Origin of the sequence: Massilia horti (genome assembly GCF_004614195.1) — a bacterium.
Lineage (GTDB): Bacteria > Pseudomonadota > Gammaproteobacteria > Burkholderiales > Burkholderiaceae_D > Telluria > Telluria horti.
In genome coordinates this window covers 1-56,275 of the sequence record NZ_SPUM01000078.1, presented here as the reverse complement: position 1 = coordinate 56,275, position 56,275 = coordinate 1, and the positions used below count along the sequence as shown (strand labels likewise).

At 65.5% G+C, this 56,275-nt stretch carries 53 protein-coding genes (1 of these 53 cut by a window edge); 26 read left to right on the top strand and 27 right to left on the bottom strand.

The window, feature by feature from the left end; genetic code table 11:
• A protein-coding gene (locus tag E4O92_RS12210; protein ID WP_135190044.1) for an alpha/beta hydrolase crosses the window boundary here: on the bottom strand, nt 1–539 show its 5' portion. The gene continues 466 nt to the left of window position 1, outside the view; the window shows 539 of its 1,005 coding nt (coding positions 1–539); its start codon is at nt 537–539; its stop codon lies off the left edge, out of view.
• A 63-nt stretch (nt 540–602) separates the two neighbouring features.
• A complete protein-coding gene (locus E4O92_RS12205; RefSeq protein ID WP_229483290.1) occupies nt 603–944 on the bottom strand; it encodes a putative quinol monooxygenase in 342 nt (113 codons plus the stop codon).
• Nucleotides 945–1,049: 105 nt separating this feature from the next.
• Between E4O92_RS12205 and E4O92_RS12200 the strand changes: the two genes are divergently transcribed.
• Genes E4O92_RS12200 through E4O92_RS12185 form a run of 4 tightly spaced genes read left to right on the top strand, consistent with a single transcriptional unit; the run spans nt 1,050 to nt 6,320 of the window.
• Entirely contained in the window at nt 1,050–1,997 is a 948-nt protein-coding gene (locus tag E4O92_RS12200) for a protein kinase domain-containing protein (protein ID WP_229483288.1), read from the top strand.
• Nucleotides 1,994–4,345, top strand: coding sequence for an FtsW/RodA/SpoVE family cell cycle protein (locus E4O92_RS12195; protein ID WP_135190042.1), 2,352 nt, complete (start codon nt 1,994–1,996; stop codon nt 4,343–4,345). The genes E4O92_RS12200 and E4O92_RS12195 overlap by 4 nt, the downstream gene beginning before the upstream one ends.
• Nucleotides 4,323–5,867 (top strand): hypothetical protein, encoded by a 1,545-nt coding sequence (locus tag E4O92_RS12190; RefSeq protein WP_135190041.1) that lies wholly within the window; start codon nt 4,323–4,325, stop codon nt 5,865–5,867. The genes E4O92_RS12195 and E4O92_RS12190 overlap by 23 nt, the downstream gene beginning before the upstream one ends.
• Before the next feature lie 9 nt (nt 5,868–5,876).
• On the top strand, nt 5,877–6,320 hold the full coding sequence (locus E4O92_RS12185; RefSeq protein ID WP_135190040.1) for an SH3 domain-containing protein: 444 nt from the start codon (nt 5,877–5,879) through the stop codon (nt 6,318–6,320).
• Here E4O92_RS12185 and E4O92_RS12180 read toward each other — a convergent pair.
• Nucleotides 6,317–6,775, bottom strand: a complete 459-nt coding sequence (locus E4O92_RS12180) for a GNAT family N-acetyltransferase (RefSeq protein ID WP_135190039.1) — start codon at nt 6,773–6,775, stop codon at nt 6,317–6,319. The genes E4O92_RS12185 and E4O92_RS12180 overlap by 4 nt on opposite strands.
• A gap of 126 nt (nt 6,776–6,901) precedes the next feature.
• Here E4O92_RS12180 and E4O92_RS12175 point away from each other — a divergent pair, with 126 nt between their 5' ends.
• Both E4O92_RS12175 and E4O92_RS12170 read left to right on the top strand, forming a co-directional pair.
• Nucleotides 6,902–7,825: a PP2C family protein-serine/threonine phosphatase gene (locus E4O92_RS12175; RefSeq protein WP_229483286.1), complete on the top strand. Its 924-nt coding sequence runs from the start codon at nt 6,902–6,904 to the stop codon at nt 7,823–7,825.
• Nucleotides 7,826–7,862: 37 nt separating this feature from the next.
• Nucleotides 7,863–9,317 carry an FHA domain-containing protein gene (locus tag E4O92_RS12170; protein WP_229483284.1) on the top strand — a complete coding sequence of 485 codons (1,455 nt, stop codon included), beginning with the start codon at nt 7,863–7,865 and terminating at the stop codon, nt 9,315–9,317.
• A gap of 449 nt (nt 9,318–9,766) precedes the next feature.
• Here the strand turns inward: E4O92_RS12170 and E4O92_RS12165 are convergent, their stop codons facing one another.
• From E4O92_RS12165 to E4O92_RS12125, 9 genes are all read right to left on the bottom strand, one after another.
• The gene (locus tag E4O92_RS12165; protein WP_135190037.1) at nt 9,767–10,660 is read right to left on the bottom strand and encodes a pirin family protein; all 894 of its coding nucleotides are present in this window, start codon (nt 10,658–10,660) and stop codon (nt 9,767–9,769) included.
• A 3-nt stretch (nt 10,661–10,663) separates the two neighbouring features.
• A complete protein-coding gene (locus E4O92_RS12160; protein ID WP_135190036.1) occupies nt 10,664–11,062 on the bottom strand; it encodes an OsmC family protein in 399 nt (132 codons plus the stop codon).
• Between the two features lie 261 nt (nt 11,063–11,323).
• A complete protein-coding gene (locus tag E4O92_RS12155; RefSeq protein WP_135190035.1) occupies nt 11,324–13,546 on the bottom strand; it encodes an SUMF1/EgtB/PvdO family nonheme iron enzyme in 2,223 nt (740 codons plus the stop codon).
• Between the two features lie 7 nt (nt 13,547–13,553).
• Nucleotides 13,554–15,449 carry a hypothetical protein gene (locus E4O92_RS12150; RefSeq protein WP_135190034.1) on the bottom strand — a complete coding sequence of 632 codons (1,896 nt, stop codon included), beginning with the start codon at nt 15,447–15,449 and terminating at the stop codon, nt 13,554–13,556.
• A gap of 96 nt (nt 15,450–15,545) precedes the next feature.
• Nucleotides 15,546–16,550, bottom strand: a complete 1,005-nt coding sequence (locus E4O92_RS12145; protein ID WP_135190033.1) for a hypothetical protein — start codon at nt 16,548–16,550, stop codon at nt 15,546–15,548.
• Entirely contained in the window at nt 16,547–17,596 is a 1,050-nt protein-coding gene (locus tag E4O92_RS12140; protein WP_135190032.1) for a hypothetical protein, read from the bottom strand. The genes E4O92_RS12145 and E4O92_RS12140 overlap by 4 nt, the downstream gene beginning before the upstream one ends.
• Nucleotides 17,597–18,163: a hypothetical protein gene (locus E4O92_RS12135; RefSeq protein WP_135190031.1), complete on the bottom strand. Its 567-nt coding sequence runs from the start codon at nt 18,161–18,163 to the stop codon at nt 17,597–17,599.
• Complete coding sequence (locus E4O92_RS12130) at nt 18,160–19,398, bottom strand: hypothetical protein (protein WP_135190030.1); 1,239 nt, start codon at nt 19,396–19,398, stop codon at nt 18,160–18,162. Before E4O92_RS12130 ends, E4O92_RS12135 begins: the two co-directional genes overlap by 4 nt.
• A 55-nt stretch (nt 19,399–19,453) precedes the next feature.
• Nucleotides 19,454–22,684, bottom strand: a complete 3,231-nt coding sequence (locus tag E4O92_RS12125) for a penicillin-binding transpeptidase domain-containing protein (RefSeq protein ID WP_135190029.1) — start codon at nt 22,682–22,684, stop codon at nt 19,454–19,456.
• A gap of 195 nt (nt 22,685–22,879) precedes the next feature.
• Here E4O92_RS12125 and E4O92_RS12120 point away from each other — a divergent pair, with 195 nt between their 5' ends.
• The 6 genes from E4O92_RS12120 to E4O92_RS12095 all read left to right on the top strand — a co-directional run bounded on the left by E4O92_RS12120 (nt 22,880) and on the right by E4O92_RS12095 (nt 27,387).
• Entirely contained in the window at nt 22,880–23,101 is a 222-nt protein-coding gene (locus tag E4O92_RS12120; protein WP_135190028.1) for a hypothetical protein, read from the top strand.
• A 199-nt stretch (nt 23,102–23,300) separates the two neighbouring features.
• Entirely contained in the window at nt 23,301–23,753 is a 453-nt protein-coding gene (locus E4O92_RS12115) for a YXWGXW repeat-containing protein (protein ID WP_135190027.1), read from the top strand.
• Nucleotides 23,754–24,082: 329 nt separating this feature from the next.
• Complete coding sequence (locus tag E4O92_RS12110) at nt 24,083–24,583, top strand: ribonuclease HI family protein (RefSeq protein WP_135190026.1); 501 nt, start codon at nt 24,083–24,085, stop codon at nt 24,581–24,583.
• On the top strand, nt 24,564–25,229 hold the full coding sequence (locus E4O92_RS12105) for an HD domain-containing protein (RefSeq protein WP_135190025.1): 666 nt from the start codon (nt 24,564–24,566) through the stop codon (nt 25,227–25,229). The genes E4O92_RS12110 and E4O92_RS12105 overlap by 20 nt, the downstream gene beginning before the upstream one ends.
• A 62-nt stretch (nt 25,230–25,291) precedes the next feature.
• Entirely contained in the window at nt 25,292–26,527 is a 1,236-nt protein-coding gene (locus E4O92_RS12100; RefSeq protein WP_135190024.1) for a TCR/Tet family MFS transporter, read from the top strand.
• Nucleotides 26,524–27,387, top strand: coding sequence for an EamA family transporter (locus E4O92_RS12095; RefSeq protein ID WP_135190023.1), 864 nt, complete (start codon nt 26,524–26,526; stop codon nt 27,385–27,387). Before E4O92_RS12100 ends, E4O92_RS12095 begins: the two co-directional genes overlap by 4 nt.
• An 11-nt stretch (nt 27,388–27,398) precedes the next feature.
• On the opposite strand, the gene E4O92_RS12090 is transcribed toward E4O92_RS12095, so the two are convergent.
• Nucleotides 27,399–29,582, bottom strand: coding sequence for a TonB-dependent receptor plug domain-containing protein (locus tag E4O92_RS12090; RefSeq protein ID WP_229483282.1), 2,184 nt, complete (start codon nt 29,580–29,582; stop codon nt 27,399–27,401).
• A gap of 261 nt (nt 29,583–29,843) precedes the next feature.
• Here E4O92_RS12090 and asd point away from each other — a divergent pair, with 261 nt between their 5' ends.
• Complete coding sequence (gene asd, locus E4O92_RS12085) at nt 29,844–30,710, top strand: archaetidylserine decarboxylase (protein WP_135190021.1); 867 nt, start codon at nt 29,844–29,846, stop codon at nt 30,708–30,710.
• A 272-nt stretch (nt 30,711–30,982) separates the two neighbouring features.
• Here asd and E4O92_RS12080 read toward each other — a convergent pair whose 3' ends face one another.
• Entirely contained in the window at nt 30,983–31,903 is a 921-nt protein-coding gene (locus E4O92_RS12080) for a LysR family transcriptional regulator (RefSeq protein ID WP_135190020.1), read from the bottom strand.
• A gap of 111 nt (nt 31,904–32,014) precedes the next feature.
• Between E4O92_RS12080 and E4O92_RS12075 the strand changes: the two genes are divergently transcribed.
• Genes E4O92_RS12075 through E4O92_RS12065 form a run of 3 tightly spaced genes read left to right on the top strand, consistent with a single transcriptional unit; the run spans nt 32,015 to nt 34,059 of the window.
• Nucleotides 32,015–32,611 (top strand): FMN-dependent NADH-azoreductase, encoded by a 597-nt coding sequence (locus E4O92_RS12075; protein WP_135190019.1) that lies wholly within the window; start codon nt 32,015–32,017, stop codon nt 32,609–32,611.
• Between the two features lie 35 nt (nt 32,612–32,646).
• On the top strand, nt 32,647–33,516 hold the full coding sequence (locus E4O92_RS12070) for a pirin family protein (RefSeq protein ID WP_135190018.1): 870 nt from the start codon (nt 32,647–32,649) through the stop codon (nt 33,514–33,516).
• A gap of 57 nt (nt 33,517–33,573) precedes the next feature.
• Nucleotides 33,574–34,059, top strand: a complete 486-nt coding sequence (locus tag E4O92_RS12065) for a hypothetical protein (RefSeq protein ID WP_206076859.1) — start codon at nt 33,574–33,576, stop codon at nt 34,057–34,059.
• 6 nt (nt 34,060–34,065) lie between these two features.
• On the opposite strand, the gene E4O92_RS12060 is transcribed toward E4O92_RS12065, so the two are convergent.
• Both E4O92_RS12060 and E4O92_RS12055 read right to left on the bottom strand, forming a co-directional pair.
• A complete protein-coding gene (locus tag E4O92_RS12060) occupies nt 34,066–35,277 on the bottom strand; it encodes a M56 family metallopeptidase (protein ID WP_135190017.1) in 1,212 nt (403 codons plus the stop codon).
• Nucleotides 35,267–35,650 carry a BlaI/MecI/CopY family transcriptional regulator gene (locus E4O92_RS12055; RefSeq protein WP_206076858.1) on the bottom strand — a complete coding sequence of 128 codons (384 nt, stop codon included), beginning with the start codon at nt 35,648–35,650 and terminating at the stop codon, nt 35,267–35,269. The genes E4O92_RS12060 and E4O92_RS12055 overlap by 11 nt, the downstream gene beginning before the upstream one ends.
• Before the next feature lie 224 nt (nt 35,651–35,874).
• On the opposite strand from E4O92_RS12055, the gene E4O92_RS12050 reads away from it, so the two are divergent.
• The 3 genes from E4O92_RS12050 to E4O92_RS12040 all read left to right on the top strand — a co-directional run bounded on the left by E4O92_RS12050 (nt 35,875) and on the right by E4O92_RS12040 (nt 37,872).
• Nucleotides 35,875–36,135 carry a hypothetical protein gene (locus E4O92_RS12050; RefSeq protein ID WP_135190016.1) on the top strand — a complete coding sequence of 87 codons (261 nt, stop codon included), beginning with the start codon at nt 35,875–35,877 and terminating at the stop codon, nt 36,133–36,135.
• Between the two features lie 291 nt (nt 36,136–36,426).
• Nucleotides 36,427–37,620 (top strand): HD-GYP domain-containing protein, encoded by a 1,194-nt coding sequence (locus E4O92_RS12045; protein WP_167759773.1) that lies wholly within the window; start codon nt 36,427–36,429, stop codon nt 37,618–37,620.
• A 72-nt stretch (nt 37,621–37,692) separates the two neighbouring features.
• A complete protein-coding gene (locus E4O92_RS12040; RefSeq protein WP_135190014.1) occupies nt 37,693–37,872 on the top strand; it encodes a hypothetical protein in 180 nt (59 codons plus the stop codon).
• Between the two features lie 154 nt (nt 37,873–38,026).
• On the opposite strand, the gene E4O92_RS12035 is transcribed toward E4O92_RS12040, so the two are convergent.
• Nucleotides 38,027–39,238 carry an acyltransferase family protein gene (locus E4O92_RS12035; protein ID WP_135190013.1) on the bottom strand — a complete coding sequence of 404 codons (1,212 nt, stop codon included), beginning with the start codon at nt 39,236–39,238 and terminating at the stop codon, nt 38,027–38,029.
• 108 nt (nt 39,239–39,346) lie between these two features.
• Between E4O92_RS12035 and E4O92_RS12030 the strand changes: the two genes are divergently transcribed.
• On the top strand, nt 39,347–40,318 hold the full coding sequence (locus E4O92_RS12030; protein WP_135190012.1) for a M14 family metallopeptidase: 972 nt from the start codon (nt 39,347–39,349) through the stop codon (nt 40,316–40,318).
• A gap of 6 nt (nt 40,319–40,324) precedes the next feature.
• On the opposite strand, the gene E4O92_RS12025 is transcribed toward E4O92_RS12030, so the two are convergent.
• The 6 genes from E4O92_RS12025 to sugE form a co-directional block, all read right to left on the bottom strand.
• Nucleotides 40,325–40,609 carry a lipid-A-disaccharide synthase N-terminal domain-containing protein gene (locus E4O92_RS12025; RefSeq protein ID WP_135190011.1) on the bottom strand — a complete coding sequence of 95 codons (285 nt, stop codon included), beginning with the start codon at nt 40,607–40,609 and terminating at the stop codon, nt 40,325–40,327.
• Nucleotide 40,610: 1 nt separating this feature from the next.
• A complete protein-coding gene (locus E4O92_RS12020; protein WP_135190010.1) occupies nt 40,611–41,405 on the bottom strand; it encodes a phosphatase PAP2 family protein in 795 nt (264 codons plus the stop codon).
• An 8-nt stretch (nt 41,406–41,413) separates the two neighbouring features.
• A complete protein-coding gene (locus E4O92_RS12015) occupies nt 41,414–43,009 on the bottom strand; it encodes an ArnT family glycosyltransferase (protein ID WP_135190009.1) in 1,596 nt (531 codons plus the stop codon).
• Nucleotides 43,006–44,070 (bottom strand): glycosyltransferase family 2 protein, encoded by a 1,065-nt coding sequence (locus E4O92_RS12010; protein ID WP_229483280.1) that lies wholly within the window; start codon nt 44,068–44,070, stop codon nt 43,006–43,008. The genes E4O92_RS12015 and E4O92_RS12010 overlap by 4 nt, the downstream gene beginning before the upstream one ends.
• Complete coding sequence (locus tag E4O92_RS12005) at nt 44,063–45,064, bottom strand: NAD-dependent epimerase/dehydratase family protein (RefSeq protein ID WP_135190008.1); 1,002 nt, start codon at nt 45,062–45,064, stop codon at nt 44,063–44,065. Before E4O92_RS12005 ends, E4O92_RS12010 begins: the two co-directional genes overlap by 8 nt.
• Before the next feature lie 227 nt (nt 45,065–45,291).
• Nucleotides 45,292–45,612 carry a quaternary ammonium compound efflux SMR transporter SugE gene (gene sugE / locus E4O92_RS12000; RefSeq protein ID WP_135190007.1) on the bottom strand — a complete coding sequence of 107 codons (321 nt, stop codon included), beginning with the start codon at nt 45,610–45,612 and terminating at the stop codon, nt 45,292–45,294.
• A 251-nt stretch (nt 45,613–45,863) separates the two neighbouring features.
• Here sugE and pepN point away from each other — a divergent pair, with 251 nt between their 5' ends.
• The 3 genes from pepN (at nt 45,864) to E4O92_RS11985 (ending at nt 50,927) form a co-directional block, all read left to right on the top strand.
• Entirely contained in the window at nt 45,864–48,521 is a 2,658-nt protein-coding gene (gene pepN / locus E4O92_RS11995; RefSeq protein WP_229483278.1) for an aminopeptidase N, read from the top strand.
• Nucleotides 48,522–48,525: 4 nt separating this feature from the next.
• Complete coding sequence (locus tag E4O92_RS25340) at nt 48,526–49,245, top strand: hypothetical protein (RefSeq protein WP_267873789.1); 720 nt, start codon at nt 48,526–48,528, stop codon at nt 49,243–49,245.
• A 128-nt stretch (nt 49,246–49,373) separates the two neighbouring features.
• Nucleotides 49,374–50,927: a M48 family metalloprotease gene (locus E4O92_RS11985; RefSeq protein WP_167759772.1), complete on the top strand. Its 1,554-nt coding sequence runs from the start codon at nt 49,374–49,376 to the stop codon at nt 50,925–50,927.
• 57 nt (nt 50,928–50,984) lie between these two features.
• On the opposite strand, the gene E4O92_RS11980 is transcribed toward E4O92_RS11985, so the two are convergent.
• Nucleotides 50,985–51,452: a hemerythrin domain-containing protein gene (locus tag E4O92_RS11980; protein WP_135190005.1), complete on the bottom strand. Its 468-nt coding sequence runs from the start codon at nt 51,450–51,452 to the stop codon at nt 50,985–50,987.
• 292 nt (nt 51,453–51,744) lie between these two features.
• Between E4O92_RS11980 and E4O92_RS11975 the strand changes: the two genes are divergently transcribed.
• On the top strand, nt 51,745–52,461 hold the full coding sequence (locus tag E4O92_RS11975) for an MgtC/SapB family protein (RefSeq protein ID WP_135190004.1): 717 nt from the start codon (nt 51,745–51,747) through the stop codon (nt 52,459–52,461).
• 64 nt (nt 52,462–52,525) lie between these two features.
• Here the strand turns inward: E4O92_RS11975 and E4O92_RS11970 are convergent, their stop codons facing one another.
• Complete coding sequence (locus E4O92_RS11970; protein ID WP_135190003.1) at nt 52,526–52,849, bottom strand: hypothetical protein; 324 nt, start codon at nt 52,847–52,849, stop codon at nt 52,526–52,528.
• Nucleotides 52,850–52,989: 140 nt separating this feature from the next.
• Here E4O92_RS11970 and E4O92_RS11965 point away from each other — a divergent pair, with 140 nt between their 5' ends.
• Complete coding sequence (locus tag E4O92_RS11965) at nt 52,990–53,844, top strand: endonuclease/exonuclease/phosphatase family protein (protein ID WP_135190002.1); 855 nt, start codon at nt 52,990–52,992, stop codon at nt 53,842–53,844.
• 288 nt (nt 53,845–54,132) lie between these two features.
• Here E4O92_RS11965 and E4O92_RS11960 read toward each other — a convergent pair whose 3' ends face one another.
• Both E4O92_RS11960 and arsC read right to left on the bottom strand, forming a co-directional pair.
• On the bottom strand, nt 54,133–54,981 hold the full coding sequence (locus E4O92_RS11960; RefSeq protein ID WP_135190001.1) for an aldo/keto reductase: 849 nt from the start codon (nt 54,979–54,981) through the stop codon (nt 54,133–54,135).
• 73 nt (nt 54,982–55,054) lie between these two features.
• Entirely contained in the window at nt 55,055–55,402 is a 348-nt protein-coding gene (gene arsC / locus E4O92_RS11955; protein WP_135190000.1) for an arsenate reductase (glutaredoxin), read from the bottom strand.
• Nucleotides 55,403–55,573: 171 nt separating this feature from the next.
• On the opposite strand from arsC, the gene E4O92_RS11950 reads away from it, so the two are divergent.
• Nucleotides 55,574–56,203, top strand: coding sequence for a 1-acyl-sn-glycerol-3-phosphate acyltransferase (locus E4O92_RS11950; protein ID WP_135189999.1), 630 nt, complete (start codon nt 55,574–55,576; stop codon nt 56,201–56,203).
• The last annotated feature ends 72 nt before the right edge of the window (nt 56,204–56,275 follow it).

Below are 56,275 nucleotides of genomic sequence, written 5' to 3'. Positions count from 1 at the left end.
TGCCCGCCAGCAGAGCCACCTGCCAGCACAATACGCTGCGGGTCGAGATGGTACTGATTGGCGTGCTCACGTACCCAGCGCACGGCCGCGCGCGTGTCGTGGATGGCGGCGGGATAGGTCGCTTCACCGGACAGGCGGTAGCTGATGGTAACAGCTGCATAACCGCGCTGCGCGAGGCGCACGGCCATCGGCACGAATTCGGACCGGAAGCCGGAACGCCAGCCGCCGCCATGCACGAACACCACCACAGGTACCGCTTTCCCGGCCTGCGCTGTCGCTGGCAGGTACATATCCAGCTTCAGGCAGCGCGTGCCGTACTGGACATATGTCTGGTCCGCGACCTTCGTCACGCCATCCGGCAGGTCCACACTGGCGATGCGGATGAACGGATAGTTGCGCACCAGCTTGTCGTAGGTGTGCTGGGCGTCATAAGTGTTTGTTGGATCAGGCGGCGGCTCTACGCATGGTGCGGCGTGCGCGGAAAATGCCGTCGTGAAAAGCGCAGCGATCAGGAAGGCACGGGAGACTTGGGCAGTCATTGATAGCTCAGCAAGAAAGCAAACTTGTTCAGTATGCCAGAAGCCTGCGGTCAGGCCTATGGCTCAGGCGACGCCGATGAGCCCGTGCCCACCGACCGGCATCGTCTCGATGCGTTCGTCAAATCCCACAATCAATGGCCTGGCACGCGCAATCGCCTGCTGGACAGCAGGCAAGGTAAGCGAGTTTCGATGGCTTTCCTTGCTGTCCCACGCCTCGGTAATCCAAATGGCCTCCGGATCGCCCGGATCTTTGGAGACGATGTAGCTAAGGCATCCCGGCATCGATTGAATACCCTCTAAAAGGTAATCGATCACGACCGCGCGCTGACCAGGTGCAATCTTCATCTTTCCGATGATTCCATACATTTTCGTCTCCATTGACATCACGACAAGGGCCGGAATCATTGTAGCTCATCACACACAAAAAATAGGGTTTCAATGTCCCCCCGCTAGCAGTCCGGAGCGGCAATAGCGCCGCGCTTCGGAGGAAGCATGGAACAGCCAGGGGACATGATCGTGCTCGGTGCCGGCCACTACCGGCTGCGGGAGCGCATGGCCACTTCCGCCTATGGCGTGCTGTGGCGCGCCGATGGCCCGGCGACGATCGGACCGGTTGCGCTCAAACTGATCAACTGTGAACAGATGGCCGGTGCGCCGGCGCAGCAGCGCGAGCGCTGGATTGCCAGCGCGCAGACCGAAATCAACTTCCTGCGTTCGCTTGCGCCGTGGGACCAGCGCCACATCGTGCGCTTGCTCGACAGCGGCGAGCAGGCTGGCCGGCCAGCACTCGCGCTGGAACTGCTGGACCAGGACCTCAAACGATACGTCGCGGCCGAACACACGGCGGGTCGGACGATCCCGTTCACGCGCACCTTAGGCTGGATCGCACAGATCAATCAGGCACTGGCTAAGGTGCACCAGTACGGCTGGCGCTACCTCGACCTCAAGCCCGGCAACCTGCTGTTCGATTCGCGCACCGGAAGCGTGAAGCTCGCGGACTTCGGCACCAACCGTGCCTTGGCCGACCTGCATCCGCATTCCTACGCCGGTACTCCAAACTGGCAGGCCCCGGAGCAGGTTTTTGCGCAAGGCGCTGAGGGGTACCTGACCGACGCGCGTACCGACTATTTCGCACTTGGCGCCCTGCTCTACTACCTCGTCACGAACGGCCAGCCACTGCGCTTTTGCAGCAGCTGTGCTCAAGCCTGGCGCGAACACGGACAAGCGGCAGGCAAGCTGCTACCCATGCCGGCGGTGCTGGACGCGGACGAGGAAGTCCGGTTCGCACAGGCGATCTCGATCGGCCACGATCTCGAGGCGGCATCGCGCGCCCTGGCGCTGCTGCGTGCGTTGGTGGCCGCGCGCCGCGAGAATCGGCCACGGCATGCGATCGAAATCAGTCGGATGATTGCCCATATCCGCGACGCGCTACATGCAGGCCTGCGGAGAGCCGCATGAACAGGATAGTCAACTGGAGATTTGCCGCAGGACTTGCGCTGGCCCTCCTCTGCGCGCTGCAGCTATTTTGCCTGTTGCGCGCGCCAGCCGCATTCTCACCGTCGCGCATCGATTTGACGCTAATGCACGGGCAATCGCAAACGCTGGGCCGCCTCGAACTGGCGGCGCCCCAAGCGGATAGCGCCCACATCGTCGTGCGGCGCGATGCGAGCGGCGGCTGGTGGATTCGCAATACCAGCATTGGCCGCCAGTTGGCGTTACGGCGCGACGGTGTCGATCGGCTGACGGGCCGCACGTCGATCAGCACCGGGATGCGGTTCCAGATCGGAGCAGCCGTGTTCACGGTCGACGGGGCGAGTGAGCACGAGGTGGCGTTCAGCGATGGCGCGCAACAATGGCGCTACAACGGCGCGAACTTGTTCAGGAACGGACAGGTCCTGCCCACCTGCCCCGATACACGGCTCGCCGCCCGCATTGTCGCGGGATGGAACCGCTGGGTTCCCGCTGTACTGTCCATGCACCGTCCATTGCGCTTCGGTGGCAGTCTTCACTGCGGCAACCGCATCGGCGTAGCGGGAATAGCGCCCGGCAGTGCGGCAATGGCGGACGATGATGGCCAATTGGTGCTGGTGGCGGGCGCGGGAACTGCTCCACTATTGGTCTGGCCCGGCAATGGCCAAGTCGATCTAGCCAGGCGTGAAGAGTGGCTTGGTGGGACGTGCCACGCCGCCGCCTGCCCACCACACCCCGTCACGAGCATGGTCGTCGGCTACACGCGGCTGCTCATGGCGGTCGACGGTGATACGTTGCGGATGCGGCCAGTCAGCCATGTCGCGCTGTTCGCGGAACCGCGCCTGCAGTTGCCGCCACAGGTGGCATGGCAGTGGCAGCAGCGCGATTTTTGGTCATTCCAGATGCAACGTGCATGGCTGGCGGCATGTGCGGCGACGGTGATCGCGGCCGTCGTCACGGCCTTGCGCATCCGCACGCAGCAGGCGCGCCTGCGCGCCGGGGCAGCGGTTTTTCTGGCCGCTGCGGGCACGGGCGCGCTGGTACTCCAGCATTTGGGCAGCCCGCCGGGGCTCGGCTGGTCGCTGATCCTGGCGTGGGCCGCGCTGTGGTTCGCGCTGCTGGCCGCGCCGCGCGTCAACCCCGTGCTGGCGGCCGGCGTCACGCTGCTAGCCGTCGGCCTGCTCGCTCAACTCGAGCTGGCGCTCGGCGGCGCCAATTCGTCGTGGACGCGTTACTTCCACAAGACCTCTGCCCTGCTCGCGATTGGCCTTGGCGCTGTCGTTTGGGTTCTCGGCCACCGCCCGCGCGTGCCCCTGCCGCAAGCCAGCGCGGAACGCATCCTCCTGCTGCTGGCAGGCGTGGCGCTTATCGCCTTGGCGCTGCAGGTCGCTTATGGCGATGAGACGGGCGTGCTCGGTCTGCAGCCGGTGGAGTTTGCAAAGCTTGCGCTCACCGGCCTCACTGCACATTGCATCGCGCTGGGCCTGGGCACCCGCCAACAGGCCAGCGACACCGTGCTGCGCTGGCTGCGCCTCGTCATGCCCGCTCTGCTGTTTCTGGCGCTGCTCGGCGTCGCGCTTGTCCAAGTGGACGACTACTCGCCGCTGGTGTTGCTGATGGTATGGACCGGCGCAATGGTCCTGGCGTGGACGCTTGCCACCCGGCGCTTCCTACCGGCCGGGATACTGGCCGCATGCGCCTGCTGCGCCGTCCTGGCTCTCGCGGCCCTGCACGGTGCCGAGCCTGCGCGGTTGGCCAAACTGAACTTCTATGCCGACCGGTTCCTGGTCTGGCTCGATCCCGGCACGCATCCGCATACCGGCCAGCAGCTCCTGCTCGGCGCACGCGCGATCGCCCAAGGTGGCTGGCGCGGAGCGGACGGGCTGCTCGGCCTCTCAACCCTCGGCCTGGAAGCTGGCACTGTGCCGCGCATCCCCCAGGTGCAGGATGACTTTGCGCCGTCCTTCTTCCTGAATCGCCACGGCCTTGCCGCCGCGTTGGCGTTATGGACACTGCAGGCGCTGTTCCTGGCCGGACTGGTCCAAAGCGCCGCCCGCGCCTGGCAGGCGCACCATGCCGCGCGCGACTTTCGCCATGCCTGGCTGGCGCGCTGCCGCTGCTTTGCGCTGTGCGGCGGCGCCGGTTTCCTGTTCGGTCATTTCTTGCTGTCGTGGGGCACCAATCTGTCGATCTTCCCCGTGATGGGCCAGCCGATGAGCTTCTTGTCGGCGGGTGGATCGCATCTGCTGTTTTTCATCTGCCCCCTGCTAGCGATCGGTAGCGCGTGCGTCCAATCTTTCGAGGAGAGTCATCATGCCGGTGTACGTCCAACATGAAGCCCTAGGCCAGGTCAACGATGTGTTCAACGCCGAAGCGCTGTGGCAGGCGCCGGGACTTGCGCTGTTCGCGCGCCGCCCGCTGCTGCGCGATCTGCTGGAACGCTCGCCACGCGAACAGCGCGGGCGCGCCGCAACACGCTGCTTTTCGCACGTGAAGCTGCTGCTGCCGCAGGAAGAAGTCGACGACGACCGCCATCTCACGCGCGGCGCGCGCGCACGCGACCTGGCGCAGTCACTCACCGATTTGCACCGGAAGGATTTCGGCGACCTGCTCGGCAGCGACGAGGTGCGCTACGACGTGGTCGGCGACGACAAGCTCGAACCGGGACAGGTCGAGGTCAAGTTCGGTCACGCCGTCTACCTTCCCGCGCCAGGCGAAAGGCCGCTGTACACGATCAGCGCTTCGCGCGACAGCGCGGTGTGGAAGACCGTCTGCCCCGTCTATCCTAACCAGCGCCTCACGCTGATCGGCGAAAGCGGCCTTAGCGCGACCTATGCGGTGCCGGGCTGGCCGTTCGGTGCGGACGATGCGATCCTGCTGGTGAACGACGGGCCGGAAGCGCCGATAGAAGTGCAGGTGCGCCCAAAGGACGCCTTCGAATGCAGCTTCGATGCGGCGAACGGCTACTACACGATCCGCTCGCGCCGCGCCGGCCCGGATGGAACGGTGGCGCGGCTGTTCATCAAAATCGGCCGCGTTTCGGCACCAGCCTCGCTGTCCGGCAGCAGCCGGCCCAATTCCGTCCGCCCCGCGCCGCCCCGTGCTCCAGCGGTGTGGAAGGGGCGCGCCGTGTCCGATCCCGAACTCACCGCGCTGCCTGTCGCGCGTCCCGTGCCAAAGGAGCTCGATGCCACCTATGCGCCGGTGGCGCGCCAGCGCGTGTGCCTGGCTGCGCTGGCCCTGCCAAGGCTGTCACGCTACCGGGAAACCGGCGCGGTCGCGCTCGAAATCGGCCTGAACCGCGCGCTGGTGCCAGCGAGCCAATCCAAGGATGCGGTCATCAGCTTTGCCGTCGACCACGCCGACGAGGTACATGCGATCACAGCCGCCGGGCGCCAGCGCATCGACGTGCCGTCCAGCTTCACCCCTATCGACGCCATCGCCGTGCGGCTGCTCGTCGTGGCCCCAGGCATGGCCGACCGCTACCGCGCGCTGTTGTGCCTTCCGAACGCGCCCGGACTGCCAGTCGCGGCCGATACGCCCTGCACGTTCGGTCGCGGAGTGCCCACGCTGGCCGCATTGCGCGTGCTCGATTCGCCAGGCTTTCTGCGCCACGCCGACGGGGCGACTGGCACCAGCGCCGACCGCCTGGGACTGTCGCGTAACGCGTTCAGTTTCGAGGCATCCAAGGACGGGTACCGGATCGTGCGGCTGGCACCAATGCAGGCGCTGTACCACCTCGACGACCAGCTTGATTTCGTGGCGTCGATCGACAATGCGGCACCGGGGCAGCCCTATCTCCTTCCCGTGGGCCACCACCTGGTCGCCGGCCACTATGTGCTGCGCTTCGACGCTTAGGGACATGACATGCCTGCGCCGATCGTGACGGTTGCCGCCTTGTGCGCCGGCCTGGTAGCCACCCTGGTCTTGTGCGCGTACCTCACGCCGCGCGCGTGGTGGCGGCGCGCTAATGCGCGCGCGCTCGCGGTGCTGACGGTCGGAACGCTTTGCATCGGCAGCGCCCTGCTCTGGTGGTTCAACCCGGCGGCCAACGCCCAGGCGGCGCCGCATGAACTGGCTGCGGAGCCATTGACGGAACCAGTCCGCTATCGCGTGTACGACGACCTGAACCTGCGCGACGGCACAGGCATCGGCGCGCGGCGCGTGGCGGTGGTGCCGGCCGGCGCAATCGTCACCGCAAGCGGCGTGCGCAAGGGAGACTGGTGGGAAGTGAGCGCCAGGGTCGACGGCCGCGAGGTGCGCGGCTGGGCGAGCAGCCTGTGGCTGCGCCGGCTCGACGAACGCCGCTAGGCGGCAGCCAGCGCCATGGGGATGAAGCGGATTCCGCGCACGCATTGCTCCGGCGCGGTGGGCACGAAACCAAGCGCCTTGTATACCGGGAGCGCATAGAGCGAGGCATTGACGGTGAAGCCGCCCGTGTGACCCGATGCGAGCGATGCCTGGCGCGCCACGTCCCACAGACGCCGCGCCACGCCGCGACGCTGCCAGCGCTTGCCAACGAACAGATGGAACAGGTGGCTGCGCTCGCGCATCCCGACAAAGCCTGCCAGTTCGCCATCGATCAGCGCCACATGGTAGACCCAGCCGCGCTCGATGTAGCCGCGTACTCCCTCCTCGTCGTTTTCACGCAGGAAGTCCGACGCGGATTCCTGACTGGTTCCGCAAACGATGAACTCCAGCGCCAGCTCACGCAGCAGCGCGGCCGCGCTGGCGATATCGTCTTGCTCGATCGGTCGAATCAGCATCGGTGCCCTTGCGTTTGTTATCGAACGGACAAATTAACATAATGAAGCTGGAATGGCCATGTGTTCGCGGCTTAGCAAACCATCCAACCAGCGTAAAGTAGGCGAGATACCTTCCCATCGATGCCCATGATTCCATCCGATCAGCTGCAATTTGGCCCAGGTCTTGACGTCGCAGTGCGCTGTGCGCTTGGCGTCGGCCCGGTCATGCGTGCGGAAAACCAGGACAATTACCTGCTGATCGACGTCGATGGCAAGGCCGCCTTCCTGCGCGACGAACGGCCAAAGCGTGCGACGGTCCCCGGCTGGCCGCACGGTCACGCCAGGCTCGCGGTGCTCGATGGTATGGGCGGCCACGGTCACGGCCGGGAAGCGGCGGAGGCAGTGGTCGAAGGCTTGCTGTCCATGCCGGCGTGTGTCACCGCGGCCGCACTGGCGCTGCACCTGGACGCGTTGCACGCGCAATTGCAGCGGCAATTCGACTCGGCCACGCCCACCGGCCTGCGCCCGGGGACGACGCTGACCATGCTCGAACTGATCCCCGGACAGGACGCCCTGCTCTACCACGTCGGCGATTCGCGCCTGTACGAAATCCGGGGCAGGCATGCCACGCCTTTGACTGTCGACCACGTGCCGGCAACCGCGCATGCGATGGCTGCGCTTATCGGTGAACATGCGTGGCGCCAGCAGGTGTATGGCGAGCACCAGCCTCAGATCTCCCAGGCCTTCATCCTCGGCAATTCGCTGGCCAACCCGGCGTTGCTGGCAGATGCGCTGTTCGAACTCACGCCGATCAATCTACCGCCGTGGCTGCGCCAACTGGGGGACCGGCGACCGCTTGCATTGCGCGCTGGCAGCATCTACCTGCTCGCCACCGACGGATTCTGGTCGTGCGCAAAACCTGAACCGTGGGTTGCGCAATGGCCGCGACTGGTCGCGCGTTGCAGGTCGGCGGGCGCCGTGGCCGATGCCTTGTTCGCGGAACTGGCAAACAACCCGCCGCCGGGACTGCAACCCGACAATCTCACCGCCATCGTGCTGCGCGTTAATTAACGGCGCTGCCGAGCAAAATGGCGTAAGCTTGGGCTGATTGAGGACCCGTAAATTTCTTATGAACAAGTGCCGCGATCCCGAGCACCCGCACTGCACGGTCTGGGTCATGCCAGGGGACCCGGTATGCGCGCACGGCCATCCGCAGCCGGAGAATTTGCAGCCAGGGCGCGCCGAGCTTGCCATCGCGCCTGTCGCCGTGCAGGTCGAGCGTGCCCCGCTGCCGGTCCGGCCGCACCTGCATGTGAGTGGTTTCGACCCGCGCGCCTGCGGCGGCCGCTACAGCATCAGGCTCGACCTGCGCGGTATGCCACCCGGCCTGCCGCCACAACTGATGCTGCGCGCGCAAAGCGCACTCCCTCTGCACACCCGCGCGCCCCTGCACTTCTCGCGCACGCGCTCTGGCGGCTGGCGGGCGGTGTTCATCGAATTCTCGTCCCGGGCGGTCGAGCACGGCCAGCACCGCATCGACCTGGAACTGCAAGGGGGCGAGCGCAACTGGGTTGCCACCCTGGTGCTGAACCTGCCGCGCCGCGATGCCACTCTCGCCGACATCCACGCGGCCTTCCTGGCGTCGCACAAGAACGTTCACATCAGCGCGGACGATGCGTCGATCGCCCGCGTTTCCGCGCGCACCTTCGGCCGGCTCGACATCGAGGTCAACGCGCGCGACGCGTCGATCGCGCAGCTCGACCTGCAGGCGGAGCCGGGCAAAGCGGACGTGGGCATCGTGACCATCGCCTGGGATGAGGACCTGGTCGAGGTGGATGCGGTGCGCGCACCGCCGCATCCCTGTCCGGCGAGCGCCGCCTGCCTGACAAGCGCCGATCCGGTGGCGGGACTGCCGCAGCATATCCGGCTGTTGGCGCTCGACGAATTCGTGCTGGGCCGATTCGAAACGGACGACCCCGAGGCCGACGTGCTGCTGTCGCACTTCACTGCCGACGGCGCGGACCCGGCCGGGCTGACGCGACGCCTGTCCGCCCGCCATGCGGTGATCCGGCGCGTGCGCGACCGCTACGAGATTGAGGATGTGTCGCGCTATGGTCTGCTGCTGGACGGTAGCTGGCCCGGCAAGCATGTGCCGGTGCCGCTGCGCCTGGGGATGATAATCGAGCTTACCGCGAGCATACGCGGCGTGGTCAGGCTGGTGGTGAGCGGTCTGCTCCACAACGGTGTGGTGCTGCACCGGGAGGATGATGGCGCAGACGCGGAGTGTTTTTGCCTGCTCGAGCCGGACCGGCGACCGGCACCGCTTGCGGCGCAGCGCACGCTGCCCCAGGCGGCGCGGCTGCCGCTGCTGTTTCACGACCGCGGGGGATTCTGGTGCCACGATGCGGAGCAGGATCAGGATGAAGCGCTGACGCAAGCTGACCTGTCCGGCCCGGCGGGACAGATGCGGTTTGCCGTCGGCGCCTACCCTGTACAGTGGACGGTGCGCGCAAGCCGCGACCGGCGGGAACCCCGTTTTGCCGAGCCGCCAGCCGGTGCGTGATGGCGCTAATGCGGAAGCAGCACGAGGAAGATCATCGCGCAGCCTGCCAGCAGGACGGCCTGCAATGCAAACACGATGATCGGAATCTGAAGGTGCTTGGGGATTCTCATGGCGCCTTCCTTCGCGGTCGGGACAAAGGATTAGTGCGCCAGGGGCGGTGAAAGTTCCGCCGTGCGTAATGTGAATCAACTGGGCGCCGAAAAACGCCGGATGATCCGAGCGGCTGATGAAAGCCAGTCAAGTAGCCCGTCGTTCCCGCGGAGGCGTGAACCCATGCTGAGCCTCATTTCACGCTGTCTATGGGGGTGCCGACCCCGGGAAGTCGTTCCGACCAATGGGAGGGACGACGGTTTTTTTGCGGCGTTGGCTCCGCTCTGCGGCGCGGGCTGATCAACCGGTGACCGCGTGCGCACAGGTGCGCACCCTACGATACGTGGGCTGATCAACGGTTATTCACGCCGTTTCCAAGACGGCGGCGTAGCCGGCAGCGGGATGCGCTCGCTGTCTCCGGGCACCGGCCTGAAGCGCTCCTGTTCCCAGTCGCTGGCGGCCTGTTCGATCCGCTCCTGGCTGGACGAGACGAAGTTCCAGTAAATGAAGCGTCGGCCATCAAGCGCCGCGCCGCCGATCACCACGAAACGCGTGCCGGCCTGCGATTCCACCCGCACCGGAACGCCAGGCTCGAGCATCGCCATCGTGTACGCCGGCACCTCTTCCCCATCGATCACGAGGTCGCCGCTGATCGGATACAGCGCGGCCTCTTCGGGCAAGTCATTCAGCGCCATCAACCGGCCGGGTTCGAGGTGCACATCCAGGTACAGCGTCTCGCCAAAGGTCGGTACCGGCGAAGTCTGCCCGTGCGCGCTGCCGACCAGCACCCGCAGCATCCCGCCGTCGAATTCCACTTCCGGGATCGCGCTGGCCGGGGTGTGCGAAAAGTCAGGTGCGGTCTCTTCGTGCTCGCGCGGAAGCGCCGCCCACAGTTGCAGCCCGTGCGTGCGGCGCTGCTGGCTCTTGAGATCGTCCGGCGTGCGTTCCGAATGGACGATGCCGCTGCCGGCGGTCATCCAGTTGATCGCGCCAGGCTCGATGCGCTGTTCGGTGCCCAGGCTGTCGCGGTGCATGATCGCCCCTTCGAACAGGTAGGTCACGGTCGCCAGGCCAATGTGCGGGTGCGGACGCACGTCGTGGACGGTGCCCGGCTCGGCGTCGACCGGTCCCATGTGGTCGAAGAACAGGAACGGGCCCACGGCCTGCTTGGCCGCCGCCGGCAGGATGCGCCGGACCTTAAAGCCGCCGCCGAGGTCCTTGTCGTGCGGCTTGAACAGATACGCGATCGCCATGGTTTATGCCAGCTCCGTGGTGATTTCGGTGATTACGCTGGCCATCAGCTTGTGCACTGGGCACTTGCTGGCAACGCGCAGCAGTTCCTCGCGCTGTTCGTCGGTCAGGTAGCCGCCCAGCTTGAGCTTGGTCGCGAGCTTGTAGACGCCCTGCCGTTCCTGGCTGTCGTCGCGTTCCACGATCACTTCCACGTCCGCGAGCGGGATATCCTTGCGCCGCGCATACCAGACCAGGGTCAGCGCTTCGCAGGTGCCGAGCGCGGCGTCATACAAGTCGTGTGCGGACGGGCCGGCGTCCTCGCCCCCTTCCGGCGACGTCCCGTCCACCACCAGCAGGTGATCGCGGATCTGGACGGTATGCCGCATCGGGTGTGTTATATCGCGGCGGACAATGATACTCATGCGTGGCTCCCTTTATCGGATTTGGGCGGATGTCACAATGTACACCAAAGCCTTGCCGCGCATGAGCGCGTGACATCACTTATGAGGTCGTTTCGAGATGAGAGGGGCAAGGCGCGGCGACGAAGGCACAATCCGCGTGGGCAGCAAAAGTAGCACGTCGTTCCCGCGGAGGCGGGAACCCATGCTGAGCGTCATTTCATGCTGTCTATGGGGGGAACAGCGCCAGTGGCGCTGTTCCCGCTTTCGCGGGAACGACGATTTTCAGCCAACTAATTTTGAAACGACCTCTACGTCGCGCGCGACGCGAAAGCCGACGATGTCATTCGCGAGCACTGCGGAAAAGCCATTGCGCAGCGCCGAGCGCAGGTAGCGCGGGTTGTACAGCCACGAGCCGCCGCGCAGGATACGGCGCGCCTGGTCGCCGCCCTCTTCCCACGCGCTGCCATCGACCGGTGCGCCGTCATAGCTGTCGTGCACCACGTCCTGCACCCATTCCCACACATTGCCGTGCATGTCGAACAGGCCCCAAGGGTTCGGCGGAAAAGTGCCGACCGCCGTCGTGCCCTTGCGGTAGACGCCAGGCGGGCCGCCGTTGTAGCAGAAATTGCCGTCGTAATTGGCCAGGTCGGTGCTGATGGAGTCGCCGCAGCTAAATGCTGTCTTGGTGCCGGCACGGCATGCGTATTCCCATTCCGCTTCGCTCGGCAGGCGGTAGCGCTGGCCGGTTCGTTCGGACAGCCAGTGCAGGTACTGCCGAGCGTCGTGCCAGGTCACGCCGACCACCGGATGCGCATCGTTCTGCGCGAAACCCGGCGCTTCCCAGTCGACCTCGCCGGAGCAACGCCAGCCGGTGGCCCGCGCGAACACGCGCCACTCGCCCACGGTCACCGGATAGCGGCCAAGCGCAAAAGGCCGCTCGATGCCGACCCAATGCTGCGGCGTTTCGCGGGCGAGCCAGTTTTGCTGGGCGCCGGCGGCAGTGGCGATCTTGCGCTCGTGCTCGGGCGAGCCCATTTGAAAGCGGCCGGCGGGCAGCAGCACCAGTTCGGGTCCCGCGTCCTGGCTGTCCCGGAAGTGGTCGCGCAACAAGCTGCCCGGTGACGCGACTGGCTCCGCCTCTCGGGCTGGCGTGTCGGGCGCTGCCAGCGCCTCAGCCTGCGCGGCCGTTCGGGCCTGCTTTTGCTGCTCCAGGATGGCGGCCGCCGCCTTCACCTTCTGTGCCTTGCGCCGGGCCTGCTCGGCCTCTTCGCGCGCCAGGCGCGCCTTCTCGGCCTCCTCCCTGCGGCGTGCCAGAAGCTGCTGGCGCAGGGCCTCCTTGCGTTCGCGGCGCACAGCTTCCTGCGCCGCGCGTTCCTGCTTTTCGCGCTCGCGCCGTTCGCGCACCAATTGTGCCTGCGCGGCGGCTGCGGCCTTGGCTTCGGCCGTGCGCCGCGCGCTCTCTTCCGGGTCCTGCACCTTGACGGCTTTTCGCACTGGTTCGGCTTGCGCCGGCGTGGCATCGGCCGCGCGGATCCGCTGCAGCAGTTCGCCCACCGTCGCCGGCCGCGCCTCGGCATCGAAGGCGAAGCCAGTTTGCAGCGCTTCCCATTGGCGCGGGCCGAGCGCCGGTGGCATCACGGGCTGCTCGCCGGGGACGCGGGCCGCGCCGAACGGCAGGCTGCCGCTGACCATCTGGCTGATCATGACGGCGACCGCGTGCACGTCCAGCGCCGGCAACGGCTCGCGCCCGGCCATGCCGGCTTCCGGGGCGCGATAGCCCGCCGTGCCCGAACTGGCGGGCGCCTCGGTGGCGGGCGCCACGCCCGTCCCGCGCGCACGCGCCGCGATGCCGAAGTCGAGCAGCTTGACCTCGCCCCTGCGGGTCACGAATACGTTGCCTGGCTTGATGTCACGGTGCACCAGCCGGTGCCGCGTCCACGCATAGTCGAGGGCAGCGGCCACCGGCGCGAGCAGCTCGAGCGCACGCGCGAGCGTGACGCTGCCTTCGCGCGCCAGCAGGGCGTCGAGATCCTCGCCGTCCAGGCACTCCATGATCAGGAAATAGCTGGAGGTCGCCGGGTCCTGCGCCCAGTCGTAGACGCGTACGATGTGTTCGTGCGCCAGCCGCCGGGCTCTGGCCGCTTCTTCCACCAGCAGCCGCGCATAGGCCGCGTTGCGGGTCAGTTCCGGCGCCAGGATCTTGAGCGCCACCTGCGCGCTGTGGCCAAGTTCGGCATGCGTGGCGAGGTCGGTGGCCTGCCACACCTGGGCCACCCCGCCGCGCGCGATCAGGCGTTCGAGCCGGTAGCGGCGGCTGCGCGGTCCGATTTCCTGGCCGGCCATCAGCCCGATCTCGGTGCCGGCGCGCGAATCCTGGCTTGGCGCCGGCGCAGCGTGCAGGGCATCGAGGATCGCGTTCCTGCGCAGCTTGAACTCGTCGCTGCTTAACAGGCCGTCCTGATGCAGCTGATGCAGTTCGCGAATCTTGTCGCTTGCGGTTGGCATCCTGGGCTCAAGCCGGCAAGGCCGCCCCGCAGACGGCACAGAATTTGTCGTCCCCGCGCACCGGATGACCCTGCGCGCACAGGCGCCCCTGCACGCCGGCGGCACCCACCACCTGGGCCAGCGCCGCGAGCTGGTCGGCGCCCATCGTCGCGTGCACCCGGGTCTTCATGAAGTCGGCCAGCGCACCGACGTTGGCCGCGCCAGCCAGTGCCAGCTTGGCGGTGTCGTCCATCGCGGCCAGCGCTTCGGCGCGCGCGAGCAACTGCGCGTGGCGGCGTTCCTCCGCTTCCAGCTGCAGCTGCTGCGTCTGGCGCTGCTGCAGGGCGTCGGCCTCGATCGTGCGCAGCAGCTTTTCCTGCTGGGCGATGGCACCAAGCGATGCGCCGTCGCGCCGCATGGACTCGATCTTTTGCTGCGTTTCCTCCGCCTGCAGCATTTCTGCGCGCTGAAGTTCGCGCTTGCGGCCCGCGGCCAGCTCCTCTTCCCATTCGAGCACGCGCGCGGCCTCGCGCCGGCGCGCTTCGTTGGCCAGTTGCAGCAGTCGCAACCGCGCCTGGTGCTCTTCGACCTCGATCTCGCGTGCGCGGCAGGCCACCGCTTGTTCCTGTTCGCGCAGGCGCACCAGTTCGGCGTGCTGTCGGGTGGCGTCCTCGATCTGCATGGCCTGCTCGATCTTGTTCCTGATCTGCTGCTGCATCAACTGCTGCGAAAAGCGCTGCTGGGCGAGCTGGCGCGCCTGCAGCGCGTCCTGCTGCGCCACGTCCAGTTCGGTACGCATCCTGATCCGGGCCAGTGCGCGCAGGTGCTCCCATCCGGCCGCCTGCTCCGCGCGCTGCGCGCCCTTGCTGGCCAATTCGTGCTCGAGTTCGGCCAGCATGTCGCCGGCGCCAAGCTCGATCGCATCGCGGCGCGACTTGGCTTGCGCGATGCGGCCGTACAGCTCGATCTCCCGCGCACGCACAGCCTGCGCGCGCTCGGCCCCTGCCAGTGTCAGCTCGGCACGTGCGATCGTCTCATCCTGGCGCAACTCGGCGCGCTTGTGGCGCTGGCGGCTCTCCTGTTCTTCGCGCCGGATGCGCTGCCATTCCTCGGCGTCGTATAGCTGGTCCAGGTGTTTGGCATGCTCGAGCTGTACGTGGCGCTCGTCCGCCGCCAGGAACAAGGTTCCGATCCGTTCGCGGTTGGCGTCGAACTTGTCGTGGCGCAGGCACAGCGTCTGCACCTGCACCGCTGCCAGGCCGTACTGCCCGAGCAGCAGCTTGAGCGCGCCCTGCAGCCGTTCGTCCAACTGCGCACGCAGCGATCGGTTGGCGGCCATGTCGCGGATCGACTGCGCCCCCACGAATTCGGCCGCGAACTGGCGCACCGGTGGAGCCAATAGCTCGCACAGCTCGCCGGTGGTGACCGCGCCGGGCATGGTCATGAAATGCCGCGCGAAGGCGGCCACGTTCTCGATCCGCACGCTCACCGTGAGCTGCGCCGCCACCTTGAGGTGCTCGCTCGTCGCCAGGTCCTGGAATTCAAAGGTGACCGGCAGCGCGCCGGTGCGCGTGACCAGGATTTCGGCGTGCTGGTCGCGCAGCAGGTGGTTCAGGCGCGCGAAAAAGCCTTCGATCTCGTACTCGCCCTGCGGCACCTCGGTCGCCTGGTCGCCCTGCAGGATGTAGGCGCGCGCGGTGGAAGGCACCCGCAGCGTCTTGACGAACACGCCTTCGAGTTCGCGCACGCCGAAGAACACCGCCAGCTCGTCCGGGCCGGCGATCCAGCGGTTCTCGCGCAGCACCGGCGCGTTGCGCAGGCCGCCCAGCGTGACGCCGCACTGCGCGCAGTAGTGCGCCTCGCCCGCGTTCTTGTGCTCACACCGGGGGCAGCGCTCGCCGCCGAATCCGAACATCTGGAACATACCCACTCCTGATTATTGAACTGACAACACTGTTGCCCGATTCTAGCAGGGCTGCGCTCACACCCGGGTTCGCGCACCAAGCGTGCGCGAGCTTGCTCAAATGATCCCGATCCGTTCGATGCAGGCCACACTGGCGCCGCGGCTGCGCAGTTCGTCGGCAAACCCGTCCGGGAGCATCGGCTGCCACGCCTTCGGCAAAAGCACGCGGTCGCCCGGCGCCGCTTCGCGCACGATCAGCGCGCACTTGGGCGCCAGGCCCTCCACGGTGTCCACGCGGCCGGCGTGCCACGCGCTGGAACAACCACTGGCGATGAGCCGTCCACGCGCCAGGAACTCCCGGCCGCGCGCGATGCGGTCGGCCAGCACCAGCGCCAGTTCGTACGACTCTCCCGAAAAGCCGGCCTGGTCAAAGCGGACCACGGTACGCCAGCGGCCAACGCCGCGCCCGTCGAAGTGGCGTGCTTGCGCCAGCGCGTGGCGCACGGCCAGTTGACGCGCCGCGTCCACGCCGGGCACGGCAATCGCGCCCTCCTCTTCGGCGCCGTCGTGAGGGAAGGGATAGACGCTCACGTCGATCCGGCACAAGCTGTCGTTGATGCCGCCGCTATGCAGCGGAAACCAGCAACTGCCTGTCGCCACCGCGGCCGACTGGTCGGGCTGGCCGGTCAGCGCGCCCAGGTGTGCCAACCCATCGGGCCCGCCGAGCAGCACATTAGCCGGTGCATTGCGCAGATCATGCCCCGTGACGCGGCCCAGATGCCATTCGTCGGACCAGCCGTTCGCGCAGATCGGACGGGACGGATGGAACAGGCCGCGCACCATGCGGTCCGCCAGCACGACCGCCAGTTCCCAGCCACGCTGGGTGCCGGCGGGTGCGCGGTCCAGACTGATCACGACCTGGTCGCGGCTGTCCAGGCACGGCTCGGTCAGGCGCGCCAGTCGCACCACCTGCTGCATCCGCTGCGCCAGCGCCGCGTCGCCCGGCGCACTGCACTTGACGTCGGCGCGGCCCGCGCGCGGCCGGCGCGTGGCGGTGACGAGCAGCGGCGAACCGTCGGCAAGGATGCTGCGACATTCAACGCTAGCGGGCAATGCGTTCATGCGTCCTCCTCTGCCGCCTCGGTCGTGCCGCGGCGCGCGGCCATGTCGTGTTCAAGGTTGGCGATGATGCGCCCTGCCTCGTCGAACAATTCCGCAACGTCGCCTTCATGCGCGCGCTCCAGGCGCGCGAGCAGCGCCCACGCTTCGTCCAGCGCTGCGGTTGCACGGCGGCTGTGGCGGGCGCGCCGCAGTTGCAGAGCGGGCGCAAGCGGCTGCCCCGGCCCGGACAGGCCAAGCGCGGGCATGGTTCCGGCCGACAGGCTCACAAGATCGAGCCGCTGCAGCAGTTCCTGCTGCATGCGGAACAGCTCCTGGCCAGGCGGCAGCCCCGCCATCCGCAACTGGCACATTACGCATGGCAGTTCCAGGAACAGGCGGCGCAGGGCGCCAGCGTCGGCGATCGTGGGGTCGAATACTTCGTCCGACACGCACGCCGGCGCAGTCACTTCCTCCGCCGGCGGCGCATCGGGCAACACCCGCTCCTTGAGCAGCGCCGCGAAGTCACGGTGCTCGCCCAGATCGACCGGCAGGCAGTCGTCGACGGTGACGCCAAAACGCATGAAGAGCAGTTGGTTGAAGCCGGCGCGAAAGGCGTTCCATTCGTCGAGCTGGGTGCATGGCGGCAGCGCCAGATTACCCTGCGCCAGCTCGCGCTGCAGCGCGGCCTCGATCAATTTGGCGAACGCCGCCAGCTCCACTTGCCCCGCCGCTTCGCTGGCCAGGAACAGGTCGAAGCGCTGCTGCACCGCGTGCGGATCGGGACTGTCGATCGCGAACGCGACGCGCAAGCCAATCTCCGGCGCCGCCGCAAACGGAACCAGATCCACCTGATACGGCCCGGGATGAAAGCAGTAGGCACGCTCGTCCCCGCCCAGCGCAAGCTTGCCCTCGGCGCGCCGGGTCCGTCCGCTGGCGTTGATGATCACGGCCGCACAGCCGTTTGGCGCGCTGCAGCCGACAGGCATCGGCAGCGCGATGACGGTCGCGCCCAGTGCCGGGGTATCGAGTTCGGCCTGCCTTGCGCCGCGTTTGAACAGTCCGAACATTCAGACCTCGGCCCGCTCGACCGCGAATACCGCGCCGGCCTGCTGGAAGTGACTGACAGGGTCCAGCGCGAACGGCCAGGCGGCCTCGCATTCGCCATCAAGGTCCAGGCGGCCCTGCAGCACAATGCCGCCCTGGCCGTCCACCACCCGCAGCAGCGGCCGTTCACGCAGCAGGGTTGCTGCGAACGGCGCGTTTGCCGCGACCTGCAGGATCACGTGCCAGGCACCCCTACTACCGGCGAAATGCAGGCTCCAGCAGCGGTCATCCGTGCACAGTTCGGTGAGCGGACTGCCGCTGTCGGCAGCGCGCAGCATGCCGGCGCTGCCCCCCCACGCGGCGTCGTTGGCGGCAGGCCGCTCACTGCGGCGCTCCAACGCCAGCTGTCGCAGCCGCCGCAGGGTCAGCGGGGAGCCCTGCAACGCCTTGCGCTCGTTGGCCGTCAACGGCCGGCTGCCACCCAGCGCCGCGCGCAGCACCTCGTCGGCCAACATCAGCCGGTCGCCCGGCACCCGGCGACCGAGCAGGAGCCGTTCCTCCAGCTTGCGATCCAATGCGGTTTTCGTCATCCGTGTTCCTCCTTCATGGTCGCCCCCAGCAGCCGCAGGATGGCGGCATCGCGGCGCTTTCTCAATGTCGGCAGCGATACCTGGCCGAGCTGGGCCAGCTGCTGCATGGTCGGCAGCGCACCGGTGGCGGGATCGAGCCAATCGACCGGGTAGCAATCGTCCATCGGTCCCAGCAGCTTCAGGTATACGGCCAGGCGCACCGGCTGCGATTCGCCCGCCAGTTTGCACTCGACCCAGTTGCTGGCATCGTGCGTCCCAGATATGTAGCCGGGGGACGGCGCAACGAAGGCGGCTGTGTCTGCGTCTGTCGCCTGCGGCGCGCTCTGGTCCAACTCGTCCTCGAACACCTCTAGAATCTGGTCCGGGCCGGGCGTGGGCGAATCGAGCGACTCGTCAATCACGCGCCAATAGTCTTCCAGCCACACGGTAGCAGCAGCACCATCGGGCAGCCAGTCGTGGTCGCGATTGGCCGACAATTCTTCGTACTCGCCGATCTCGCGCAGCATCGCGCCGATCTTCTCAGGACTGTTCTTCAGGCTCGCAAAGCGCTTGGAGCGGGTGTGCAGGGGACCTGGGCTGCCGGTGAAGCGCTCGCGCGTTTCGCTCCAGGCCAGCACCCATTCGGCGCGGCAGTCACGGATCGAATGCATCTGGCGCGCCTCGATCGGCGCCGCCGCCAGCGGTCGTCCAAGGATGGCGCCGACCTGCTCCGCACTCTCCGGCCAGGCCGCGAACAGCCGCGCGATCTCGCTGTAGGCGGTATCGAGCATGCGGTAGGCGTACATACGATTGGCGCTGCACGGCCGGCCGCAGGCGACCTGGTAGTTGTCGGCATCGACCTTGTCGCGCAGGGTCGCGTACATATCGTTGATCTTCTTGCGCAGCAGCGCGTCGCCGCCCGGCTCGAGCCAGAAAGCGCCGCTGCGTTCAAATTCTTCGGCCAGCACCGCGCGCAATGCGGACCAGTCGGCCTGGCGCGCCTGCAGCTCGTACAGCAGCGTGAAAGACAGTTCCAGCACGCTGTCACCGTAGCTGTTACCGGGCGCCGTCGCACGCGCACTGCGGCCCGCCTCGTGCAGGCATTGCGCGACCAGCTCGACATACAGCTCCCCGCCGCCTGGTGCGAGCAGGCGCGTCGCGTCACCCTCGGCGAACACACGCAGCGAGCACTGTCCCAGCAGCTTGCGCACCTGCTCCCAGCCGTGCTCCTGGTAGCGGGTCCCCGGCAGACGCATACCTCCCTCTTTCTTCGATGGCAGACTCAGCAAAATAATGCCATAGAAACCCGCCTTATGGACGCGTTGGAGAGGGGGAATCCGGCTGCTGTTCCTGCGATTGGCGCAGCACATTGCGCAGGACGCCGGCGACGATCGGGGCCGCGTGTTCGCCGCCGGTGGCCTCGGAATGGCTGGCAAAGGCGGCCAGCGCCCATCGGTGCGTCTGGCCTGGCAGGCTGCCCGGCTCCAGCCAGCCGGTGAACCAGACCGTCGCCAGCTCGCGTCCCGCGGGGTCGCGCATGCCAGTGGGCGCGGTACCGGTTTTGCCGTACAGGCCGCGACGCAGGCTGGCAAATTCGGCGTCGCGGAAGGCGCCGGCGGCCGTGCCTGTGTCGATCACGCCTTTCAGGCCAGCGCGAATCCGGTCCAGACGGACGGGTAGCGGCGCACCATCGGCCGTTGCCGCGTCAACCCCGTCGAGCGAGAGCAGCAGGCGCGGTTGGATCAACCTGCCCTGCCCGACCGCGCCGGCCGCCAGCGCCATCTGCAGCGGCGTGACCTGCATGCGCAGGCCGATCGCCAGTTGGCGCAGTTCATGCCGCGAGCGGACCGGGTCGATGTGCGCCGGCGTGGCCTGCAGGGCGTCCCAGGCCGACCAGCGGAAGTCCGCCGGCAGCAACCCCCCGTCCAGCCGCAGCGGCTGCTCGAAGCCGAGCCGATGCGCCATCTCGACGATCGGCCGTACGCCGGCCAGTGCTTCCGGTTCGAGCGCCTGCAGGTCGGGCGCGCCGCCGTCGGGACGGCCGAACAGGCTGCGGTCGGACAGTTCCGCAGTCCAGGCGAACCATGTGTTCAAGCTGTAGGTGAGCGCCTGGGCCAGGCCGAGGCGACCATTTTCGGCGCGCCGGTCCAGCCCCTGATCGCGGAAGTTGGTGATATGGGCACGTGTTGTCTTGGCCGGGTATACCGCGGCATCGGTACGGAACCCAAAGCCGTTGTCGAGTGCCATGCGATTGAGCTGCGCCAGCGGCATCCCGCCGAGCAGCGCGTCGAGCCCAGAGTCGCGCTGGGCGGCCAACTCCAGGCCCAGTGCGCTGATCAGCTTGAAGGTCGAGCCCGGGCTGCGGTGTGCGCCGCCGTCGTGCTGCAGCGCCGGCAGACGCAACGGGCTGCGAGCGGGGTCGGCACGGTCGAAGTCGCGCACCTCACTCCAGTCGGCCGCGCCGGTGATTTGGTTGCCGGCGCCGGCGGCGGCGAGCACGTCGCCGGTTTCGGTGTCGATGATCACGATCCCGGCCTCGCGTCCTTCCGGCGCGACGCTCGCGCCGGTGCAGTTCGCGCCCTCCACCCGGCCGCGACGCATGCCGACGCAGTCGAGCGCGGCCTGGCTCGCTGCCTGCAAATTAAGATCGAGCGAAAGCCGCGCCTGATGCGCGCCGCTTGCTGCGGGCACCCGTGCCAGCATGCCGGCGATGCTGTTGGCGTGCCCGGCGCGCAGGCCAAGCAGTGGCGCCAGGCCCGCAGCCTGTGCCTGTGCGGTCGGCCTGGCGTCGCTCCACAACGCGGCGCCGTTACGGTCGGCCAGCACCACGCTGGCCATCGCCGGCCGCGGCCCGCGTTCCCCATACGGCAAGGCCTGCCATGTGAGCTGGCCGTTTTCCACCCGAAGGTGGCGATAGCGCTGGTCGCCCGGCGCGGCCAGCGCGGCCATGTCCAGCGGCGCGGCGACCAGCGTAATGCTGCGGCTACCCGCAGCGGCCCGCAACGCCAGTTGTTGAACAGCGTTTGGAGCGGCACATCCGCGGCCCGTGCAGACGTCGCGCGCCGGCCCGGCCAGCCGTGCGCCTTCCAGTGACTCCAGCCGCCCGGCCAGCAGCACGTCCAGCGTCTCGTTGCCGGACGCAGGCTGGGGTAGCGTGAGCGTCAGGCGCGCATTGCCCTCCTGCCCCGGCCAGTCCGCCACCCGCTGCCATGCCAGCCACCCTTCGGGCAAACGGGCGAACAGGCGCGCGGACGCGGCTGGCATCGTGACACTGACGGCCACTGGCGCGCCGCTGATGCTGGCCTGCCACCCCGATTGCGCTTGCGGCGCGCGTACCCGCCACGCCAGCAGCCGCCGTTCGCTGTTGAACACGCGGACCTGCTCACGCACGTAGTCTCCATCAGCCCTGTGGTACAGGTGCGCGAGCAGTTGGCGTGCCTCGTCGTCGAATTGCACGCTCTCCCACCCCGCAGGCCCCTCGGCCCGCGAGTCAGGGGCAGCTAGGTAGGCGCCAAGGTCAGGTGGGGCCAGTTCCACCAGCCCGGAGCTGCCCAGGCGTACCAGGCCGCGCGCCAGCAGCTGCTCGAACAAGGCCTGGTCTTCCAAGCGGGCTGCGGGTGCCGCCGGCACCTGGTAGTCGCCGGGTGGCAGCCAGACCGTGCGCGCCGCCCCTTGGGCAGGGAACGCTACGACCATCGAGTTGCGCGACGCGCCTGGCGCCAACCGGTACAACTGCACCAGCAGCTCCCCGGACGTGCAGCCCGCGCTTGCGCGCCGGATGACATGCAGCAGACCGTCACCTGGCCACAGCAGCCAGCCTTCCTGGCGCAACGCGGCCTGGCCGCGCTGTCCCTGGCCGTACGCACCATCGTCGCCGATCCAGCGGATCGTTTCCGCCTGCCCGTGCCAAAGCACCCACAGCGGCTCGCTGCCGGCCCTCGCAAAATCTGCCACGGCCGTGCCACCGATCTCCAGCACCGGCATGCGGGTGCCCGGGCCGGCCAGGATGAGGTTGCGCAGCGTCGATCCGGAATTCGTCCCGGCCCAGCGGGCGACGTCCTCGAACCGGTAGCCGATCCGCACCGGCAGAAGGCGCTGCCGGTGCGGATCGGCCATCTGGGCGCACAGGTCGACACGGACAGGCGCTAGCGCCCGCATTCCGGTCAGCGTGAGGATATGGCCAGTGCCAACCCGGGCCAGCTCGACGCCGCCCTGCCCCGGCACATGCAGCGCAGCGCCCGCGAACATCGGCTGCAGCGCGTCGAGCTGCGCATCGGCCGCTCCCGGCTCGAGCGCGGCGGCGACGTTCCACATGCGCTGCGCATGCGATACCAGAACAAGCGCACCGGCCAACGCAAACAAGCCGCCTGCGATGGCGATCCAGAATCCGCGCGTCGCACGCGGCAAGACAAATGCGCGCGCCTGTCTTGCCGGGCTGGCAGCTTGTTGGCGCCGCGCTCCCGTGCGCAGGTTGCGCGCGCGCCGCCAGGACGTCCGGTTGGCGGCAAGCAGTTGCAGTACATTCGCGATCGTTCCCGTCATTGATTCCCCGCCCTCGGTGAACCGGCCCGCCGCGGGCCTGCATCCACCGTTAGCGGAGGGTGCCTGAAACAGGTCCGGGGCCGCATTTTTTGCAGCCTGTCCCGCCAAATCGTCCACTCGTCGCAATCCGATGGCTGCAATAGGCCCGCTTGGATACAGTGCTCACATCGAAACCACATTCATAAGGAGAACAACATGAACGTCCTCAAGCACATGGAAGCCGCTTTCATCGTCGCACTGATCGCAGCCGGCAGCGTCGGCTTTGTCGCCAACGCCCGCACTGTCCCGGAACCGCTGGTCACCGACATCGCGACCCCGACCAAAATGGCCGTCGTCAACGTGACCGCCAAGCGGCCGTCGGCGGCACACAAGCTGGTCCTGCGCCTGGCAGAGCGCGTGAGCGGGAGCCACGCTTGATCGTCATGGTGCGCGCACGCTAAGCAGACACAGGCTGACCGCGTGCGCGCCCGCGCGTAGCCGTCGCGCAATTTTCGTTTCCCTGCCTGTTACCTCGACTTCCGGTTTTGTTTCAGTTGTAAGCACCTGCTTCAAACGTCCCCAGCCTTAGCGCCGCTTGATATAGTGAATCATCGGTTTATGGATTAGGAGGACTGAAATGAAACGTACTCTCACTCTTGCAGCCCTGATCGCGCTTGGCGCAGCCGCATATGTTCCGCTGCCGTCGATGGCGGCAAACAATTTCAGTGTCGTGGTTCGAACCGCACCGCCGCCCCCGCTGTATGAAGCCGTACCGGCGCCGCGCCGTGGCTACATTTGGGCGCCCGGCCATTGGGAATGGCGCGGCCATCGCCACGAATGGGTCCGTGGTTACTGGATCGCCGAACGCCCGGGCTATGTCTACAATGCGCCGGTCTGGTATCGCCGCGACGGCGGCTGGTACATGGAGCCTGCCCGCTGGAGCCCTTATAGCCGTGACCGGTACCAGGACCGTGCGGAATGGCGCGAACGCGAATACCAGCGTGCCGAATGGCAGCGTCGCCGCGACTGGGACCGCGATGGCGTGCCCGACCGTTACGACCGCGCCCCAAATAATCCGCGCCGCTACTGACGCGTAAAGCATTCAAACGACACGTTGCAGACGCGCCTCCACGGCCCGGTCGAAATAACGACCAGGCCGTTTTTTTCTGTCAATCTCAGCGAGGGTCAGAGTCGAATTATTGAGCAACTTCCCGCAGTTGCAAAACAATTTGACTCTGACCCCACTTGCCTATTTGCCACGCGCCAGAAACCAAATTGGGGTCAGAGTCGAATTACTGAGCAACTTCCGCCAGTTGCAAAACAAATTGACTCTGACCCTAATGCCGTTCAGTCCGGTCGAGATGATGACCGGGCCGTTTTTTTTATGTCAGGGCCGCAAGAAACGGTTATGCTCGCAAGATGAATGACCCACTCAGTACCGAATCGCACACGACCACGGAGCCGCAGCGCAAGGCCCGGCACAGCACTCATCCGACTGCGTGGCACGCCTGGTTTGACGGCTCGGCGCGGCCAAACCCGGGTCGCTGCGCAATCGGCGCGCTGCTGAAGGGGCCGCAGGGCGAATTGGTCGAAATCGCGTTGCCTGCCGGCTACGGCAACAGCAGCGATGCCGAATACCGCGCGCTGATCGCGGTGCTGCAAGCCGCAGTGGAATGCAGCGCGGAAAGCCTCACGATCTATGGCGACAGCCTGGTTGTCGTCGACGATGTGAACGGCCCCGATCACGCGGCCGCTGCGGTGCTGCGCGACTATCGCGCTACGGCACGCGCACTGCTCGCCCAGCTGTCCGACGTATCATTGCGCTGGGTGCCGCGCCACAGGAACCTGGAGGCGGACGCGCTATCGCAACGCGCCGCCCTGTTAGCCCAAGAAGAAATTGATGACAGTATCATTGAATGAAGCCGCGGCCTGGCAGCAACGCCTGGCCGCGCTGGCCGCAGGCAGCGCCGGCAACGATGGCGCACATGACGCCAACCACCTCGAGCGCGTGTGGCGCAACGCACAGAAACTATTGACCAGCTATCCGCAAGCCGACACGCTGGTGGTGATGGCGGCATGCTACCTGCACGATCTCGTGAACCTGCCCAAGAACCATCCCGAACGCGACCAGGCGTCGCGCCGCTCGGCGAAACTGGCGCGGCACCAGCTTGCGTGGATCGGCTTCCCGCCAGAGAAGCTGGACGCGGTGGCGCACGCGATCGAAGCCCACAGCTTTTCCGCAGCAATCGCGGCCGAGACCATCGAGGCGAAAATCGTGCAGGATGCAGACCGGCTGGACGCGCTCGGGCCGATTGGCCTGGCGCGGCTGTTCTACGTCAGCGGCAGCTTGGGCCGGTCGCTCGCACATCCGCTTGACCCCCTCGCCCATGGCCGGGAACTGGACGACAAGGCCTACGCGCTGGACCACGTCGCCGTCAAGCTTGCCAGACTGCCTGCCATGATGCAGACCGAGGCCGGCGCCGCCCTGGGCAGGGAACGACTGGCGCCGCTGCTCGCCTTTTGCGATCTATTCGCCGCCGAATGGTCAGGATCATCCGACCGGTAACCAACGATTAGCTCGATGCTAATATAGCGGTTTTGGCCAAAAATTAACCCCTCCCTCGACCGATGACCGCCGCCGCAACCGACCACAAAACCTCCACCGGCAACCTTAACTTCATCCTGGTATGCGTATTCATCGACATGCTGGGAATTGGCCTGATCATTCCCGTGCTGCCGCCCCTGGTCGGCCAGTTCGTCACCGGCCGCGAGCAGCAGGCACTGTGGTATGGCATCTTGGCGACGGTGTTCGGCCTGATGCAGTTCATCTTCATGCCGATGCTGGGCGCCGCCAGCGACCGCATTGGGCGCCGGCCGGTGTTGATTTATTCGATGGCCGGCATGTGCATCAACTTTCTCACCACCGCCTGGGCGCCGAACCTGGCTTGCCTGTTCATCGGCCGCGTCATCGGCGGCATGTCCTCGGCCAGCATGTCGGTGGCGATGGCCTATGCGTCCGACGTAACGAGTCACGAAAACCGCGCAAAGAGCTTCGGCAAGGTGGGCGCCGCATTCGGCCTGGGATTCATCTGCGGGCCGATGCTTGGGGGCCTCTTGGGCAGCACTGACTTGCGCTTGCCGTTCTATGTGGCCGCCGCCATGTCGGCCGCAAACCTGGTGTATGGCTATTTCGTGGTGCCCGAATCGCTGCCCGCAAACCAGCGCGCGCCAATGCGCTGGGACCGGGTCAATCCATTGGGCAGCCTGGCCCGGCTGGTGCGCCGGCGCGACATTCGCGAACTGGTGATCGTGGTCGTGCTGGTCACCTTCGCCCAGATGATGCTGCAGTCGACCTGGGTGCTGTACACCACCTTCCGCTTTAATTGGACCCCGCGCGACAATGGCCTTGCGATGTTCTGCGTGGGCCTTGCGTCGGTCGTGGTGCAGGCGGGACTGCTCGCTGTGCTGATGCGGCGCTTCGGCGAAGTGCGCCTGTCCCTGCTGGGCCTGGCCTCCGGTGCGGTGACCTACCTGCTGTACGGCCTGGCCACCCAGGGCTGGATGATGTACCTCTTCATCCTGTGTAACCTGCTCGCGTTCGCCGCGGGTCCCGCGATGCAGGGCATTATCTCGAAAACGACGCCATCCAACGAACAGGGCGAACTGATGGGGTCTCTGCAGTCGATCGGCAGCCTGGGCGTGGTCGTCATGCCGCTGGTGGGCACTTCGATCCTGGGCGCCGTCAGCCACCTGCCCGCCAACGACTGGCGCATCGGCGCCACCTTCTACGTGTGCGCGGCAATGCAAACGGTCGCCACCGTAGTGGCCTACCGCTACTTCGCCCGCCGCAGGGCGGCTGCGTGACCGCAGTTACGGGAAGCGTCCCGGGCTTCGTGCTCGGCGCGGTGCTGCTGGCCGCGCTGTTGCACGCGAGCTGGAATGCGCTGCTCAAGTCGCGCGGCGATCCCTTCCTCGTTTCGGTGCTGGTGCTCGCAGGCGGCGGCCTGATCGGCGCCCTGGGCCTGCCCTTCGTCGCCGCGCCGGCGCCTGCCAGCTGGCCCTTCATTGCGCTCTCCGGTGCGGTCCACGTGGTCTATTACGCGCTGATGGTGGAAACCTACCGCAGCGGCGAAATGAGCCACGCTTATCCTCTCATGCGCGGCAGCGCGCCGTTGCTGGTTGCGCTGGCCAGCGCACCGCTGACCGGCGAACGGCTGGGCGGTGGGCAGTGGCTGGCGGTCGGCCTGATTTGCGGCGGCATCCTGGCGATGTACATGACCGCACGCGCCGCTTCGCAGGCGGCGCGGCGCACCACCGCGTTTGCGCTGCTCACTGCGTGTACGATCGCGGCATACACAGTGATCGATGGCGCCGGCGTTCGCCGTTCGGGTTCGCCGGCGGCATACACGATCTGGATCTTCCTGCTGCCCGGCGTTGGCATGCTGGTCTGGGCACTGGTACGCCGCGGACGGGAAACGGTGCGCTTCACGGCCGCCAACCTGCACGTGGCGCTGTTCGGAGGCGGGGCCTCGCTCGGCGCCTATGCCATTGCACTGTGGGCGATGACGCAGGCGCCGGTGGCGGCGATCGCCGCCCTGCGCGAGACCTCGATCCTGTTCGCGACCGCGATCGCCGCGCTGGTCCTTCGCGAGCGCGTCGGTCCTGCGCGGCTGTCGGCCGCCACGCTGGTCGCGTGCGGCGCGGTCGCGATGCGCCTCGCCTGAAGCGCCTGGCGTCAGAACTTCATTTCCAGCGTGGCGCGCAGACTGGGTGTGCGCAAACTGGTTGTGCGGCTGCGCAGCACGCCGGCATCGCTGCTGTAGCTGCTTTCGCCCACGCTATCCTGATTGAGAAGATTGGCAGTTGCCACCCGCAGCTGGACCTTCGGATCGAATTTCCACAACGCGTACAAGTCCAGGTCGCGCTTGACGTTGACATACGCGATCTGGTTGTGCGAGACGCGCACTTCCCCGCCATTCTTGAAGGTGAAGCTACCGCCTGTGGTGAGCGGGCCAGCCTTGTAATCCAGGCCGAAGTTGGCCGAGAGTGGCGTCTGCTGGTCGAGCCGGTTGTTCGGGCCCGGCACCGAATCGACGCGCGACCAGTTGCGTGCCACGTTGGCGCGCACGTCGATCGCGGGCGCGCTGGCGAACCATAACTTGAGCGGGAACTTGGCTTCCACTTCCAGGCTGTGCGTTTGTGCGCGGCCGCTGTTGGACGGCAGCGACACCCAGCGGCTGCCGTCGAACACCACCAGGTTGCGGGTGTAGTCCGTGATGCGGCGCGTCGAAGCGGCGACCGAGAACAGCGCGCCCTGGCTCCAGTAGTGCTCGTACGCGGCGTCCACGCCAAGGGCGAGCTCGGGCTTCAGGTTGGGATTACCCTGGGAATCCGGCTCGACCTGATTGTTGTTGACCGAGGTGAAGCGGTGCGGCAGCAGTCGCTGCAAGTCGGGCGCCTTGTAGGTGCGGGTCACGGCCAGGCGCAGCTGGTCGCCCTTGGTGTCGGGCAGCTTGTACAGCGTCTGCAGGATGGGGCTCCAGACGCTGGAACTGGAGTGGGTGGTGCCGAAGCTGTTCCCTTCGGCGCGGATGCGGATGCCCTCCCAGCGCGAGCCCAGGTACACCGACCAGCGCGGCGTGACGTTCCATTCGTCTTGCGCGTAGACCGCCAGCCGCGACACGTACCCGGTGTAGATCTCGTCGGCGCCGGGAATGCGCGTGGACGGATGCAGGTAATCGCGTTCGTGGCGCTCGTCGTCACGGGTGTTGTAGCCGGCGTCCCAGCCGATCGCCAGCGCGTGTCCCTCCCACAGCGGGTTGGTGTATTTGCCGGTCGAGTTAAGGCCGCGGTCCCTGCCCGCCGAATCGATTTGGCGCGTCAGTTCCTCGACGGCGGGGTTGCCGCCGGTAGCGCGGTACATCGTGTTGGCCAGCTTGCCATAGGTGGCACCGATCTTCATGTCGAGCTTTGCGCCCGCGGCGAGCTGGTGCACCCAATTCAGGTCGGTCCGGAAAAACTGGTTGTCGTTGGTCATGTTCTGGGACTTGTCCGGATACGGCGGCAGATCACCCAACAGCGTCGCGGTGTGAGCACGGGCGGTCGTTCCGAAGCGGAAGATGTTCACGAAGCTCTGCGAAGTGAGCGTGTCGCCACCCTCAAGTGTCCAGTTCAGGCGCGGACTGATGTTAATCCCCGTGAAGCTGGAAGGAGAGTTCGAAGGTGTGGTGCGCAAACCGGTTTGCCGTCCGGTTGTGTCGAAGGCCTGCTCCAGGTTGTCCGCTTGTTCGTAAAATTTGCTGCGGAACACGTTGGCCGACACCGAATACGAGAGTTTGCCAACGCGGTCCGACAACTGCACATTCGCGGTCGGGCTGTTAATTTGCTTGCCCTTGCCGTAGCCGACCTTCAGCTCGCGCTGCGCCGTCTTGATTGCCTTCTTCAGCACGATGTTGATTGTGCCGGCAATCGATTGCGTCGAATACTCGGCGCTGGCCGCGCGCAGCACCTCGATGCGCTCGATCGCGTCGGGCGAGAGCGAATCGAGCGAAAAACCGGCGGGCGCGCGCTCGCCGTTGAGCAGGATCTGCGTGTAGCCGCTGCCCAGCCCGCGCATGCGGATCTCGCCGCCGCGCCCGGCGCCGCCGCTGACCGTGACGCCCGGCACGCGCTTGAGCACGTCGAGCACGTTGGTGTCGCCGTACTTGACGATCTCGTCGTGGTTGACGACGATTTTGCTGGCGGTATCGTCGCGCCGCGCATCGTAGGCGTCGGCCGAGCCGCGCACTTCGACCTTCTGGATCGTGCTGTCTTCGGGCTGGTTTTGCTTCTGCCCGGCAGGTTTGGCGGCGACCGGCGCCTGCACTTCCTGTGCGTTGGCAGTAAGCGCCGCAGCAATGGCGGCGGCGATGATGGTCAAGCGAAATGAATAGTGGTAGGTATGCATATCAAAACAATAATTGGCTGGACTGCCAATTGTCCGGCATATTTACAGACTTGTGTTGTTCTTGGGGAAATATTTTTGATATGCATGTTGCAGCGCGACGTTAGGTGCGCCTGGAAATGCGGTCTTTCATTCCGCCCATGACAGGCCCCGAAGTCCGGGATATGTCTGTCGGAAAACTACTGATGCCCCGCTGCATGCCGCTATAATGCGCAATTCTTACTGCTCGAGGCTCCCGTGTCCGATCGAATTAAAGTACTGCCGCAATACATGCTGCCGAAACAAGCGCTGACCTCGCTTGCAGGCCGGGTCGCTGGCGCCAAGGGCGGCGCGATGACCACCCGCCTGATCCGCTGGTTTGTCGGCAAATACGGCGTCAACATGGACGAGGCGGCCAATCCGGACATCGCGAGCTACACCAGCTTTAACGAATTCTTCACGCGACCGCTGCGCGAAGGCGCGCGCCCGCTGGCCGACGCCGATTTCGTATGCCCGGTCGACGGCGCGATCAGCCAGTTCGGCGCGATCGATGACCACCACATCTTCCAGGCCAAGGGGCACAGCTTCACGACCACCCAACTGGTCGGTGGCGATGCTGCGCTGGCGGCACACTTCCAGCACGGGAGCTTTGCCAACCTGTACCTGAGCCCGAAGGACTACCACCGCCTGCACATGCCGTGCGACGGGCGACTGACGCGCATGATCTATGTGCCGGGGGCGCTGTTCTCGGTGAACCCGACCACCGCCCGCGGGGTGCCGGGGCTATTCGCCCGCAACGAGCGCGTCGTCTGCGTGTTCGAGTCAAGCGAGCATGGGCAGTTCGTCATGACGCTGGTCGGCGCGACCATCGTCGGCAGCATGGCGACCGTGTGGCACGGCGTGGTCAACCCGCCGCGCCTGGCGCGCATCTGCGAATGGAACTACGAAGGCGACGACCAGGTGGTGCTGAAGAAGGGTGAGGAAATGGGACGCTTCCTGCTCGGTTCGACCGTCGTGATGCTGTTCAAGAAGGATACCATCGCCTTCAATCAGGACTGGGCGCCGGAACGCCCGGTGCGGTTGGGCGAGATGATGGGGAACCGGCGGCAGGCGGGAAGCGCGTAGGGTGCGCACCTGTGCGCACGCTGTACGGTTGCGTCACGTTTGCGTCCGCGCCAGCAGGGGCTTCGATCTACGCCGCTGATAATGCGCCCCCCATATGCATGGCCAGTGGGTTGCAGGAGCCAACAACATGCGAACGTACAGCGTGCGCACAGGTGCGCACCCTACGCCTTCGGCTGGCCGCATAATTGTCAGCGGCGTAGTGCGGCCGCAGACTTAACGCAACCGTACCGCGTGCGCACAGGTGCGCACCCTACGTCTGTCATGCGTCCCGGTCAGGCAGCACGCACGTGCCCGTTCTTGCGGCCGCTGCACATCTCTTCCATCAGGTCCAAAAAGGCACGCGTCTTCGCCGGCATCAGGCGCCGTCCCGGGAACACGGCCCAGCCGACAACGGACGGCATCTCCCATTCGGGCAGCACGCGCACCAGTTCGCCCTTGCGCACAAACTTGTCCGCGAACAGGTCGGAACTGGCGGCGATGCCGGCCCCGCCGCAAGCGATGCGCGTGAGCAGATCGGGCGAATTGGCCCTCAGCCGCGCTGGGAGCTCGCGTTCCCATCGCTGCTTGCCACGCGTGAGCTCCCACGAGATCCCTCCACTGCCTCGGTGAAGGAGGCACAGCAGGTCGTGCTCGATCAGGTCGTCCGGATGCACTGGCAGGCCGCGCTGGGCGATGTATGAGGGCGCGGCGTACAGCCCAAGGCGCTCGAATACCACGCGCCGCGCGTTGAGCGAGGCGTCGTCCGGCAGATCGCCCATGCGGATCGCGATGTCGAAGTTTTCAGCCACCAGATCGACCCGGCGCGGCGACAGGTCGAGCTCCAACACCACCGCCGGATAACGCAGGATGAAGGTTGCGATGACGTCGTCAAGGCCGGCAGTGGTCAGGTCGGCGGGCATGGAGACACGCAGCCGGCCGCTTGGTTCGAGCTGGCGGTGCTGCACCATGGCGCCGGCCGCCTCGACCTCCTCGGCTACCTTGCGCGCATGGTCGAGCAGGCTGGCGCCAAACTCGGTGAGCACCAGCTTGCGCGTGGTTCGCTGCAGCAGGCGCTCGCCCAGCCTGGCTTCGAGCAGGGCGATGCGGCGCGAAACGGTCGACTTGGGCAGTCCGACCCGCTGCGCCGCCTGGCTGAAGCTGCCCGCCTCGACGATGCGGGCGAACAGCAGCAAATCGTTCGGTTCAAGGTCCATCTGATTGTTCCACGGGCTGAATAATGTTATCCATTTTATCGTCTTCCGGGTCGATTTTGGGACTGCTAAAGTGTATTCCATCGAAGTTCAACAGATGGAAGGAGTCCCAACATGAACATCTTGCAGATCAACTCGAGCGTGCGCGGTGCACAATCGGAATCGATCCGTGTCGCCAACAGCATCGTAGCCAAACTGGTTGCGGCCAACCCGCAAGCCCAGATCAATGTGCGCGACCTGGTGGCCAATCCGCACCCGGTGCTGGACGAGGCGGCGCTTGGCGCCTTGTTCACCCCTGCAGCGCAGCGCACCGCTGAACAGGCTGCGCGCGTGGCGCTGGACGACGCGCTGATCGCCGAAGTGCAGGCCGCCGACGTGATCGTGCTGGGCGCTCCGATGTACAACTTCAGCATGTCTGTACAACTGAAGACCTGGTTCGACGCGATCGCCCGTGCCGGCGTGACCTTCCGCTACACCGAAAACGGCCCGGTCGGTCTGCTGGGCGGTAAGAAGGTATTTGTGGCCACGTCGCGTGGCGGCATCTATCCAGTCGACGGCGACCCGCAGGTGCCGCAGCTGAAGACCCTGCTCAACTTCGTCGGCCTGACAGACCATACTTTCGTGTATTCTTCCGGCCAGTCGATGGGTCCGGACGCGGCGGCGAAGGGGCAGGCGGAAGCCGACGCCCAAGTGGAAGCAGCGCTGGCCTAAGACGAGCCGAGGCGGCGCATTAACAGGACAATGTGATGACACAGCAGATCAAAACAGAGAGCGTGGCACAGTCGCGCGGCGTGGAACGCCTGATCAACGGCCAGTTCGTGATGGATGGCGCCGGGGTGAAGATCAATCGCGTACTCACCCAGCCCCTGCAGCGCCGCCTCGACCCGTTCCTGATGCTCGACGCGTTCGGCAGCGACAAGCCGGGCGACTATATTGCCGGTTTTCCGGAGCACCCGCATCGCGGCTTCGAGACCGTGACTTACATGCTGACGGGCCGCATGCGCCACCGCGACAGCGCCGGCAATGAGGGCCTGATCACCAACGGCGGCGTGCAGTGGATGACCGCGGGCCGCGGCGTGATCCACTCCGAAATGCCGGAGCAGGAGGAAGGCTTGATGGAAGGCTTTCAGCTGTGGCTGAACCTGCCGGCCAAGGACAAGATGTCGACGCCGTGGTACCGCGATATCCCGAATGAGGAGGTGCCGCGCTACACGACGGACGCCGGCGTTACGGTGCAGGTGATCGCGGGCAGCAGCCACGGTGTGAACGGTGCGGTTCAAAGGGAAAACACCGAGCCGGTGTACCTCGACGTGGAACTGCCGGAAGGCGCGACCTTCGAGCAGCCGCTTCCCGCCGGGCACAACGCGTTCATCTACGTGTTCCGTGGCGAGGTGGTAGTCGAGGGCAAGGGGGTGCCGGCCACGCGCATGGCGATCCTGGACAACGCGGCGGCGGCAAACGGCGTGCGCATCAAGGCCGGGCCGGCAAGCCGCCTGATCCTGGTCGCGGGGCGCCCGCTGAACGAGCCGATCGCGCAGTATGGGCCGTTCGTGATGAACAGCCAGGACGAGCTGTTCCAGGCGGTGGAGGACTTCCGCGCGGGACGCTTCGCCTGACGCGCCGGAGGGGCGGTCAATCGACCGCTCCTTTGCGCTTGCGTTACACTTGCGGCCATGTCGCTGATTCCAACCCTGCTCGACCTGCTCGGCCGCGCCAGCCGCGCGCTCGGCCTGGAGACTATCGATTCGTTCCCGCCCGGGCATGCCTACGCGCGCACGCGCTGGGACCGCGCTTACTTCGACATTGCGTCCGACATGAAGCCGGACCAGATCGAACGCGCCCTGTGCGAATCGATCACCAACACCCCTTCCGTCTTCGCGCACATCGTCAACCCGACGCCGGGGATGCAGCGTGCGCTCCTGGCCGTGATCCACACGCGCCTGCGCCGTGCCTGCGGCGCCCCAAATGACCTGCTCAAGCTGCTGATCGACGCTTACGACAGCCCGCACACCGTCGAAGCGATCCCCGGTTTGCGCGCAGCGATCGCGCGCAGCGAAGGATTGGCCCCGGCTGAGCGTGCACATGCCCTGCTCGCCCACCTCGGCGCAATGCCGGCGGCGTTCGATGTCATTGACGCGCCGGCACGGATCGTCAACTAGCGTTTCTCATCGCGCCAGTTCGGTCACAACCATGCTCACATCGAACGGTCCGGAGTCCGTATCGACGCGAATTCGCGATTGCTGGCCAATCGGCGCCAATACGCTCGGTTTTGCCACCGTCTTGCCTCCTTCATCAATTTTGGCAGCGATATAAACTGAATTCGGCTGGCTCGCCTTACTGACGACGAATTCCGCGGCCCATTTTTTGCCATTGGCATCGGTGCGGACAGCGAACTTGCCGCCGTCGCTGACCTCGAAACGCGGCGTGCTTGCCTGCCCGTCCACCACCAGCTTCATGTCAATGTTGTATTTCTTGGCGTTTGCTGGCATTTCGTTGTCTGTGCGCGCTGCCAGCGCAATGCTCATGGCAGATAAGATGACTGAGGCCAGTACGAATCGTCCGGCGATGCGACGCATGTGGCTGGGCTGGGCTTGTTGCAAACTCATGATGCGCTCCTTGACAAGGTGGGTTGGTTGCCAATGACAGGCAACGGTGGGTGGTGCCTCGATTGCAACGGTCTGCGCCTTTAACAATGCCTCGGCGTACACTCGGCGCTGGCCAGAATGGCGCTGTACGACAGCAGCGTCGCATGCCAACTCCTGATCGCCGCGAAACAGCAGTGCCGCGAAATGGATCAGCGGGTTGAACCAGAACGCGCACTGCAGGGCAGCCTGGAAAAGATTGGCCCAGACATCACCGCGGCAAGCATGAACCCGTTCGTGTTCAATAATGAGTTGCTGTTCACCCGTGCTGTAACGGCTTAGAAAATCCTTTGGCACGATCAACCGCGCCTGGCGCAGGCCCAACAATGCAGGGCCGGCATCAACACGATCACTGAAGTACAGCCCAGCGCGCTCAGTCAACCGGCCCAGCTTGCGCACGTAGCGGCGATGGTCCTGCACAAACCAGTTAGCCAGCACGATTACGCCTGCAAGCCACACCGCGACCAGGGCGGCGGACCAGTCATGGACGGTGCTTGTCACTGCGGGAGTCTCGACGCTTGGCAAGTGCGGCAGGGACGCGACGGTGAAAATCGGTCGCACTGGCTCAGGCATCAAGGCCACGGCGAGCAGTATGGGAACGAGAAACCACACTTGGTACGCCAGCGCAGCGCCAAACAGGCGCCCCAGTACCCACCGCAAGGCCAGCACTAGCAGCAGCGCGATAGTGACAGTCCAGGTAAGCGTGGCCAACGTCGAGATCAGGCTATTGGCCATCGCGCATTCCTTCGATCAGCCGCGCCAACTCGTCGATTTCGGCCTTGCTCAACTTTCGCTGGCTGCCGAAGTGTGCAACCAGTGGAGCAATCCGCCCGCCGAACAGGCGATCAAGCAGGCCCTTGCTTTCGTCGGTGATCCACTGTTCACGCCGCAGCACCGGGCTGTACAAGTAGCGACGGCCATCTTTGGTCGCCCGAATCGCTCCCTTTTTCAGCAACCGATTGAGCAAGGTCTTGACAGTCGCCTCCTGCCAGTCATGCGCTCCAACGAGCACCTTCACCACCTGTTCGGCGGGCACCGGTTCCGGTTCGCGCCACAACACTTCCATTACTTGGGACTCGGCTTCGCTGATCGACAATGTGGAGTTCATGATTTACCATTCGTTCGATTACATTTGTAATTGCTGCTAACGATTACATATGTAATTGCTCGTGTCAAGGATATGTTTAGAGCTCTAACAAAACCTTTCAGTAGCGGCTACATGGATTCGCTGCGATACGCCTGCCTTGCAGCGCCTAACAAACCTCCGATTGCGATCAGAGCAACATGAGCCGTAGACTGAGCCAAGGACCGCTATCGGCCAGGAGCGGAATTATGGAAACAGCAAAATGGGTGGTTGGAGAGGAATACGATGAAGTCGCCTTCCTCCGATTGAAAAGTGCATTGCACCATCTGCAATACGACGTTCAAGATCAATGGAGCGGACTGGCAGGATCTCAGGACGTCCAACAGTGGACAGTGGTCAGCCCTAAAGGGCAATTAGTGATCGAGAGTGAAACCTATGTTGGCCTTTCGGTTGAAGGGCTTTCGCCGTTGGTCTCTGAACTTAGAGCAGTGTATGAACACGCCGTTTGATACCTTAGATCGTCGTGTCGTCCGGAATCCCGAAGGTCCGCTTCGGGTCGGGTGCTGTCGGTCGCGATAGGCAGATGATGCCGCGCATCGAAAGGGGACGCGGGACGTCCTCGTGGCCAGCTGAGGCGTGCGTATTTCTTGCAATATCGCATCGTCCCGACTGCGCAACTGCTGTATAAATCAAGTTCATTCCCTTGACTTGGCAAACTCCCTCAAGCTTAAGAAGTAGCTTGACCATTCCCTGTTCAGCGAGACCTTCGTCCAGGTTGATCGCACACATGCGTTACTACCGTGACAACCCAGTTATACGAGATCGATCCGGCCAAAATCAAGGTCAACCAGCCCTTGCAGTGGGATGTGTTTTCCGTGCAAGGGAAACTACTACTGCAGAAGGGTTCGATCATTCTCACTGAGGACCAGCGCGAACGTCTGCTCGAGTTCGGCATGTACGTCAACAAGGCCGATGTCCAGAAGCGGGTCAGCGAGGGTGCACGCCAGGCGTTTGATCCCTTTTATGAATGGGACGATCTGCGCGGCTGGCTGGGGCGCCTGAATCTTGCATTGATGAAGGTGGTCAATGCGCCGGTACCCGGACCGATGCCGAACTTGCTTGCGGAGATCGACCAAGTGGCCAAGCGCATCCAGATGGCAGTGACCAAGGCACCCGACGAGTCGATCTTTCAAATCATGCAGATGGAAACCACGCATTACGTGATTGCCCATCACTTGCAGGCCGCTGCCTTGTGCGCGATCGTAGCGCGCTCAATCGGTTGGAGCGAGCACGGCGTCCTGAACGCCTGCCGGGCTGCGCTTACGATGAATATTGGCATGCTGGACTTGCAATCCACGTTGACGTCGCAGACTACGCCGCTTACGCCGGCACAGCGCAAGATCATCGACGAGCATGGCGCCGTCGGTCGACGATTGCTGGAAGCGATCGGCGTGGTGGATCAGGAATGGCTGTGTGCCGTCGAAAAGCATCATCCGGAGCGTGAAGCCCCAGGCGCGCCAATTCCGCTGCTGGCGCAACTGGCGCACCATGTCGATATATATTTGGCCAAGGTCACGCCACGAGCCTACCGCAGCGCGAAGAATGCTCAGGTCGCGGCGCGCGAACTGCTGCAGGATCCGCGGCTTGACAAGGGGTTGACGAGCCCGCTGATCAAGATGATCGGCATCTACCCACCTGGCACCTACGTCAAACTCGCGAACGGCGACAGCGCCGTCGTCGTGCGGCGCGGTGCGAACGCCCATACCCCCTCCGTCTGCAGCTTGGTCAGCGCCACCGGCTTGCCTTTGGGCGAGCCGGTGGCGCGCGACACGTCGCAGCCGAAATATGCGATCACCTCGCTGTTATCCGGGACCAAGGTGATGGTCGTGTTCGACCGTATCAAGCTGTTTCGCCTGACCTCCACAGGAAATCTTGCACCGAGGCTCGCTCCGCACGCGGATCAAGCCGGAAGCGAACGGGAAGCATCGGTCTGAACCGCTCCCTCAGCAATTCTTCCGGTGGTAGAGGCGCTGCGAAAAAAAGGCATTGAGGTTTGCCGAGTTGGCATGGAAAATCCGAAAGCGCCTATCCACTACGTCTTTGTGGATCATCCGTTTGACGCACAGGTAGTGTTGGACGAACTTCACGACAGCGCAGGCCTGAGCGCTGACCGCAACGGCTCAGGAATTAACTCCAACGAATATGCCTGGATCGGGTTTGAGGCCGGTGTTTGCACATCTGCGTAGCCAGCGCGACGGCATTTGGCGGACCGAGGCTTTGGGTCGATTGCGGCCATCCAAGATGTCGGCATGAGCGCGCCAAGAAAGGGGCAGACCGCAACGATGGCAAGTGGCTTAGGAGCCTGCCGTACCACTCCGGCCTAACGGCACGTTCGATTATCTAGCCTTGCCTCTTCCCTCCGCTTCTAGCCGGTTGCGAAAGAGCGTCAAGGCTAGAGGCCAGAGACGAGTTTTCGCCACCAGGCTCCAGACGCTGCCGCGCGGAGTTGGATGGCACGTAACGCGCACGTAGCGCCATGAACGGCGTCTCGACGAGGCGGTACAGGATCCAGCCGGATAGCACCGACAACGCGAGCAGGATCGCAATCGCTGGCGCCGATTCGGGACCGTAGCCTGCGGCCTGCAGGTGCCCGGCGGCGAGGATGCACACCTGCTTGTGCGTGAGGTAGATTGCGTACGACCACAGCGCCAGGCTGGCTGCGCCGGGCACCCTCACCTCATGCAGCAGCGCGCCCGGCGACAGCGCCGCCACGATCAGCAGAGAGAACCCGAGCGCCAGCAGCGGGTAGCCGAACACCGTCATCGCGAAACCGAAGTGGTCACGAAGGAACAGCCAGAACGACAGGCCGGTGACCGCCACGCCGGCCGCGAACATCCAGTTGCCGCAGCCGGTCAGGCGCCGCCATGCCGCCGGGTGGCAGTTCTTGACCAGCGCCAGCGCCACGCCCGCCAGCAGTTCGTCGAAGCGGCAGAAGGTCGAGTAGTAGATGTATTTGTAGTAGTGGTGGCTCCAATATTGCTGGCCGTCGATCACGTCGAGCCAGAGCGAGGCCCTGGCCAGCATCCCGGCAGCAAAAGCGAGGCCGATCGCGAGCCACGCCCAGGCGACCCGGCGCAGCAGTGCAGCGCCGGCCAGCGCCACCGCAGGCAGGACCATGTAGAACTGCTCTTCGATCGACAGCGACCACGCGTGCGAAAAGGCCGTGCCCGGCTCGAGGTGGTAGTTCTGGGTGAAGGTGAGGTAGCGCCAGAGCGGCATCAGCGGCGCATCGCCGCGAAAGGCGGGCCAGCAGGCGTACAGCGCCAGCACCACCCAGAAGTTGGGCAGCGTACGCAGGAAGCGGCGCGCGTAGAAGTTCTTCAGCGAGAAGCCGGCACCGCCGCGCATGCCCTTGATGATCTGGTTGCCGATCAGGTAGCCGGACAGCGCGAAGAACAGGTCCACGCCGGCCCAGCCGATTTCGCCAACCCAGCCGAAGGTCGGCCGGCGGCTGACGAACAGCACGTAGTGATGCAGCACCACCAGGCTCACGGCGAGCGCGCGCAGGGTATCGAGGCCTGGCACGCGCGATGCTGGTTCCGTTGTCGTCATGCTGCTGTTCCGTTCGGTCGAAGTTGCGGATCATGCCACGGCGCGCCCACGGATGCCAGTGCTTCCCTTACAATGGCGGCACCGTTTTTTCTTCGGATCACCACAGCAATGACTTCCGCACGCGACTTCCAGTTCAAATCCGTCAACTACACAGGCCTCTCCAAGGGCCCGCGCGTCATCATCATGGGTGCGACCCATGGCAACGAAATCTGCGGCACCAAGGCCATCCGTCGTGTCATGGAAGAGCTCGATAGCGGCAAGCGGCGCGTGGTCGCGGGCAGCGTGACCTTTGTGCCGATCGTCAATCCGCTGGCGTATGCGAAGAACACGCGTTCGGGCGACCGCAACCTGAACCGCGACCTGTTCCCGAAGGAAAATCCTCAGGATTTCGAGGACCACGTGGCCAACTGGCTGTGCCCGCTGCTGGCGCAGCACGACGTGCTGCTGGACCTGCATTCGTTTAACGCCAAGACGGGCGAGCCGTTCGTGATGGTGGGGCCGGTCAACAATGACGGTCCGCTCGAGCCGTTCAAGCATGCCGAGCAGGAGCGCGCGCTGGCGCGGCGGCTGGGCGTGCGCCGCTTCGTGACCGGCTGGATGGCCACCTACGGCCAGGGCGTGCAGCGCCGCAGCCGAGGCAATGCAGCCGAGCTGGAAACCACCCTGCGCTACGGCGTGGGCACCACCGAATACATGCGCACCACGGGCGGCTATGCGCTCACGCTCGAATGCGGCCAGCACGAGGACCCGGCGGCGCCCGAAGTAGCGTACCGCGCCATCGTCAATACGCTCGCGTTCCTGAAACTGATCGATGCGCCCGAGCCGGCGCCGGTGCCGTTTGAGGAGATGGAGGCGCTGGCCATGGTCGCGGTGCACGACAGGCTGCATGCCGACGACCAGTTTGCGCGTCCGTGGGCGAGCTTCGACCCGGTCAAGGAGGGCGAGCAGATCGGCGTGCGCGCCGACGGCACGCCGGTGCTGGCCGAGTTCAGCGGGCGCATCCTGTTCCCGGACGCCAACGCCAGCCCCAACCACGAGTGGTACTACATGACGCGCCCGAATCCGGACTTCGGCCGCTGATCCGGTTCAAGCTTGCGGCCGGCGTGCGCCGGCCCGTTCCAGCCGCACCAGGTGCAGGTTGCGCAGGTAGATCAGCACTCCGAGCAGTTGGCCGGCGATGAACACCGGGTCGCGCTGGTGCACGGCGTAGACCAGGAGCACCAGCGCGCCCAGGATGCTGAAATACCAGAACGACACCGGAATCACGCTCCTGCCCTGGCGTTCGCTGACGAACCACTGGATCACGAAGCGGCCCATGAACAATGCCTGGCCGCCAAACCCGACCAGCATCCAGAACAGCTTGTCTTGCATGTCACTCCCCTTTCGGATGGCGCCCTGGCTGGGCCCGCGGCGACATCAGGTACATTTCCCACAAGCCCCAGACCAGGCACACGGCGCCCAGTGTGCGTTGCAGCGGCAACACGGCCGGAATACCGATGTGGCGACTGACCAGCAAGGCCGCCGCCACCACCAGTAACACGATGCCGGCGGCGAACCCGGCCCTGTTCGCGGTCTTCCAGCCCCAGCGCCGGTACGCGGCCAGCCCGGTCAACGCGGCGCACCAGCCGGCCAGCATGCCACCCAGCACATCCAGCGGCCAGTGGACCCCGACCATGATGCGCGACAGGCTCACCAGCACCGCCAACCCCAGCAGCAGCGCGCGCAGCAGGTTGGCGCGCTCCACGCCCATGATCCAGATGCCGGCGAGGGCAAAGATCGCGGCCGCGTGCCCGGACGGGAAGGACACCGCCTTGTAGGCCGGCCCCCAGTGGGCAAAAACGGCGGGATCGAACACGGCCAGCGGACGCGGCACGTTGACGATCTTCTTCATCCCCTGCACCAGCACGCCCGCGATCACGGCCGCGATCAGGGCCGACCAGAAACACCTGGGCGAGCGCCGGATGCTCGGCACCACCAGCGCCAGCGCCACCGCGCCATCGCCCAGCAGCGTCAGGTTGACCCAGAACGATTCGCCGAGCACCGCCCCGGCCCGGTTCAGCGCGAGAAAAATGCGGTGGTTGGTGCCGGTGACGGCCACCAGCGAGAACAAAGCCAGCGCCAGCACAGGCGGCCCCCAGACCCAGGCGGAGCGGGCGAGTTTGCTCATCGGCGTCCTCACATGGGAATGCGGGCCAGCACCACGCCCCCCTTGCGATACACCACCTCGGCCGGGCCCATGCCAGCCAGTTTGTCGCTGCGCGTGAGGATCAGTTCGCCCGGGTGCAAGGTGGTCGCCGGTTTTGTCACGGCTTGCCGATAGACGCTGAAACTGGGCACGTTGAACTGCCAGGTGCGCACCGGCAGGCGCGCCGAGCGTACCAGCTGCGCCGCTTCCTTGACCGGCCCCTGCTGCAATTCCGCTGCCGCCGGCAGCACCAGGCCCACCACCGCGAACGAGCACAGGAAACCGGACGCGAGCAGGCGCGGCCAGATCCGCGCGCGCGGCCACAGCGCCAGCGCGAGCCCCGCCAGCAACAGGCACACCGCCGCCAGCCGCCAGAGCGGGCCGAACACGTCGGCCCGGGCGAACATGTCGCGGAAATACTGGTCGCGCAGCGCGGGCGCGGCCCGTTGCAGCGCATGGGGCAAGGCCACGACGATGGCCAGCAGCAAGACCGGTGGCGTGAACGCCAGCCACCGCGAGGCCAGCTGCTGGCGGTGGCTGGCCATCAGCAGGAACAGCGGCGTGATGCCATACATCAGGTAATGCGGCAGCTTGGTGCCGGAGAACGAAAAGAACAGGAACACGAACAGGAACCAGCACCACAGGAAGGTATCGAGGGGCCTGCTGCGCAGCCGGAGCAGCCCGGGCAGCGTACGCAGGAGCAGCCCAGTGTACGGCAGCAGCATCAGCAGGACGACCGGGACGTAGTAGAAGAACTTGCCGCCGTGCCCTTGCAGAGGCCCCATGAAGCGTTCGACGTTGTGCCGCATGAAAAATCCGGCGATGAAGGCGTCGCCCTCGCGCAGGTATTCCAGCACGTACCACGGCCCGGCCACCGCCCCCAGGATCAGCCAGCCGGCGGGGTCGAACACGGCCCGGCGCCACCGGCGCCACTGCCCGTGCAGCGCATACGCGATGCCGCTGGCGGCGAACGGCACCAGAATCGCGACCGGTCCCTTGGTCAAGAGGCCAAGCCCGATCCACAGGTAGGCGCGGTTGCGGTAGCGCACGCGCGGCTGCACCAGGTAGCGGTAGATGTCGAACATGGTGAGCGCGAGAAACAGGTTGAGCAGCGCGTCGGCAATCGCGCCGCGCGCGATCACGCACAGGCCCAGCGTGGTGGCGGCGATGAGCGCGGCCGCGTAGCCGGTCGCCCGGCCGTACTGCGCGCGGGCAAATGCATGGATGGCGGCGATCCACCCCAGGCCCGCCAGCGCCGAGGGCAGTCGAAACGCAAATTCATTCACCCCGAACAGGGTCACGGACAGCGCCTGCAGCCAATAGACCAGGATCGGCTTGTCGAACCGCAGTTGGCCGTTGAGCCATGTCGTGACGAAGTCGCCCCGCTGGAGCATTTCGCGCGTGGCCTCGCTGAAGGCGCCTTCGTCGACGTCGAACAGCGGCGGGCCGCCCAGTTCGTAGAACAGGCCGAGGTAGACCGCCGCGGCCAGCAGCAACAGGGGCGCCGCCGCTGCCAGCGCGGCGCGCGCGCCTGGCCACAGCTCGCGCGCGCTGCTCACACGCTGCAGGGGCAGCGTTTTCCTCACGTGGCCCCCGCTTCATCATCGGGCGCGGCCGGCTGGCTGCTGGCCGCACCGCCCAGCAGTTCGCGCACCAGATAGGTGCGGGCGCCGCCAGCCTCGAAATAGGTGCGGGCCAGCATTTCGGTCACGATTCCGGTGCAGATGAACTGCACCCCGATCACGACCAGCAGCACACCCAGCATCAACAGCGGCCGGTTGGCAATCGATTCGCCGTCCACCAGCTTGCGCCAGCCCAGCCAGCCGAGCGAAACCGCGCCGGCGAAGCCGCACAGCAGCCCGATCCGGCCGAAGAAATGACCGGGACTGGTGCGAAAGCGCCCGAAGAAATACATCGCCAGCAGGTCGAGCAGTACCTTGAAGGTGCGCGACAGGCCGTACTTGGATTGGCCGTGCACGCGCGGGAAATGGCTGACCGGCTCTTCCTTGATGCGCTCGGGCGAGGTGACGGTCGCGATCCAGGTCGGGATGAAGCGATGCATTTCGCCGTACAGGCGCACATGGCGCATCACGTCGGAGCGGACGATCTTGAGCGAGCAGCCGTAATCGTGCAGGCGCACGCCGGTCACGGCGACGATCAGCCGGTTGGCCAGCATTGACGGCACCTTGCGCAGCCAGAGGTTATCTTGCCGTTCGCGGCGCCAGCCGACCAGCAGGTCGAGGTCCTCGTCCAGCAGGCGGCGCGCCATGCGCAGCACGTCGTGCGGGTTGTTTTGCAGGTCTCCGTCCAGGGTGGCGATGATGCTGCCGCGCGCCTGGTCGATGCCCGCCTGCATGGCCGCGGTCTGGCCGAAGTTGCGGCGCAAGATCACTGCGCCAATCCGGTCCGGCGCGCGCGCGACCGCTTCGCGCATCCGTTCCACCGTGTGGTCGCCGCTGCCGTCGTCGACCAGGATCAGCTCCCACGGCCAGGGCGAGGCGGCCATGGCCGCCTGCACCTGGGTCACGAGCTGCAGCACGTTGTCTTCCTCGTTGTACATCGGCACCACCAGCGACAGGCACTCTTCGCCAGGGCGCTTGCGCGTCATCGGCTGGTTGTGCGTCGCCGTGGGCCGCAGGTCATGCATGATAGTGGCGGTACCACTGGACGAATTGCCTGATGCCGTCATGTAGCGGCGTGGCCGGGGCCCAACTGATCGCCTGTACCAGGTCGCTGGTGTCGGCGCAGGTGGCGGGCATGTCGGTATCCGGCATCGGCCGCATCACCCGCTCGGCGCGGTGCCCCAGTTCCTGCTCCAGCGCGTCGATGAACTCGAGCAGCTCGACCGGGCGCTGGTTGCCGACGTTATAGATGCGGTAAGGCGCGTAGCTCGTCGCCGGGTCGGGATGCGCGGGATCGAAGGCCGGGTCGGGCGCCGCCGGCAATTCGACCAGGCGCATTACCGATTCGACGACGTCGTCGATATAGGTGAAGTCGCGCAGCATGTGGCCGTGGTTGAAGACCTCGATCGGCCGGCCTTCCTCGATCGCATGCGCGAACAGCATCGGCGCCATGTCCGGGCGCCCCCACGGGCCGTACACGGTGAAGAACCGCAGTCCGGTGGTCGGCAGGCCGTACAGGTGGCTGTAGCTGTGCGCCAGCAGCTCGTCGCTGCGCTTGGTGGCGGCGTACAGGCTCACCGGATGGTCGACCGCGTGGTGCTCGGAGAACGGCATGCGGCGGTTGGCGCCATAGGTGCTCGAGCTGCTGGCGTAGACCAGGTGGGAGACGTCGTGCAGGCGGCATTGTTCGATCACGTTGGCGAACCCGACCACGTTGTTCATCACGCATTCGAGAGGATGGTCGGCCGAGTAGCGCACGCCGGTCTGGGCCGCCAGGTGGATCACGCATTCGTAACGCCCGTCGGCGAACAGCGCCGCGGCGGCCACGGGATCGGACAGGTCGGCATTTATGAAACGAAAGTCTGGTTGATCGATCAGCATGGCCAGCCGCCGCTCCTTGAGCGCGGGGTCGACGCAAGGACCCATGTTGTCCACGCCGAGCACGGGCACGTTCTCGTCCAGAAGACGGCGGGCGACGTGCATGCCGATAAAACCAGCGACACCGGTGAGAAGAATCATCGGGGATTTCCAAGTGGTTAGAACGGTCTGCGGAATCTGGTCCGGCAGAGCGGCCATCTTCGCCGCCCAAAAAAAACGGCGGACGACACACATCAAACGGGCGCAGGATTGCGCGCCAGGCGCGGCCGGCGCATGGCGGCAGGCCGGACCTGTTCAGTCATGTGTGGAACAACCTGGAAAAAGCATGACGGCGGATGGAAATGCCCCGGCTCCGCCCGCCGGGCAGCTCAAGCCGGCGTGACCAGCTTGAGCCCGACGATGCCCAGCGCGATCAGGCCGATCGACCCGAGCCGCAGCGCCCCGGCCGGCTCGCCCATCAGCGCCATTCCGGCAATCGCGGTGCCGATCGTTCCGATGCCGGTCCAGATGGCGTAAGCCGTGCCGAGGGGCAAATTACGCAGCGCAAGACCGAGCATGCCAACGCTACCGGCCATCGTCACCAGCGTGAATGCCGACGGCCACAATCGGGTAAAGCCGGCGGAGTACTTGAGTCCGACAGCCCATGCGACCTCCAGCAACCCGGCGATCAGCAGATAAAACCAGCTCATGGGTGAACTCCCGGCGAAAAAAAGACCGGCAAGTATACCACCCACAAAAAGGGACAAACTGGGCCATGCTTCGCCCCGCACGGCACTAAGCGCTGCGCTTACAGCGCGCTCCCTGCTTACAACATGCGTTCGCACGCGGCGCCGATCCCTGCACGATACGACCATGTCGTGCACGACCGTGAACCTGTTTGATTAACAATGCACCCATGCTATTCTTGCGCGGTTTTAATTTCGCTGACAAGGGATCACTAGTGAAAGTATATGCACATCGTCATCTGATGGCGCTTGCCATCGCCTCCGCCTTTGCGCTTGGTTCCGGTGCAAACGCCGCCAGCACGCCAGAGCGCGCGGAAAATCCCTTCCTGTCGCAGGCCGATGCGGCCGCGCGCTCGGCACGCGTTTCGAACGTGGACTACACGCTCGATTTCACGCTCACGGGCAAGGAAAGCTTCAGCGCCACCACCACCCTCACCTTCGACCTGGCCGACACCGCGTCGCCGCTGACCGTCGACCTTGACAAGGCAACCGTGAAGTCGCTGCTGGTGAACGGCAAACCGGTCACGCCGAAATACAACCAGTGGTTCATCACCCTGCAGCCGCAGGACCTGGTCAAGGGCCGCAACACGGTCACCGTGGCCTACGAACGCCTGCACAGCACCAATGGCGAAGGTCTGCACCGCATGGTCGATCCGGTCGACGGCAAAGTTTATACCTACTCGCACTTCGAACCGGCTGCGGCACATCAGATGTTCGCCGTATTCGACCAGCCGGACCTGAAGGCCACCTACACCGTGAACGTGACCGTGCCAAGCGACTGGCAGGTCGTTTCGACCACGCGTGAAACCAGCGTGCAGGACGCCGGCGCGGAAACTCGCCGCTGGTCCTTCCCGAAATCGAAGAAGCTGAGCCCCTACAATTTCTCGCTGCACGCCGGCCCCTACAAGGTCTGGGAGGACAACAGCGGCAAATACCCGATGCGCCTGTTCGCGCGCCAGTCGGTGGCCTCGCAGATCAAGCCGGCCGAATGGTTCAAGTACACCAAGGCGGGCCTGGCATTCTTCGACGAGTATTTCGGCATCCCCTACCAGTACGGCAAGTACGACCAGCTCCTGGTGCCCGATTTCCTGTATGGCGCGATGGAAAACGCCGGCGCGATCACCTTCGCCGAGGCGCGCTTCATGTACAAGGCCGACATGACCACCGCCCAGCGCCACTCGCTGGCATCGGTGATCATGCATGAAATGGCGCACCAGTGGTTCGGCGACATGGTCACGATGAAGTGGTGGAACGGCCTGTGGCTGAACGAAAGCTTTGCGTCCTTCATGGGCACGCTGGCCACGGCGGAAGCGACCGAATTCAAGGACGCCTGGCAGTCGTTCTACTCGAACGGCAAGCAGGCCGCCTACGTGCAGGACCAGAAAGCGACCACCCACCCGATCGAGGTGCCGGTGGCCTCGACCCAGAACGCCTTCGACAACATCGACGCGATCACCTATTCGAAAGGTGCGTCGACGCTGATGCAGCTGCGCCACCTGCTGGGCGCGGACGTGTTCCGCAAGGGCGTGCACAATTATCTGGTCAAGTACCAGTTCAAGAACGCGACGCTGGATGACTTTATCGGCAGCCTGGGCGCAGCGGCCGGGCGCGATCTGTCGGGCTGGACCCGGCAGTGGCTGTACCAGCCGGGCGTGAACACGATTGCCGCGGATTACGCCTGCAAGGACGGCAAGATCGCCTCGTTCACGCTGAAACAGAGCGCGCCGAGCGCCGCACTGCCGACGCTGCGCGAGCAGCGGGTGCAGGTCGCGACCTTCAAGCTGAACGGCAAGCAACTGGAGCTGGACAAGAATGTGGCCGTTACCTATTCCGGCGCCAAAACCACGGTGCCGGCGCTGGCCGGCAGCGCGTGCCCGGACCTGGTCTATCCGAACTACCAGGACTGGGGCTTTGCCAAGGTGCAGCTGGACAAGCGCTCGTTCAACACCGCCCGCGGCAACCTGTCGGGCGTGGCCGATCCGCTGCTGCGCACGATGCTGTGGCAGAGCCTGTGGGACGGCGTACGTGACGGCAAGCTCCCGCTCAATGAGTTCATCGATACTGCGCTGAACAACGTTCCAGCCGAGAAGGATTACACCTTGCTCGGCGACGTGCTGGGCAAGGTCGCCACCTCCAAGCATTACCTCAACGCGATGGGGCCAAACGCGCCCTACGCGAAGAAGGCGACCCGCGAGCTGGAGCAGATGGCGTGGAACGGCGTGCAGTCGAGCAAGGGCGACGACAACTTCCAGCGTCGCTGGTTCTACCAGTACATCGAGATGGCGACCGGCCGGGAAGCGCTCGACCGCCTCGCTTCGATTCTGGACGGCAAGACCAAGGTCGACGGTCTCGTGATCAACCAGGACTTGCGCTGGGCCATCATCGGCCGCCTGAACCGCTTCGACTATCCGGGCAGTACCGCGCTGATCCAGCTTGAAGCGGAACGCGACAAGTCCGACGCGGGCCAGGCCCAGGCGCTGGCCGCGACCGTGAGCCGTCCGGATCCGAAGACCAAGGCCGAATGGCTGGGGACGATCGAGGATCTGAAGACCAGGCTGCCGTTCTCCAAGGTGCGCACCGCGATGAATCACCTGTATCCGATGGAGCAGGCGCTGCTTAACGAACAGACCGCCGAGCGCCGCCTTGCCAAGCTGCCCGAATTGGACAAGGTGGCCGGCCCGGTCTACATGCGTGCATTTGCCGGCGCCATGCTCCCGGCCACCTGCACCCCGGCCAGTGTCAAGCGTCTGGGCGCCGCAGCCGAGCAGATGAAAAACCTGTCGGCGGGCACCCGCCGCGCGCTGCTCGACGCGCACGAGGAAGACCAGCGCTGCGTGACGATCAAGCAGGCGATGACCGCGCCGAAGTCGTAAGCGCATGAACGTGACCGCCAACGCAGGATACAGCCGTCGCATAGCCATCCTGCCGTTGGTGGTCACGGTGGCGGTCCACCTCGTGGTGGTGCTGGTCTGGTTTTCAACCCGGCACCGCTCCATCGAGAAAGATGCGCCGGAACGCTTTTCGCTGCTGATCCAGTTGCCCCTGTTCAAGCCGCGCGAAGCCATGCCGGCGCCGCGCGTGCCGCCGCAGCCCAGGCCAACTCCAGCGCCTGCCGCCCCTGCTGCCCCGACGGCGCCGGCACCTCAGATCGAATCTGCGCCATCCGCCGCCCCGCAACCGATCCTTGAAGCCGCCCCGAGCGCACCATACACGCCTGAAGCCGAAGAGATGCTTGGCAAGGCCAAACAACAGGCAGGTGTGATCGATCGCGAGCTACGCGGCGGCAAGTCGGGCGTGCCACGCGAGGCGAACACGCCCTGGGCGCGCTTTCGCCGCAATCTTGCGGCCGCCCATATCGACCGCTCGCATACGATGGTCACGGACAGCTACACCGGTCCCGACGGCGTCACCATTTATCGCGTCCGCCAGGGGGACAAAATCTATTGCCGGTCAAGCGGCAGCGTGTTGCCGGAGATGCCCGGGCGAACCGACGGTGCGAAGCTGGCTGGCGCCGGCCGTTTCGACACCCTTGGAAGGGCCAGCAGCGCTGGCACCGTGGATTGCCCGAGTGGCGAGCGTGACTGGGTTGCGCACTAGCGAGCGATCAGCCTGAGCGTTTGAAAAGCAGGCAACTGAGGGCGTTACAAAGCGCGCATTTTTTTCAATTGGCCTTCTGTTAGGATCAGCTACCGATCAGCAAGAACCAGCGAAAGGCACACATGGAGATGGACCGTTTTAACAGCATGGTAGCGCGCCTGGAACAGGAAAGCGCCCATGCTCCCCGACAGTATCGGGTGAAGGTGGCGATTCTTGTCCTGCTGGGATTCGCCATTCTGGCCCTCGTACTTGCGACTGTGGGTTTTGGTCTGGTCGCACTCGCCGGGATCGCCGCTGTGTTGGCGTACGCCGGAGGCGCGGCGTGGCTGCTCCTATTAAAGCTCGGCAAACTACTGTTTCTGCTGGCAATTCCGCTGTGGTTCACCTTGAAGTCGGCCGTCCAGGCATTGTTCATCAGGTTGCCAGCTCCGCAGGGTCGCGAAATCACGCGTGCGCAGGCGCCGGCCCTGTTTGACGCATTGGACGAGATGCGTCAGAAAATGCAAGGTCCGCGCTTTCACCACGTGCTGATCGTCGACGAAATGAACGCCGCCATTGTGCAGCGGCCGGCATTTGGCCTGGTCGGCTGGCCCCGGAATTATCTCCTGCTCGGCTTGCCTCTTCTGGAATGCCTGTCTCCCGACGAAGCAATGGCGGTCGTGGCGCACGAATACGGTCATCTGGCCGGCGCCCATGGCCGATTTTCCGCTTATGTATATCGTCTTCGTCACACGTGGACAACTTTGCACGCCTTTATCGCCCATTTCGAGGGCTGGCTTGCACGCCTGGTTGCGCCGCTTGTTCGATGGTATGCGCCGTATTTCAATGCCTATACGTTTGTCCTGGCGCGCGCCGACGAATACCGCGCCGACGCCGCTTCCGTTCAACTGGTAGGTTCTGACAGCGCCGCCCGCGCCCTGAAGCGCGTCAATCTCGTAGGTCAGCAATATCAGTTGTACTTGCAAAGCACCTATCAGCGTGCGAATGACGAAGCGACCCCGCCGAAGGATTTGCTGGACCACTGGGCTGTTCGTGCACGCGAGGAGATCGACGTGGCAGACACGACCCGTTGGCTGGAGGAGGCGCTGGACCGGGAAGGGCATTTTACCGACACCCATCCAACACTGCGGGCCCGGCTTTCGGCCCTGACCGAGGGCTACGACGCGCTGCACGTCCTGCCCCCTGCCGTCGCCGGCGAATCGGCCGGCCAGGCGTGGTTCGGATCGGCGATCAATACCTTGCGCAGTGAACTCCAGGAACAATGGGCGGCGCAAGTGACACAAGGCTGGGCCGAACGCTACGCCGAAACGCAGGCCGAGCGTGCCAAATTACAGGAATTGCGGAACTTGCCTGAACGGGAGGCCGAATCCCAGATTGAAATGCTTAGCCTGTCGATGCGCCTGGAACCCGAGGTCGACCTGCGCGAAGAGCTGGCGGCATTCAATGCGGCCAACCGCGATCACGCATTCGGTCTTTATCTTCAAGGCGTTGCCCTGCTCGACAAGGGGGAGCGACTGGGGCTGTCCCTGCTGGATCGCGCGATGGAAGTGGACCCCGAGGCGACCAAGGCTGCCTGTCAACGCGCGTACGTCTTCCTCTCAGAACAGAAGGAAGACGCGCTCGCCAGCGAATACGTCGAACGCTGGCGCAAATACGACGAAGGCGAGGCCAGGCCCGCATGATTTTTGCGTGAGCGCACGGGCCTGCTGCGCGCGTGACGGACTCGGCTGGAAACCGGCTCAGGCCGTCGCGGCCAGCTCGTCCTTGCGGCCCGCCATTTCCGCGCCCAGCGCCGCGAGATCCAGGCCGCTCTTGCGCACTTTCGGAAACAGCTCCTTCTCTTCTTCCCCGACATGGTGTTCGATCTGCTCGCCCAACACCTTCACCTTCGCGTCGTACAGCTCGTCGTCCGGGTCCATCGCCTCGATCTGCGCGATCAGGTCCTTGGCCGAGGCGTGCTCGACCACGGCTTCGTCGACCAGGTCCTCGGCGTCCTTGATCGCCTCACGCACGGCGGGATAGAAGATTTCCTCCTCGATTGTCGTGTGCAGCTTCAGCGCGGTACAGATCTTGTCGGCCAACTTCTTCTTGGAGACCTTGGCGCGCTCGCCCAGCCCCTCGAATTCCTTGAACATGGCCGACACCTCGCGGTGATCGGCGGTCAGCATCTCGATGGCGTCTTGCGGTGCGTCTGGTTTGGTAGTCATACGAGCTCCCTTCATGTATTCGTATCGTGACAATCGGCTGAGCCCCAAGGTTCGCCCGAAACCGGCGTCCGGTATGTACGGCACCTCACACTGGGCCCGGCGCGACATGCGCGCCGCGCGCCCGCCAGCGGTTGTATGGTCTGGCAAACTTTTGAATTCCTCGGCATCAAACCGGCGCTGACCGAACTGGCGCACGAGGCCTCGCTGTTTGCCCTCGCCCCCAACTGAGCCTATTATCTTCCGCTGCCAAAGAGCGAGCGTCAGGCAGTAACGTTCACAGCAGGAGTTGGATATGGAGGCCGTGCGCAACATCAACCTTGCATCCCTGCTCGATACGCTCGTCAGCCTCCTCACTGCGTTCGTGCTCGGCGCGGCGATCGGGTTCGAGCGCCAATATCGCCAGCGAACCGCGGGGTTGCGCACCAACGTGCTGGTGGCGGTTGGGGCGGCAGCGTTCGTGGATATGGCCAACCGCCTGCATGGGCCGGATGGCGCGGTCCGCGTCGCGGCCTATGTGGTATCCGGGATTGGCTTTCTCGGCGCGGGGGTCATCATGCGCGAAGAGGGAAACGTGCGCGGGCTCAATACGGCCGCCACGCTGTGGGGAGCGGCCGCGGTGGGAGCTGCGGCGGGCGCGGACCTGATCCTGGAGGCCGGCCTGGCCACCTTGTTCGTACTTGCGGCCAATACTTTGCTGCGTCCGATTGTCAACACCATCAACCGCAAGCCCCTGGACGTGGATTCGGCCGAGGTCACGAACACCGTCTACGTGATCGCGGAGCGGACCCAACAGCGGATGGTCATGGAAAAGCTCGAAGAGGAACTGGCGCGCAGCAGCTACCCGGCGCGCGACATCGACATCCACCCCTTTGGCCAGGCCGACATCGAGATCGAAGCCACGCTGGCGGCGAACTCGGTTGACGGCGAGGAGTTGGACGCGCTGGTCCAAAGGATTTCCACGGTGCCTGCGGTACACCAGGTGTTCTGGAGTCCGAGCACGTCCGAGTGATCAATGGCGCGGGCCATAACTTGCCACAGCACGCGCCCGAGCCGGCGCACCGGCGCAGCATTCGTTACCGGTGCTGCGACGGCTGGCACAGTTCGGCGATCCTGCGCCATGAGCCTTCCGTCTGGCATCCCAGCGGCGGTGTTTTCTGCAGCAGCTTGCCCAGGTCCACTGGCTGCCCCTCATTGACCCGCACCTGCCGATTGATCGGGATGCACAGCACGTCATGCCACGCGGCGGAATACTTGCTTGGTATGGGCACCGGACCGCGTAACCGTACGGCCGCCGCTTCGCACTCGGCCTTGGTGCGGAACTCGCCGCGCAGGCCGGCGTGGTCCAGCGTCACGTCGGTTCCCTGCTGGAGGTAGAGCAGAATGATCATCGTAAACATCGTCACTCCCATGAGAGGACCTCGTAAGGCGCCGTGGAAACGTCCGACGGTTTCGATACGTCTTGTTCCACACGCCTGATGTGCGTCAGATGCCGAGCCCGCCCCTGCGCTAGCCTGAGCGGACATCAACAAGGACGCCCATGTTCAAGCTCATCACCTGGAATATCCAGTCTGGCCGCAGCCCCACCGGCAACGTCAATCTCGATCGCATCATCGCATGCCTGGACCGGTTCTCCGATTTCGACGTGCTGTGTCTGCAAGAGGTTGCCTGCGGCTACCCGGCTCGCGACGGCAGCGACTGCGGCGACCAGTTCGACGCGCTGGCTCGCCGCCTGCCCGGTTACACGGCCGTTTCCGGCATCGCGGCCGACACGCGTGGCCCCCGCGGCGGCCGGCGCCTGATGGGCAGCATGATGTTCGCGCGCCATCCGGTGCTGCAGGTATTGCGCCATTCGCTGCCGTGGCCGGTCGACCCTGAAGTGATGAGTATGCCCCGAATCGCGCTCGAAGCCACGCTCGATACGCCGCTGGGCATCTTGCGGGTGACGGCCGCGCATCTCGAATATTTTTCCGAGCGCCAGCGTGCGGCGCAGATCGACCAGCTGCGCGCCGTGCACCGGGAGGCCTCACTGCATGCGCGTAGCGCTCGCCCGGGCGATGCGGCGGCCGGTCCGTTCGAGGCCGTTCCGCGCGGTGGGCTGGCGATCCTCGCGGGCGACTTCAATATGCTGCCGCACTCGGCCGAATACCTGCGCCTGCTGGCGCCGTTCGGCGATGGCGTCCAGCCACTGCGCGATGCCTGGCAGGTGCTCCAGCCAGGGCGGCGCCATGCGCCCACTGTCGGCCTGCATGATGACTCGCCCGAGGCGGGGCTGCCGTTCACTTTCGATTACGCGTTCGTCAGCGCCGACCTGGCGCCGCGGCTGCGGCGCATGCGGATCGACGGCAGCGAGGAAGGGTCGGATCACCAGGCGTTGCTGATTGAGTTCGAGTAGCCGCGGGATTAAGCGCTGACCGTGTGCATGAGGCGGCGTAGGGTGCGCACCTGTGCGCACGCGGTACGGTTGAGCAGAGTTGGCACCTACGTGCCCCTCTACGGTAACGAATAATTGCGGGCGCAAACGCTGACGACGTGCGCATGAAGAAACGTGGGGAGCGCGCGGCCGGCGAGGACTCGTTCACACGCGGTGCAAACTCTGCTCAACTGTACAGCGTGCGCACAGGTGCTCGGCGGCCCCGCGCCCCCTACGGAACTGCGAGCGCCGTCAGCTATGTCGAAGCCGTCACCGCATGTCGAGCGGCACGCGCCGTTTCGGCGGCGGGAACACCGCATCCAATTCCGCCAGATCCTGCGGCGACAGCCGAATGTCGAGCGCGGCCCGGTTCTCGCGCACATGCTGGGGCTGCACTGCCTTTGGAATCGCACACACACCTTCCTGCTGCAGCAGCCATGCCAGAGCGATCTGCGCGCCAGTAGCCTCGTGTCGGCGCGCCACTTCTTGCAGGCCGCGATTGCGCAGAAGGTCGGCCTGCTCCGCCGGCGTTGACTCCAGCGGCGAATAGGCCATCACCGCCACACCCTGTTCGCGGCACCACGGCAGCAGATCCCACTCGATCCCGCGTCGCGCCAGGTTGTACAGCACCTGGTTGGCTGCAATTCCCGCATTGCCCGGCAGGCTCGCTGCTTCCAGCATGTCGTCACGGTCAAAGTTGCTCACGCCGAAGTCGCGAATCATGCCGGCCTGCTTGAGCGCCGCAAAGCCGTCCAGCGTCTCGGCCAGCGGCACCGATCCGCGCCAGTGCAGCAGGTACAGGTCCAGGCAGTCGGTGCGCAGGCGACGCAGGCTGCGTTCGCAGGCGGCTCGCATCCCGGCCACGCTGGCGTTGTGTGGATAGACTTTGCTGACGAGGAAAACCTCGTCGCGCCGCCCTTCGATCGCCTCGCCCACCACCTTTTCGGCGCCGCCTTCGCCATACATTTCAGCAGTGTCGATCAGCGTCATGCCCAGGTCGAGCCCAAGGCGCAGGGCCGCGACCTCGCGCCCGCGCTCGCTGGGGTTCTCGCCCATGTACCACGTGCCTTGCCCGAGTACCGGCAGCGCGCGGCCGGACGGCAGCTTGATTGTTCTCATCGCCCCTCCGTCTGCTCAAAACCCCACGATACCGCACGGGCCACGCGCCCGGCAAACGGGCGCGGTGTTTACGTTACAGGATCTCCTGCAGCCGCTCGGCCGGCCGGCACAGGCGCACGCCCTTGGGAGTGACCACGAACGGGCGGTTGATCAGGATCGGATGCGCCAACATCGCATCGAGCAGCGCGTCGTCGGAGAGCGCCGGGTTGTCCAGCCCAAGCTCGGCGTACACCGCCTCCTTGGCTCGCATTGCCTCGCGCACGGTGAGGCCAGCCTGCGCGATCATCTGCTTGAGTTCGTCCTTCGATGGCGGCGTGGCCAGGTAGTCGACCACGCGCGGTTCGATGCCGGCCTCGCGAATGGCGGCCAGTGTGTTGCGCGAGGTGCCGCAACGAGCATTGTGGTAAATCGTGATATCCATTGTGGTCCCTTTCGATTAGCCAGCGCATGATACCGGCAGCGCGCTGTGCGCACCAGTTTTTCGCTTGTCGCCTTTTTTTGGCCGCTATAGAATTCACCGCTGGTTTTCGCGGCGCATCGCCCCGGGACAGCACACACACAGGGGCTGGAACAAGCACCCGACGGAGAGACGATGAGCGATTACCGACTGCAACCGGCGTCACTTCCCACATGGGGCCAGCGCACCGCGCTGCGCATTTTGCGCTTGTTCGGCTGGAACGTGTATTTCAAGCCGCTGCCGGGGCCGCACGGGATCGCCGTCGTTTATCCGCATACGTCGAACTGGGATTTTGTAGTTGGCATCCTCGCGAAGTGGACGATCGGCCTGCAGTTCCGCTGGCTGGCCAAGGATACGCTGTTCAAGGGGCCGATGGGTTCCGTGATGCGCTACTGGGGCGGCGTACCGGTCGACCGCAGCGCGCCGATGGGCTCCACGCGCCAGCTCGCGCAGCGGATGCTGTCGGAGAAATGGTGCTGGGTCGCGATCACGCCCGAGGGCACGCGCAGCTATCGTCCACACTGGAAAAGCGGTTTCTATCACCTGGCGCGCACTGCGGGCGTGCCGGTGCTGTTGGTCGCTATCGACTACGGCAAGAAAGAGATGCGCGTAGTCGATATCCTGGAAATGACCGGCGATCAGCACACCGACATGGCGGCGATCGGGACCATCTACGAAGACTGCCAGGCGCTGTATCCGGCCAAGGCTGCCCCGATCAAGCTGGCGCCGCCGCGCGACATGTCGGCGCCGAGCGAGCAGGCGTAAGGCAAGCCCCAGCTCTCCGTAGGGTGCGCACCTGTGCGCACGCTGTACGGTTGAGCAGAGTTTGCATCCGCT

Excerpts from the sequence above, each read along its gene's own strand:
- E4O92_RS12205 (WP_229483290.1), bottom strand. The coding sequence starts at position 944 with ATGATTCCGGCCCTTGTCGTGATGTCAATGGAGACGAAAATGTATGGA.
- E4O92_RS12200 (WP_229483288.1), top strand. The coding sequence starts at position 1,050 with ATGATCGTGCTCGGTGCCGGCCACTACCGGCTGCGGGAGCGCATGGCC.
- E4O92_RS12195 (WP_135190042.1), top strand. The coding sequence starts at position 1,994 with ATGAACAGGATAGTCAACTGGAGATTTGCCGCAGGACTTGCGCTGGCC.
- E4O92_RS12190 (WP_135190041.1), top strand. The coding sequence starts at position 4,323 with ATGCCGGTGTACGTCCAACATGAAGCCCTAGGCCAGGTCAACGATGTG.
- E4O92_RS12185 (WP_135190040.1), top strand. The coding sequence starts at position 5,877 with ATGCCTGCGCCGATCGTGACGGTTGCCGCCTTGTGCGCCGGCCTGGTA.
- E4O92_RS12180 (WP_135190039.1), bottom strand. The coding sequence starts at position 6,775 with ATGCTGATTCGACCGATCGAGCAAGACGATATCGCCAGCGCGGCCGCG.
- E4O92_RS12175 (WP_229483286.1), top strand. The coding sequence starts at position 6,902 with ATGATTCCATCCGATCAGCTGCAATTTGGCCCAGGTCTTGACGTCGCA.
- E4O92_RS12165 (WP_135190037.1), bottom strand. The coding sequence starts at position 10,660 with ATGGCGATCGCGTATCTGTTCAAGCCGCACGACAAGGACCTCGGCGGC.
- E4O92_RS12160 (WP_135190036.1), bottom strand. The coding sequence starts at position 11,062 with ATGAGTATCATTGTCCGCCGCGATATAACACACCCGATGCGGCATACC.
- E4O92_RS12155 (WP_135190035.1), bottom strand. The coding sequence starts at position 13,546 with ATGCCAACCGCAAGCGACAAGATTCGCGAACTGCATCAGCTGCATCAG.
- E4O92_RS12150 (WP_135190034.1), bottom strand. The coding sequence starts at position 15,449 with ATGTTCCAGATGTTCGGATTCGGCGGCGAGCGCTGCCCCCGGTGTGAG.
- E4O92_RS12145 (WP_135190033.1), bottom strand. The coding sequence starts at position 16,550 with ATGAACGCATTGCCCGCTAGCGTTGAATGTCGCAGCATCCTTGCCGAC.
- E4O92_RS12140 (WP_135190032.1), bottom strand. The coding sequence starts at position 17,596 with ATGTTCGGACTGTTCAAACGCGGCGCAAGGCAGGCCGAACTCGATACC.
- E4O92_RS12135 (WP_135190031.1), bottom strand. The coding sequence starts at position 18,163 with ATGACGAAAACCGCATTGGATCGCAAGCTGGAGGAACGGCTCCTGCTC.
- E4O92_RS12130 (WP_135190030.1), bottom strand. The coding sequence starts at position 19,398 with ATGCGTCTGCCGGGGACCCGCTACCAGGAGCACGGCTGGGAGCAGGTG.
- E4O92_RS12125 (WP_135190029.1), bottom strand. The coding sequence starts at position 22,684 with ATGACGGGAACGATCGCGAATGTACTGCAACTGCTTGCCGCCAACCGG.
- E4O92_RS12120 (WP_135190028.1), top strand. The coding sequence starts at position 22,880 with ATGAACGTCCTCAAGCACATGGAAGCCGCTTTCATCGTCGCACTGATC.
- E4O92_RS12115 (WP_135190027.1), top strand. The coding sequence starts at position 23,301 with ATGAAACGTACTCTCACTCTTGCAGCCCTGATCGCGCTTGGCGCAGCC.
- E4O92_RS12110 (WP_135190026.1), top strand. The coding sequence starts at position 24,083 with ATGAATGACCCACTCAGTACCGAATCGCACACGACCACGGAGCCGCAG.
- E4O92_RS12105 (WP_135190025.1), top strand. The coding sequence starts at position 24,564 with ATGACAGTATCATTGAATGAAGCCGCGGCCTGGCAGCAACGCCTGGCC.
- E4O92_RS12100 (WP_135190024.1), top strand. The coding sequence starts at position 25,292 with ATGACCGCCGCCGCAACCGACCACAAAACCTCCACCGGCAACCTTAAC.
- E4O92_RS12080 (WP_135190020.1), bottom strand. The coding sequence starts at position 31,903 with ATGGACCTTGAACCGAACGATTTGCTGCTGTTCGCCCGCATCGTCGAG.
- E4O92_RS12075 (WP_135190019.1), top strand. The coding sequence starts at position 32,015 with ATGAACATCTTGCAGATCAACTCGAGCGTGCGCGGTGCACAATCGGAA.
- E4O92_RS12070 (WP_135190018.1), top strand. The coding sequence starts at position 32,647 with ATGACACAGCAGATCAAAACAGAGAGCGTGGCACAGTCGCGCGGCGTG.
- E4O92_RS12065 (WP_206076859.1), top strand. The coding sequence starts at position 33,574 with ATGTCGCTGATTCCAACCCTGCTCGACCTGCTCGGCCGCGCCAGCCGC.
- E4O92_RS12060 (WP_135190017.1), bottom strand. The coding sequence starts at position 35,277 with ATGGCCAATAGCCTGATCTCGACGTTGGCCACGCTTACCTGGACTGTC.
- E4O92_RS12055 (WP_206076858.1), bottom strand. The coding sequence starts at position 35,650 with ATGAACTCCACATTGTCGATCAGCGAAGCCGAGTCCCAAGTAATGGAA.
- E4O92_RS12050 (WP_135190016.1), top strand. The coding sequence starts at position 35,875 with ATGGAAACAGCAAAATGGGTGGTTGGAGAGGAATACGATGAAGTCGCC.
- E4O92_RS12040 (WP_135190014.1), top strand. The coding sequence starts at position 37,693 with ATGGAAAATCCGAAAGCGCCTATCCACTACGTCTTTGTGGATCATCCG.
- E4O92_RS12035 (WP_135190013.1), bottom strand. The coding sequence starts at position 39,238 with ATGACGACAACGGAACCAGCATCGCGCGTGCCAGGCCTCGATACCCTG.
- E4O92_RS12030 (WP_135190012.1), top strand. The coding sequence starts at position 39,347 with ATGACTTCCGCACGCGACTTCCAGTTCAAATCCGTCAACTACACAGGC.
- E4O92_RS12025 (WP_135190011.1), bottom strand. The coding sequence starts at position 40,609 with ATGCAAGACAAGCTGTTCTGGATGCTGGTCGGGTTTGGCGGCCAGGCA.
- E4O92_RS12020 (WP_135190010.1), bottom strand. The coding sequence starts at position 41,405 with ATGAGCAAACTCGCCCGCTCCGCCTGGGTCTGGGGGCCGCCTGTGCTG.
- E4O92_RS12010 (WP_229483280.1), bottom strand. The coding sequence starts at position 44,070 with ATGCATGACCTGCGGCCCACGGCGACGCACAACCAGCCGATGACGCGC.
- E4O92_RS12005 (WP_135190008.1), bottom strand. The coding sequence starts at position 45,064 with ATGATTCTTCTCACCGGTGTCGCTGGTTTTATCGGCATGCACGTCGCC.
- sugE (WP_135190007.1), bottom strand. The coding sequence starts at position 45,612 with ATGAGCTGGTTTTATCTGCTGATCGCCGGGTTGCTGGAGGTCGCATGG.
- E4O92_RS25340 (WP_267873789.1), top strand. The coding sequence starts at position 48,526 with ATGAACGTGACCGCCAACGCAGGATACAGCCGTCGCATAGCCATCCTG.
- E4O92_RS11985 (WP_167759772.1), top strand. The coding sequence starts at position 49,374 with ATGGACCGTTTTAACAGCATGGTAGCGCGCCTGGAACAGGAAAGCGCC.
- E4O92_RS11980 (WP_135190005.1), bottom strand. The coding sequence starts at position 51,452 with ATGACTACCAAACCAGACGCACCGCAAGACGCCATCGAGATGCTGACC.
- E4O92_RS11975 (WP_135190004.1), top strand. The coding sequence starts at position 51,745 with ATGGAGGCCGTGCGCAACATCAACCTTGCATCCCTGCTCGATACGCTC.
- E4O92_RS11970 (WP_135190003.1), bottom strand. The coding sequence starts at position 52,849 with ATGTTTACGATGATCATTCTGCTCTACCTCCAGCAGGGAACCGACGTG.
- E4O92_RS11965 (WP_135190002.1), top strand. The coding sequence starts at position 52,990 with ATGTTCAAGCTCATCACCTGGAATATCCAGTCTGGCCGCAGCCCCACC.
- E4O92_RS11960 (WP_135190001.1), bottom strand. The coding sequence starts at position 54,981 with ATGAGAACAATCAAGCTGCCGTCCGGCCGCGCGCTGCCGGTACTCGGG.
- arsC (WP_135190000.1), bottom strand. The coding sequence starts at position 55,402 with ATGGATATCACGATTTACCACAATGCTCGTTGCGGCACCTCGCGCAAC.
- E4O92_RS11950 (WP_135189999.1), top strand. The coding sequence starts at position 55,574 with ATGAGCGATTACCGACTGCAACCGGCGTCACTTCCCACATGGGGCCAG.